40 protein-coding genes (2 of these 40 running past the window's edge) are annotated in these 57,671 nt (G+C 53.7%); 25 read left to right on the top strand and 15 right to left on the bottom strand.

The window, feature by feature from the left end; all coding sequences use genetic code 11:
- The 3 genes in view from ACN0YD_RS08610 to ACN0YD_RS08600 are tightly spaced (at most 57 nt apart) and all read left to right on the top strand, a layout consistent with a single transcriptional unit that may run on beyond the window.
- Nucleotides 1–743: the 3' portion of a sodium/sugar symporter gene (locus tag ACN0YD_RS08610; protein ID WP_417318767.1), read on the top strand. The gene continues 820 nt to the left of window position 1, outside the view; the window shows 743 of its 1,563 coding nt (coding positions 821–1,563); its start codon lies off the left edge, out of view; the stop codon is at nt 741–743.
- A gap of 10 nt (nt 744–753) precedes the next feature.
- The gene (locus tag ACN0YD_RS08605; protein ID WP_417318765.1) at nt 754–1,647 is read left to right on the top strand and encodes an SMP-30/gluconolactonase/LRE family protein; all 894 of its coding nucleotides are present in this window, start codon (nt 754–756) and stop codon (nt 1,645–1,647) included.
- Between the two features lie 57 nt (nt 1,648–1,704).
- The gene (locus ACN0YD_RS08600) at nt 1,705–4,551 is read left to right on the top strand and encodes a phosphoenolpyruvate carboxylase (protein WP_417318763.1); all 2,847 of its coding nucleotides are present in this window, start codon (nt 1,705–1,707) and stop codon (nt 4,549–4,551) included.
- 132 nt (nt 4,552–4,683) lie between these two features.
- Here the strand turns inward: ACN0YD_RS08600 and ACN0YD_RS08595 are convergent, their stop codons facing one another.
- The 5 genes from ACN0YD_RS08595 to ACN0YD_RS08575 all read right to left on the bottom strand — a co-directional run bounded on the left by ACN0YD_RS08595 (nt 4,684) and on the right by ACN0YD_RS08575 (nt 11,940).
- Nucleotides 4,684–5,472: a DUF4886 domain-containing protein gene (locus tag ACN0YD_RS08595; RefSeq protein WP_417318761.1), complete on the bottom strand. Its 789-nt coding sequence runs from the start codon at nt 5,470–5,472 to the stop codon at nt 4,684–4,686.
- 9 nt (nt 5,473–5,481) lie between these two features.
- Nucleotides 5,482–6,969: an SLC13 family permease gene (locus tag ACN0YD_RS08590; protein ID WP_417318759.1), complete on the bottom strand. Its 1,488-nt coding sequence runs from the start codon at nt 6,967–6,969 to the stop codon at nt 5,482–5,484.
- Nucleotides 6,970–7,108: 139 nt separating this feature from the next.
- Nucleotides 7,109–10,249 carry a TonB-dependent receptor domain-containing protein gene (locus ACN0YD_RS08585; protein ID WP_417318758.1) on the bottom strand — a complete coding sequence of 1,047 codons (3,141 nt, stop codon included), beginning with the start codon at nt 10,247–10,249 and terminating at the stop codon, nt 7,109–7,111.
- Between the two features lie 96 nt (nt 10,250–10,345).
- The gene (locus tag ACN0YD_RS08580; RefSeq protein ID WP_417318756.1) at nt 10,346–11,389 is read right to left on the bottom strand and encodes a FecR family protein; all 1,044 of its coding nucleotides are present in this window, start codon (nt 11,387–11,389) and stop codon (nt 10,346–10,348) included.
- On the bottom strand, nt 11,386–11,940 hold the full coding sequence (locus ACN0YD_RS08575) for an RNA polymerase sigma factor (RefSeq protein WP_417318754.1): 555 nt from the start codon (nt 11,938–11,940) through the stop codon (nt 11,386–11,388). Before ACN0YD_RS08575 ends, ACN0YD_RS08580 begins: the two co-directional genes overlap by 4 nt.
- A gap of 415 nt (nt 11,941–12,355) precedes the next feature.
- Between ACN0YD_RS08575 and ACN0YD_RS08570 the strand changes: the two genes are divergently transcribed.
- The 11 genes from ACN0YD_RS08570 (at nt 12,356) to ACN0YD_RS08520 (ending at nt 32,259) form a co-directional block, all read left to right on the top strand.
- Nucleotides 12,356–15,112, top strand: a complete 2,757-nt coding sequence (locus tag ACN0YD_RS08570) for a LuxR C-terminal-related transcriptional regulator (protein ID WP_417318752.1) — start codon at nt 12,356–12,358, stop codon at nt 15,110–15,112.
- A gap of 161 nt (nt 15,113–15,273) precedes the next feature.
- Nucleotides 15,274–16,719, top strand: a complete 1,446-nt coding sequence (locus ACN0YD_RS08565) for an amidase (RefSeq protein WP_417318750.1) — start codon at nt 15,274–15,276, stop codon at nt 16,717–16,719.
- Nucleotides 16,720–17,826: a class II histone deacetylase gene (locus tag ACN0YD_RS08560; protein WP_417318748.1), complete on the top strand. Its 1,107-nt coding sequence runs from the start codon at nt 16,720–16,722 to the stop codon at nt 17,824–17,826. It begins immediately after the preceding gene.
- Nucleotides 17,827–17,875: 49 nt separating this feature from the next.
- On the top strand, nt 17,876–20,305 hold the full coding sequence (locus ACN0YD_RS08555) for a TonB-dependent receptor (protein WP_417318746.1): 2,430 nt from the start codon (nt 17,876–17,878) through the stop codon (nt 20,303–20,305).
- A gap of 62 nt (nt 20,306–20,367) precedes the next feature.
- The gene (locus ACN0YD_RS08550; protein WP_417318744.1) at nt 20,368–22,101 is read left to right on the top strand and encodes an amidohydrolase; all 1,734 of its coding nucleotides are present in this window, start codon (nt 20,368–20,370) and stop codon (nt 22,099–22,101) included.
- A gap of 508 nt (nt 22,102–22,609) precedes the next feature.
- Nucleotides 22,610–23,701, top strand: a complete 1,092-nt coding sequence (locus ACN0YD_RS08545) for an AraC family transcriptional regulator ligand-binding domain-containing protein (RefSeq protein WP_417318741.1) — start codon at nt 22,610–22,612, stop codon at nt 23,699–23,701.
- Between the two features lie 153 nt (nt 23,702–23,854).
- Entirely contained in the window at nt 23,855–26,104 is a 2,250-nt protein-coding gene (locus tag ACN0YD_RS08540; RefSeq protein ID WP_417318739.1) for a TonB-dependent receptor, read from the top strand.
- Between the two features lie 217 nt (nt 26,105–26,321).
- Complete coding sequence (locus ACN0YD_RS08535) at nt 26,322–28,391, top strand: acetoacetate--CoA ligase (protein ID WP_417318737.1); 2,070 nt, start codon at nt 26,322–26,324, stop codon at nt 28,389–28,391.
- Nucleotides 28,388–29,236 carry a 3-hydroxyacyl-CoA dehydrogenase family protein gene (locus ACN0YD_RS08530; protein WP_417318735.1) on the top strand — a complete coding sequence of 283 codons (849 nt, stop codon included), beginning with the start codon at nt 28,388–28,390 and terminating at the stop codon, nt 29,234–29,236. Before ACN0YD_RS08535 ends, ACN0YD_RS08530 begins: the two co-directional genes overlap by 4 nt.
- A 33-nt stretch (nt 29,237–29,269) precedes the next feature.
- The gene (locus tag ACN0YD_RS08525; protein ID WP_417318733.1) at nt 29,270–30,592 is read left to right on the top strand and encodes a spinster family MFS transporter; all 1,323 of its coding nucleotides are present in this window, start codon (nt 29,270–29,272) and stop codon (nt 30,590–30,592) included.
- Entirely contained in the window at nt 30,589–32,259 is a 1,671-nt protein-coding gene (locus ACN0YD_RS08520; protein ID WP_417318731.1) for a carboxylesterase/lipase family protein, read from the top strand. Before ACN0YD_RS08525 ends, ACN0YD_RS08520 begins: the two co-directional genes overlap by 4 nt.
- 353 nt (nt 32,260–32,612) lie before the next feature.
- Here the strand turns inward: ACN0YD_RS08520 and ACN0YD_RS08515 are convergent, their stop codons facing one another.
- From ACN0YD_RS08515 to ACN0YD_RS08480, 8 genes are all read right to left on the bottom strand, one after another.
- The gene (locus tag ACN0YD_RS08515) at nt 32,613–33,584 is read right to left on the bottom strand and encodes a fumarylacetoacetate hydrolase family protein (protein WP_417318729.1); all 972 of its coding nucleotides are present in this window, start codon (nt 33,582–33,584) and stop codon (nt 32,613–32,615) included.
- Nucleotides 33,581–34,150: a cupin domain-containing protein gene (locus ACN0YD_RS08510; protein WP_417318727.1), complete on the bottom strand. Its 570-nt coding sequence runs from the start codon at nt 34,148–34,150 to the stop codon at nt 33,581–33,583. Before ACN0YD_RS08510 ends, ACN0YD_RS08515 begins: the two co-directional genes overlap by 4 nt.
- A 44-nt stretch (nt 34,151–34,194) precedes the next feature.
- A complete protein-coding gene (locus ACN0YD_RS08505; protein WP_417318726.1) occupies nt 34,195–34,884 on the bottom strand; it encodes a glutathione S-transferase family protein in 690 nt (229 codons plus the stop codon).
- A 28-nt stretch (nt 34,885–34,912) separates the two neighbouring features.
- Nucleotides 34,913–36,070 (bottom strand): alpha/beta hydrolase family protein, encoded by a 1,158-nt coding sequence (locus ACN0YD_RS08500; RefSeq protein ID WP_417318724.1) that lies wholly within the window; start codon nt 36,068–36,070, stop codon nt 34,913–34,915.
- Nucleotide 36,071: 1 nt separating this feature from the next.
- Nucleotides 36,072–36,974 (bottom strand): VOC family protein, encoded by a 903-nt coding sequence (locus tag ACN0YD_RS08495; RefSeq protein WP_417318723.1) that lies wholly within the window; start codon nt 36,972–36,974, stop codon nt 36,072–36,074.
- 62 nt (nt 36,975–37,036) lie between these two features.
- The gene (locus tag ACN0YD_RS08490) at nt 37,037–38,152 is read right to left on the bottom strand and encodes an FAD-dependent oxidoreductase (RefSeq protein WP_417318721.1); all 1,116 of its coding nucleotides are present in this window, start codon (nt 38,150–38,152) and stop codon (nt 37,037–37,039) included.
- Nucleotides 38,153–38,155: 3 nt separating this feature from the next.
- Nucleotides 38,156–39,148: an MBL fold metallo-hydrolase gene (locus ACN0YD_RS08485; protein WP_417318719.1), complete on the bottom strand. Its 993-nt coding sequence runs from the start codon at nt 39,146–39,148 to the stop codon at nt 38,156–38,158.
- A gap of 11 nt (nt 39,149–39,159) precedes the next feature.
- A complete protein-coding gene (locus tag ACN0YD_RS08480) occupies nt 39,160–41,664 on the bottom strand; it encodes a TonB-dependent receptor (RefSeq protein WP_417318717.1) in 2,505 nt (834 codons plus the stop codon).
- Nucleotides 41,665–41,808: 144 nt separating this feature from the next.
- On the opposite strand from ACN0YD_RS08480, the gene ACN0YD_RS08475 reads away from it, so the two are divergent.
- On the top strand, nt 41,809–42,708 hold the full coding sequence (locus ACN0YD_RS08475) for a LysR family transcriptional regulator (protein ID WP_417318715.1): 900 nt from the start codon (nt 41,809–41,811) through the stop codon (nt 42,706–42,708).
- A 228-nt stretch (nt 42,709–42,936) separates the two neighbouring features.
- On the opposite strand, the gene ACN0YD_RS08470 is transcribed toward ACN0YD_RS08475, so the two are convergent.
- Nucleotides 42,937–43,905 (bottom strand): hypothetical protein, encoded by a 969-nt coding sequence (locus ACN0YD_RS08470; protein WP_417318713.1) that lies wholly within the window; start codon nt 43,903–43,905, stop codon nt 42,937–42,939.
- Nucleotides 43,906–44,113: 208 nt separating this feature from the next.
- Between ACN0YD_RS08470 and ACN0YD_RS08465 the strand changes: the two genes are divergently transcribed.
- Nucleotides 44,114–46,807 (top strand): TonB-dependent receptor plug domain-containing protein, encoded by a 2,694-nt coding sequence (locus ACN0YD_RS08465; RefSeq protein ID WP_417318711.1) that lies wholly within the window; start codon nt 44,114–44,116, stop codon nt 46,805–46,807.
- A 47-nt stretch (nt 46,808–46,854) separates the two neighbouring features.
- On the opposite strand, the gene ACN0YD_RS08460 is transcribed toward ACN0YD_RS08465, so the two are convergent.
- Nucleotides 46,855–47,544, bottom strand: coding sequence for a GntR family transcriptional regulator (locus ACN0YD_RS08460; RefSeq protein ID WP_417318709.1), 690 nt, complete (start codon nt 47,542–47,544; stop codon nt 46,855–46,857).
- A gap of 52 nt (nt 47,545–47,596) precedes the next feature.
- Here ACN0YD_RS08460 and ACN0YD_RS08455 point away from each other — a divergent pair, with 52 nt between their 5' ends.
- The 9 genes from ACN0YD_RS08455 to ACN0YD_RS08415 form a co-directional block, all read left to right on the top strand.
- Nucleotides 47,597–48,736 carry a CapA family protein gene (locus tag ACN0YD_RS08455; protein ID WP_417318707.1) on the top strand — a complete coding sequence of 380 codons (1,140 nt, stop codon included), beginning with the start codon at nt 47,597–47,599 and terminating at the stop codon, nt 48,734–48,736.
- Nucleotides 48,733–49,215, top strand: coding sequence for a TRAP transporter small permease (locus ACN0YD_RS08450; RefSeq protein ID WP_417318705.1), 483 nt, complete (start codon nt 48,733–48,735; stop codon nt 49,213–49,215). Before ACN0YD_RS08455 ends, ACN0YD_RS08450 begins: the two co-directional genes overlap by 4 nt.
- Nucleotides 49,194–50,522: a TRAP transporter large permease gene (locus tag ACN0YD_RS08445; RefSeq protein ID WP_417318703.1), complete on the top strand. Its 1,329-nt coding sequence runs from the start codon at nt 49,194–49,196 to the stop codon at nt 50,520–50,522. The genes ACN0YD_RS08450 and ACN0YD_RS08445 overlap by 22 nt, the downstream gene beginning before the upstream one ends.
- A gap of 3 nt (nt 50,523–50,525) precedes the next feature.
- Complete coding sequence (locus tag ACN0YD_RS08440; RefSeq protein WP_417318700.1) at nt 50,526–51,575, top strand: 2-hydroxyacyl-CoA dehydratase; 1,050 nt, start codon at nt 50,526–50,528, stop codon at nt 51,573–51,575.
- The gene (locus ACN0YD_RS08435) at nt 51,572–53,701 is read left to right on the top strand and encodes a CoA transferase (RefSeq protein ID WP_417318698.1); all 2,130 of its coding nucleotides are present in this window, start codon (nt 51,572–51,574) and stop codon (nt 53,699–53,701) included. The genes ACN0YD_RS08440 and ACN0YD_RS08435 overlap by 4 nt, the downstream gene beginning before the upstream one ends.
- Complete coding sequence (locus ACN0YD_RS08430; protein ID WP_417318696.1) at nt 53,698–54,984, top strand: 2-hydroxyacyl-CoA dehydratase subunit D; 1,287 nt, start codon at nt 53,698–53,700, stop codon at nt 54,982–54,984. Before ACN0YD_RS08435 ends, ACN0YD_RS08430 begins: the two co-directional genes overlap by 4 nt.
- Nucleotides 54,981–56,015 carry a TRAP transporter substrate-binding protein DctP gene (gene dctP / locus ACN0YD_RS08425; RefSeq protein WP_417318694.1) on the top strand — a complete coding sequence of 345 codons (1,035 nt, stop codon included), beginning with the start codon at nt 54,981–54,983 and terminating at the stop codon, nt 56,013–56,015. The genes ACN0YD_RS08430 and dctP overlap by 4 nt, the downstream gene beginning before the upstream one ends.
- Nucleotides 56,012–57,208 carry a CaiB/BaiF CoA transferase family protein gene (locus tag ACN0YD_RS08420; RefSeq protein ID WP_417318692.1) on the top strand — a complete coding sequence of 399 codons (1,197 nt, stop codon included), beginning with the start codon at nt 56,012–56,014 and terminating at the stop codon, nt 57,206–57,208. The genes dctP and ACN0YD_RS08420 overlap by 4 nt, the downstream gene beginning before the upstream one ends.
- 69 nt (nt 57,209–57,277) lie before the next feature.
- Nucleotides 57,278–57,671, top strand: the 5' portion of a protein-coding gene (locus ACN0YD_RS08415; RefSeq protein WP_417318690.1) for a CocE/NonD family hydrolase. It continues 1,307 nt past the right edge of the window; 394 of the gene's 1,701 nt are visible here — the first part of the coding sequence; it begins with the start codon at nt 57,278–57,280; the stop codon falls past the right edge of the window.

The following is a 57,671-nucleotide window of genomic DNA, read 5'->3' as shown; positions in this document are numbered from 1 at the left end:
GCTTGGAAGAGGCCCAGAAAGGGATTAACTTCGCCGCCTTTCTGAAATTGCTGATGCCGATCATTGTCGTGCTGCCCGGTATTGCGGCAGTGATGCTGGCGCCGGACCTTGAGCGGCCGGACCAGGCTTATCCGACCATGATGGGTCTGATGCCAGTTGGGTTCAAAGGGTTGATTTTTGCAGCCCTTGTGGCGGCTATCGTGTCCTCGCTGGCCTCCATGATCAATAGTATTTCGACAATATTCACCATGGATCTGTATAGTTATTATCGTCCGGGGAAAAGCCAGACCCATTATGTGACAGTTGGTCGCCTGGTTAGTGTCAGCGCCCTCATTACGGCCATGATTGTGGCTCAGCCCCTGTTGTCCAGTTTTGACCAGGGTTTTAAATTCATTCAGGACTTTACCGGCTTTTTCACGCCGGGGATCGTCGTGATCTTTCTCCTCGGTCTTTTCTGGAAGCGCGCAACAGCCAACGGTGCGGTGGTCGCGGCTGTGGGGTCCTTCATCGTGTCCTGCCTGTTTTACTATTTCCTGCCTGACTTTCCGTTTATGGACCGGGTCGGGGTAGTCTTCCTGATTTGCCTGGCGCTGGCCATAATTGTTTCGCTTGCCGGGAAAAAGGAATTCCATGAACAGGCTGTGGATATCAGGGATATGGACTTTTCAACCAGCCGGACATTTAACCTCCAGGCTCTGGTAATCATCCTGATTCTGATCGCCCTTTATGCGACCTGGTGGTAGGGGGGGGGAAATGACGCGTCCCGAACTGATTGAGACCATTCCTGTCGGTAATATTTTGGGGGAGGGCGTTCTCTGGGACAGCCAGAGTGGAACTGTCTGGTGGACGGATATCGAAGCCTCCAGGCTCTATCACTATAATCCGGAAAATCGCGAAATCGGGCATTTTGAGACTCCTGAGAGGCTAGGGTCTTTTGCCCTGACCGACAAAAAAGATTGGTTTCTGGCCGCCTTTGAAAGCGGGTTTGCCCGATATAACCCTGTACAGGGGCAGGTAGACTGGATAGCAAGACCTGAAGAGGACTTATCACATACGCGCTTTAATGATGGTCGTGTTGATCGACAAGGACGCTTCTGGGCCGGCACCATGGTGGAAGACGATCGTTCAGGCATAACAGAAAGAGGCGGGCTTTATCGCCTGGACCCGGACGGTGTGGCACGGCCGCAACTGGGGGATATTTCGATCTCCAATTCGCTATGTTGGAGCCCGGATGGCAGCAGGATGTATTTTGCCGATAGCCCTTCCCATCTGATAGAGGTTTTTGATTTTGATCCTGTACAAGGCCGCCCCTTTAATCGAAAGGCCTTTGCGGAAACACCTGAAGGCATCCATCCGGACGGATCCACAGTGGATCGGGAAGGGTTTCTTTGGAATGCCCAATGGGGCGGGGGCAAGGTTGTGCGCTATTCTTCCGGCGGGGACATCCATCTGGTTCTGGACCTGCCTGTCAGTCAGCCGACTTGTGTTGCATTTGGAGGTAGGGACTTGTCTTTACTGTTTGTCACTACAGCACGGGCAGACCTGACGGAAGAGCAACTGAAAACCGAACCTGACGCAGGCCATCTGTTGATCTATCAAACCAATGTTGTTGGCCTTGAGGAAGTTCGGGTAAAACTCCTGCCTTGACAAAACACCTGGTAGTGACACTAGAGTCTAGTTCGAGATTGCAATCATGGAAAAGAAATGATGAGTCCTTCTGATGACATTCTTTCATCACCGTTGATCAGCGAGTTACAGACGGAGTTGGCGGAGTGTAACCGACTGTCCCGGGAAACCCCTCTGGTTAACCCCTATCAGCAACTGTCTTACCGCCTGCTAAACAGAATCAAGTCAGGAACTTTGTCCGTTGACGAGATAGATGACGCTGTGGGTGTCTTGGGAGCCCGGGGATTTCTGTGCCGGGGGCGACGGGCCCGACTCTACCTGCAAGAAACCGATCCGGTAAAAAACCGCGAGGCTTTAGCAGATTGCTTCAAAAGGGTTGGAGAGGACAAAAGCTTTGCCGAATTCCAGAACCTTGTCAGGAGGGAAGTTGCCGGGATTGTCGTTACCGGCCACCCCACTTTCGGCTTTAGTCATGAGCAATATGATCTTCTTTCCGGCCTGATTGACGGATCCCTTCCGGAAGAGGAACTCGTCAGGCAAATCCGGTCGTGTAAGGCACGTCCTGATGACGGCCTGTCGCTGCAGTATGAATTTGAGCAGGCTGAACGGGCGCTGATCAATCTTCAGCATGCCATCAGTTGTCTGTATGAGGCGGTGCTGGACGCAGCCCGGGTACTTTTTCCGAATGAGTGGCGGAACCTGGACCTGAAACTAGTGACAGCGGCCAGCTGGGTTGGTTTTGACGTTGATGGCCGGGACGATATTACCTGGATGACAAGTGTGGAGTTTCGTTTCCGAATGGCGCTCCGGCAATGTCAACACTATCTGGAGCGATGGCAGGCCCTGGAGATTGAGGACGGTGCTGTTGTTGCCAATTTGCTGGGTAGCCTGAAAGATAAATTTGCAGAGGATATTGCGTGTCTGCCTGAGGCTTTGGGGGAAATTCAGCCGGTTCGCACTTTTGGTCGCCAGATGGTCGAGAGCGGTGACGTCCATGGGGATATTATGCCCCAAATCCTTGAGGAACTGGATCGGCTGATCCGGGGCGCAGAGAATGAAAACCTGGTTGTCCGCCTGCTCGTCTTTCGTGGACTTTTTACCAACTTCAGGACCGGCCTTTCCCACATCCATTTTCGTCTGAATGCAGTTCAGCTGCACAATGCCATCCGTCCCGTAGTGGCCTTGGAGAAGGATCCGGATGATGCAACCAGCCGCCGTCGTTATATGATCGCGGCCAGCAAATTTCTGGATCGCATAACGACACAGACCATTGGGTTTGAAACTATCCAGCATGAACAGACGACGGCACGGCGGCTGTTCATGATCATCGCTCAGTTCCTGAAATATATTGATCCCGAGACACCGATCCGTTTCCTGATCGCGGAATGTGATACGCCGTTTACGGTTCTATCGGCCCTCTGTTACGCTCGCTTGTTCGGGGTTGATGACAAGGTTGATATTTCCCCTCTGTTCGAGACGGACCAGGCCCTGGCGCGCGGGGCCGAAGTGATTGAGGAATTGTTGGAGAACCCGCATTATTATGCCTATGTCAAAAAACGCGGGCGTCTTTGTGTTCAGGCTGGCTATTCGGATGCCGGCAGATATCTGGGGCAGGTCGCGGCAGGTCTTGCCATTGAACGTCTGCGTATCAAGCTGATCAAGCTCTGGACTAAATTCGATCTGAAAGATGTTGAGCTCATAATTTTTGATACCGGCGGAGAGAGCATTGGACGGGGAGCTCACCCTGACGGTTTTGGCGGGCGCCTCAGCTATTTCCATTCTCCGGAAGCCCGCCGTCTGGTGGAAAAACATCATGTCGCCTACAAGCAGGAATTCAGTCTGCAGGGTGGGGATGGTTATCTCTGGCTTCACACACCGGAACTGGCGCTGGCGACCCTGTCACGGGTTATGGAAAACCTGTTGTCTCCGGTCGCTCATACTCCGGACCCTTTTTACGAAAATACAGACTGGTCGCTGGACTTTTTCCTGACGGTAAAGGGCTATAATAACAAGATTTCCGCGGACCCGGATTTCATGCGGCTGATTTCCATTCTAGGTGCAGATATTTCCTATCCGTCCGGTTCCCGGATGACGGTCCGCCAGGATGAAGGGGTTATCAGCCGACCGCTGGAGAAACTATCCCAGATCAGAGCCATACCCAACAATATGTTGCTGCACCAGCTAGGGTATCTGGCGAATAGTCTGGGCGGTGTGGGAACAGCCTTGTCCCAGGATGATTACGGGTTCTGGAAGATGTACGGTAATTCTCCGCGTTTGCGCCACATCATGACGCTTGCGACTGCCGCACTGGATGTGACGGATGAAGATTTTCTCGGCGCTTATACCTCCCTGTTCCGGCCGCGCTACTGGATGCATTCTGCCCGCTACGAGGAAGAAAGCCACGATCATGATCGTATGCTCAGGCTAGCCAAAATGCTGGAAAAGCATGGAGTTTACGAGGGGCTTAACCGGATCGAGCTGACCTTGCGTGAAGACCTGATGTATTTGCGGGACGGTCTGAAGGGGCAAAGAGCTCCCTCGGTTCCCTACAGCCTGAATGATGAAGAGCGCGAGTGCTGTACTTTATTGCATGTGGTGCGGATGGCGTTGATCCAGAAAATATTTTTGCTGATTACACGAATTCCCCGGTTCCGGGATCATAAAGGATTAAGCGTTGATGATCTGGTCCTGCGTATCCTGCGGTTCCAGGTGCTGCCGACTCTTGACCTGCTCAGGGAAATTTTTCCTCTTGAGGGCGCCTACGAAATTGACCCGGAGAACCCGGAAAAGATTACCTTTGCCGGGGATGACGCCCATGGCTACGAGTATGAGAACCGGGAAATATTTGACGAAATTGAACAGGCTTACGACCAGATCAGGCTTATCTCGCAAGCCCTGTCGGCTTACATTGGCGCGTTTGGATAGAAAAATATTTCCGGGGGAAATTCTATTTACCGTTTCTCCAGGTCTATTGCCAAATATTTTAGGCCGGGATGTGAACGCAGCCCATAATATTGAGTATCAATGAAGTTGTTGTCCCCAAACACAGTCAAGTTTCTAGGGGCTGAGGTGGTTAGTGATTTGCCATGCCACATTCTGGAGTTTTTCTGCTGTGACTGCAGAAAGACCCGCATGATAGGGATTGCCCACAGGCGACTGGTTCATGAAGATGCTGTAAAAAACACAGGCGGCGAGATAGGTACCGGCAGGTGAGGGATGCTTTAAAGTTTTTTTGAAGGTCACATTGCCCTTGTCCTGACCCAGAATATCAGGGGTAAAAAGATCGATCTCGGGATAGGTTTTTTCAACCAGTTGAAAAGCCATCCCGACAGGAACTACCGGTATGTCGAATTCCTTGCCCGCTTCCAGATATCCCCGGGCTAGTTCGGTTGTCATTTCCGGTTTGTTTTCATAAGCCCAGGTCATGAACAGCACTGGTTGGGCGCCTGTCTTTCGGACTATTTTTGCCATTTCCCCTACAGCGTTCCGAAAACCGGAACCATCCTTGATCGGGTCCAGACTGTGCCCCTGCAATACAACAACATTCCATTTATCATCAGTATTCTTCAGATAAGTCTGCAGAAGTGGTTTCTGTTCACTCATCCAGCCGCCGGACAGGGTAAGCAGTCGAAATCTGTTTTTACCTTTTTTCCATTGTCCGGCCGCGCGGATCAGATTGGCGGTCTGGTTATGGATGCCGTTGTTATAGAAGCTGAAGCTGTTGCCAACGAAAAGCACTCTCCTGGCAGGTTCAGCGGCGCCCGCCCCGTTAGCGTGAGATAAATACAGGCAGATAACGACAGAGATAAAACCGAGCGTATTGAGGACTGTTTTAGTGAAGCGCATGGTCTATTCCTATTCTCCCAGCACCAGTGGGACCAGAAAGAGTGAAACAATAACCAGCACCACTGTGCCGATCAGGTTGATCCAGGAGCCGGCCCGTGCCATCTGCGAAATCTTCAGGAAACCGGAGGCAAAAACAATGGCGTTTGGCGGCGTGGCGACCGGCAGCATGAAGGCACAGCTAGCGGCCAGCGTGATAGGGACGCAAAGGATCAGCGGATCGATGCCGGCTTCCACAGCAATAGCCCCCATGACCGGTAGCAGGGTGGCGGTTGTTGCCAGGTTGCTGGTCAATTCGGTGAGAAAGATCACCAGGGCGCAGGAGGCAAGAACAAGAACGGGTGTTCCGAATGTTCCGAGCGGGGCAAGGCTCTGGCCAAGCCACTGCGCGAGCCCGCTGCCTGCAACAGCTGCCGCAAGGCTTAACCCGCCGCCAAACAGCAGTAATACGCTCCACGGCAGGCGGTTGGCTTCATGCCAGGTCATGAGCTGTGGTTGGCGTTTGTCTCCGCTGGGTAGCAGGAAAAGCACCATGGCGGCGGTCATGACAATGCCAGGATCAGAAAGACTGTCCAATCCCCAGAAGCTGACAAGAGGTCGTCTCAACAGCCAGGCAAGTATGACCAGAGCGAACAGCAGCGCAACACGCTTTTCCGCTACGGACATCGGTCCCATATCTTTGCGAAGTTTCTTAAGGTGTTCCCGCGTATTCTCGCTTGCAGGTATATTCACCGGGAAGAGGAAATTTGTAAGCAAAAACCAGGTCACAGGCAACATGAGTATGGAAACCGGGACACCAACGACCATCCAGCGGGCAAAGCTGATTTCATAGCCATAGTTTTCACTCAGGAAGGCGGCCAGCAAAGCGTTGGGCGGGGTGCCGACCAGGGTCGCCAGACCACCGATGGTTGCCGAATAGGCTAGTCCCAGCAACATGGCCGCCTGAAAATTCTTTCTGTCTCTGGCGGATAGGTCCGGCAGGTTGTCGGCAATGACGGTAACCACGGATAGGGCGATGGGCAACAGCATCATAGTGGTGCTGGTATTTGTCATCCACATGGACAACAGGGCACAGGACAACATGAAACCGCCAATCAACCGTTTCCCGTCTGTGCCGGTAAAAGATAGGATCGTCAGGGCGATGCGCCGGTGCAGGTTCCATCTTTCGACCGCAAGGGCCATAAGAAAACCGCCAAGATAGAGGTAGATTATCGGATTGGCATAGTGCGAAGCAGCCTCCTTCAGCGGGGCAATGCCGAGCGGCGCAAAAATGACGAGCGGCAAGAAGGCCGTCACAGCCACCGGGAGGGCCTCCGTCGCCCACCAGGCCGCCATCCACATGCCGACAGCAGCAGTTTTCCAGGCAATTGGCTCCATGACCTCTTGTTCATTGGCAAACAGCATCATTGTAGCAAAAAGCGCAGGGCCGAGGACCAAACCGATATCTTGGTATCGGGAGCGAGTTTCGGTCGTGACAGACGGTTGTTGGGATTGTGACATTAAACATCCTGAAAATTCTAGGGTCAGATTAACCCGGAAATATCTATTTAATCAATTGAGCGGCGCGTTAGGAAAGCCTTGTTTCTTACCCAGCCCGGTGCTTGTCGGGGTGAGGGGAATCCCTCACCCCGGGATTTGGTTAGAATTTGGCGGTCAGGTCCACATAAAACGTCCTGCCTCTGTTGCTGTGATAGCTGGAGAAATATCCCCGACTTTCGTCGGCAAGAGGTGGCGCTTGGTTCGTAAGGTTGTTGACACCAAGCCTGAGGCGAAGGGAGTCAGCGACAATATCCTTGAAGCGATAATCAATATAGGCGTTATAAACCGTATAATCTTCTACCGTCCAATAGGTGATATCGCCTTCATCGTCAGTGATATCGGCACTGAGGTCCTGGAAGGATCCGATGTGACGGAAGGATAATCCAACACCAAGCCGTTTCAGACGCCAGTTCAGGGACCCTGAGGCCCGCCATTCCGGTTTGCCGTCTTTTTTGAGGCGATCCGGATCGATATCGGCACATACATCGGCATTATCTTCAAAAGTGCCGCCCGGATCACACAGGCCGGCAAGGGCGTCGCGCTCCTGGTTCCATTTGATCAGATGTGTCAGTTCCAGGTTAAGCTTGAATTTACCGGCCTCGCCCGCATCCCAGCCCATACTGAAAAAGGCGTCCCAGCCTTTCACATCGCGGTCATCAAGGTTCACATAAGGATCAATAACGTAACGCACCTTGCCGACAGCGGCGCGCTGATCGTCCGGGTTGGCGGCATTCCAGGCAGCGAAATCAGCCAGGTCTTCTGCCGTGACGTCTTCACGGATCACATTGGGGTTGAAGCTGCCTTCTTTCAACAGCAGATAGTCAAGCGCCAGCGCCGCTTCCACACCATAGTTATCAATGACGTTTTTCTGTTTGAAATGCCAGAAATCAATACCTGTCTGGATGTCGACCGGGCCGGCCGGGATGTTAAATTCAACTCCCCAGACAACAGTCTCTGTATGTTCCGGTTTAAGGTCAGGATTCGCCTCGCGCACGCTACGGCGATAGGTTTCGCCTGTATCGTCCGGATCGCCGGTCACATCTTCCCTGTAAAAGTCATTCTGTCCCTGTGTCATGCGGGAAATATCCCCGCGATTCAGCTGCTGAAGGTTGGGGGCACGGAAGCCTTTGGACCAGGCCCCGCGCAGCGTCACATATTCGACAGGCCGCCAGGATGCAGCCACTTTCGGTTTGAAAACCTCTTCATTGATGTCAGAAAAGGCTTCCGCCCGCCCGGCAAACTGAATATCAAAACTGTTGACCAGCGGGATATCCATTTCCGGGCTGACAATAGGGACCAGAAGTTCCCCATAAGCGGACCAGACATTGCGGCTGCCGTCGCTGTCGTCCGTGGGCGAGACGCCCACCACGTCAGACCTTGCGCTGCCTTCGCCATCCCCGAACTGGATGGTGCCGTCAAGCCTGTCGTCGCGGTCTTCAAGATAACTTTCTCGTCGCCATTCAACACCAACGGCGGCACCGACCGGACCGGCCGGTAATTCAAACAGGTCATTGCGTGATGCCCTCAGATCCCAGGTGGTTAGTTTGGTCACCGTCTCGTTGGAAACGCTGATGCGCACGCGATCAAGTTGTTCATCGGTATTTCCGTAAGGTCCGGCAAAGGGGTTGATCGCATCAGGGGTGTCTTTGGCGAGTTCAGCGGCAAGGGCCGTTTTGGAAATCCTGTTGTAGGAGGTATCGACGGCTTCCGCGCGACTATGGCTGAAGGCGCTTTCCCAGTCCCAACTGCCGAGGGTGCCACGCAACCCGGCGAGGGCGCGATAGGTCTGCATATCGGTTTCAAAAATACGCGGGCCCATCTCTATCGGCCGCCAGCGGCGGATGAGAACGTCAAGACCCTCTGAATAGTCGCCGTCATCCAGGATACGGTTGGGGCTGCCTTCCGGGCCGAAGGGGTTCCAGTAGTTGGAGGCCGGCACGATAATAAATGCCAGACCGTTATCCAGCGGTTGTGCAGCCCGCTGGGAACGTGAACTTGAATCGTAAAACAAGGCGTCGCCGAAAAATTCCAGATTGTCATTAATCTCGTGGGAAATGGTGGCATAGGCATTAAAGCGCTTCACATCGGGGGTAAGCTGACGGCCTTTGACACTTTCTCCGTAAAGCGGGATGGTAATGCCTTCATCCAGATAATTATTAGGTTGGTAATTGTTGAAATCATAACGTAGCGTGCTGTTCAGGCTGCCGTCATCAAGGCCGACGCAACCGATTTCGGTGGTGCCGAGTTCTGCCCGGGTGCCGGCAAAGTCGCAGGGCTGGATATGGAAGCGGCCTGATGATGATGTCTCCGATCCCACATCAATGCCGTCCCAGACACCAGTGTTGAGCAGTTCCCCGGTTTCAAATTCACCGTATGGCGAACGGGTGGACTGGTTACGCCAGTCGTTGGATACCCATTCTTCCGGTAGTTGCGCCCGGTTATCGACGGTCTGGGTTATCGGATATCCTTTTGAGGAATAAACCCCGTTGCGGTCATAATAATTCAGGTAATAATTGATATGGGTTTTTCCGTCGTTGAAGTCGTGCCCGCCGTTCAGGCGAAGCCGTAGGGCATTGTAATCTGTAACTTCGCTGTCGCTGTAACGGGCGGAAAGGCTCACCCCTTCATAACTGTCGTCCATGACGGTGTTGACCACGCCGGCGGTGGCGTCGGCGCCATAAAGCGCAGAGGCGCCGTCGCGCAGCACTTCTACCCTGCGGGCTCCGCCAATAGGCAACATATTGGCGTTGACAATTGATGTCGGAGTGGAAGAAATATCCATCGCCGTCGGGTGTTGCACCAGACGGCGTCCGTTCAGCATCAGCAACGTGTTCCCACCCCCCAGTTCCCGCAGGTTGACGCTGGCCACATCGCCACGCGCATCATTGGGGCCGTCGTTGCTGTCATTAAAGGTGATTGAACCGGCCTGGGCCAGATTGGAAAACAGGTCACCCGCGCCGGAAGCGCCAAAAGCGTCCATGGCTTCCTTGTCCAGGATGGAGACGGCGATGGCGCCGGAATCGGCCGCCCCCTTGATCCGAGACCCGGTAACGACAATTTCCTGAAGTTCTTCAACTTCCCCATCATCATCAACTGCTTCAGTTTTTTGAGGTTCCGGCGCCTGCGCCGTTGCCTGGGCATATGTAAAATCAGGCTGCAAGGCGAAAATTGAAACGCTGGCGATACAGGCCAGCTTGAAAGCGTCCATTTTGTCAAAAGACAGATTTGTAGCAAAGATCATTTAGTCCTCCCATTTGTTTTTTCCCTATGCGGTTTTGGCCGCGCTACCTACTAGGAAAACACCTGAGAAGAAAAAAACCCTACCTCTGGGCGTGAATTATTTTTTGGAAGAGAGCAGATACCAGTTCTCGCGGCGGGAGGTGGCTGCGATGTTATAACTGGATAGAAAATTGAGAAAAGACTTTGAATCATAGGTGTTTACGTCACCGCTGACAAGCAAGTCGGGTGAGAGATCAGGGGCCAACTGGTATCGTATTGTTGTATAACGGGCAAATTCCGACAGGGCTTCGGACAGGGGGACATCCTTCCAGGACAAAACGCCGTCCAGCCAGTCTGGTTCAACGGCTGCTTCCAGACTGTCTGTTGTCCCGGGGCTGAGAATTCTGATGGATTCCCCTTTTTCCAGGGTGCGGCGTCTGGGTTGGCCGGCGTAGATATTATGATGTTCAAATTCCGTAAGGGCCGGGTCCGGACGCGCATCTATAAGCTGAACGGTGCCTTTGAGTACGGAAACCTGTTTGTGTCCGGTAAGATCGCTGACCAGAAACTCCGTGCCCAGGGCGCGGACTTCGCCGAAACTTGTTTCGACCTCGAAGGGGCGCTCTTTGTCTTCGGCGACAACAAATACTGCTTCGCCTTTTTCCAGCGTGACATGTCGCCCGTTTTCAGAATAGCGGACATGAATGCGGCTGTCCGTATCCAGATATACGGTGGATCCATCCTCCAAGGCGATTTGTTGTTGTTGGCCGACGGCTGTCTCAAAGGTTGTAACTTCAGTTTTGCCAAGGGTGCCGGCAAGAAAGCCGACAAAGATCAGCACTATAGCGGTCACGATACCCCATTGCGGGATCGGACTTGCATTTTCGTCGTCTGCAAGGGTTTTTCTTGCGGCAGGCAGGATAGAGACCACATTGCCGGTGCCTATTGCATCTTTCAATTCGCCCAGGGTGTTCATCCTCGCCCAAACCGGCGTCAGTTCGCCATAAGCCTGGCCATGGAGGGGATCCTGTTCCAGCCAGAGGGCAAATTCCTTCCTGTCGTAGCGGTCGGCTTCTTCCGAATCCAGGCGCGCAATCCACATGGCAGCCTCGTCGAGGATGTCATCCGGGATTTTTTCACCAATCCATTCATCCATACTCATGAACCGGTCTCCTTGATTGCTTTAACCGGATATTCGCCTTTCCGGACCTTTGAAAAATAGATATGGGTCAACCGGATACCGGTTGCAATATGTTTTTCCACGGTTTTTGTAGATATTCCAACTTTTTCCGCAATCTCCTTGTGACTTAACTGTTCAACACGGCGAAGATAAAAAACCTCCCGGCATTTGGGCGGCAGGCTGTTGACTGCATCCAGAACAAGTTTTAGGTCCTGTTTCGCTTCAAGCGCCTGATCCGCCGGCACGGGGTGAAGCTGGGGAATCTGGTGCTCAAGGGTAGGTTGCGCCGCAATATGAATTTTTTTGTGCCTCAGTTCATTCAGCGCGACATTGCGGGCGATGCGATAGACAAATGCCTCGTTATAAATGACATCGCGGGTTCGGCTGGCTTTCATCAGCCGTTCATAGGTTTCCTGCAGCGCGTCTTCCGCTTCGTCTTCGGACAAGGTCATTCGGCGAAGATAATTGTGAAGTTTTTTGTAGGTGCCGGTGAACAATGTCTCCAATCGCGTGCTATTTTGCAGCTTTTTCATTTTTGCCTCCCTGCTGTAATGGTAAGGCCAATTTGACATAAAGACAAGTTTGGAGCTTTGACGGGATATCGAGCGACGATTCAGAGGAGATACTGATAGTGGCGTTTTTATAATTGCAGGCACTGCACGTGGTTATATGCAGTAATGGAAGTTTTGCAAAAGTGTGCAAAAATCTCGCACTTACCTATTTTTACATATTAGGAAGTATATGTTGTTGATACCGTTGGGCCGCTCACTAGCCTTTCCCCAAATTGCTCCTTAGTTTTCTCAATTCAAGAAAATAAGTGTTGCGTGGATAAAAGGCCCAATAGGCTACTAAAGAACAAGTTTACAACCAAGGGGCTTTGCAATTACCTTAGAAAGGGACATAAAGCAGGAAAACAACTGAAACGGATTAAATAGGTTGGACAAGTAAATGACTACCGACCTGATCATTACCAAACTCCACCCTCCAGGAGGCAGGGCAGCGCGGGTGAGCCGGCCCCAGCTTGAGTTATTGCTGGATCAGGACAGTTTTCGCCGGGTAACGGTGCTTTCCGCTGGGGCCGGTTTCGGGAAAACCACCTTGATGTCAGAGTGGTTTCGTCGGCTTCGCGCACGAGACATGGCGACAGCCTGGATCAGCCTGGATACACGTGACAGGGATCAGGGCCAGTTTCTCAACTATCTGATTGAAGCCTTGCGACATGCCGCTGCCGTGGAGGGAAAAACTGCGGAAAGCATTCTCCAGAATAAATTCGAAAACCGTTATTTTTCCGCCCTTGGCGCCCTGATCAACGAACTGGCGAGGGCCCATAAAGACGTGGCGCTGTTCCTGGATGACTATCATCTGGTCGATGACAGGGAGGTCGGTCAGTTGATGGAAAATTTCATCAACCTGGCACCTGAGGGTTTTCATTTTATCATTGCCAGCCGGAGCAAGCCGCATCTGCCGCTGGCCAGCCTCAAGGTGCAGGACCAGATTGCCATGCTGACTGAGCAGGATCTCCGTTTCTCCGACGGTGAGACGGCTGAGTTCCTGAAAGAGGCGCGGGGCCTGAATATATCTGGCGAAAACCTGCAGCACCTCGTGCGCTCGACCGAGGGCTGGGTCGCCGGGTTGCAGTTGATCTCGCTGGCCCTCCGAGACAGGAACCTGGAGCAAAGCCTGCTTCGGGATTTCTCCGGTTCCAGTAGGGATGTAGTGGAGTTTCTGACCACTAATGTCTTTGCCAACCAGCTGGAACAGGTACAGAATTTCATGATGTCCACGGCCGTTCTGGAGCGTTTCAATGCCGAAGTGGCCGAAGTCCTGACCGGTGAGGAAAATGCCCAGACCACACTGGAATATCTGGAAGACAACAACCTGTTTATCGTACCACTGGATCAGAACCGGGGCTGGTACCGCTATCATCAACTGTTCAGGGAGTTTCTGCTCAACCAGATGAAGCGATCTCATCGGGATCATATTGCAGGTCTCAAACGCAAGGCTGCGCAGTGGTTTGCCGGGGCCGGGCTGATAGTCGAGGCAGTCTCACTGGCCTATGATAGCGGAGATTCAGATTATCTGGCCGAATTGGTGGAAAAACATGCGGCCACCATCATGCGTCGTGGCCACATGCCTCTGCTTCTGGACTGGAGTAAGAAAATTCCGGAAAAGATTGCCCGCACCCGTCCGCGGATCCCGGTTTATGAGGGATATGCCCTGTTTCATATGCGCCGCCCGGTCGAGGCGGCCAGTGCAGCATACCGGGCGGAGAAGGCCATCGGGGAAGCGGAACGGCTGGGCAGTATTTCCGGTGACGAGCTTAACCGCTGGAAACAAGAACTGAAGGTCATCAAGGCTGGTGTTGCCATAGCCTCCGATGACGTGGTTCTGGCGGAAGAATATGCTTCGGTGCCGCTTGATGTGAAGTCGGAAAAAGCCGGCTTTATGCTGGGGGCCATGAAAAACATGCTCGGGTATGCCTGTACCTCGCTCAATAAGTTTGACAAGGCGCGGGAAGCGCTGGACCAGGCCCGGGAAGCTCATACCAGGGCCGGTTCCGTCTATGGTATTGTCTATGCGGACTGTTTCACCGGTATTCTGGAAACGGCCCAGGGGCGTTTGCAGCGGGCTTATGACTATTTTGTTCATGCCGAACAGACGGCCGCCGGAGATAATCTGCCCAATTCTCCGGCCATTGCGGTCAGCCGTCTTTACCAGGGACTGGTTTTTTACGAATGGGGCAAACTCGAGGACGCCTGCCGGCTGATCACAGACAATATCGAGCTGGTGGAGGAATGCGGCCAGGCGGAGGCGCCGATTATGGGATATGCTGCGCTGGCTCGCCTATATCGGGCTCAGGGCCGTTTTGAGGAGATTTACGAGCCATTGGAAGCAGCTTGTCGGATATGTCAGCAGGATAAACTGTACCGGCTTCATGTACTCACTGATTATGAATATATCCAGCAGTTGTTGAGGGATGACAGGATTCCGGAGGCGAGGGAAAGATCCCGCCGGGTCGGTATTGATGTCAACACGATCGATGACGATCTCAAGACGGAAAGCTGGGACAGGATCAAATGCGTGAGTTCCCTGGGTAAGGCGCGGCTGTTGCTGGCGGAGAGAGAAGCGGAAAAGGCTGTGTCTCTGTTGCGTCATCTGGAAAGGTTGGCGGAGGCTGTTGGACGCCGCCGTCGCCAGCTTGAAATCAGGCTGCTTCTGGCCCGGGCTTCTGATCTCGCCGGAGACAGGGGCGGGGCGCTCGATCATCTTCAGGAAGCCCTTTTGCTGGGGCAGCCGGAAAAATATATCCGGGCGTTTGTCGATGAAGGACCGGAAATCGCCCGGCTTCTTGGCGCGCTGCCTGCCAGCGATATGTCCCTGCAAAACTATATTTCCCGGCTGCGGGAGGCCTTCGAACCTGTTGGCCAGCCCAGAGTTGCCGAACGGACCAACGGTCATGCGGCTAAACAATCAACGGCACGTCGCCCGGCCCCCTCAGGCCATCTGATCCTTGAACCCTTAAGCGAGCGTGAGCTGGATGTGCTTCGCCTCTTGTCCATGGGGTATTCCAACCAGAAGATCGGCCTGGAACTGTCCATTGCTGAAAATACGGTGAAATGGCATATCAAGAATCTTTTTGAGAAGCTTGGTGTTAAAAACCGCACCTCCGCCGTACTTGCCGGACAGGATCTGGAACTGATCTGAGTACCCCTTCATTGCTGTTTTCTGGCCGCCCCTACTTTCGGGTGGGTGAAGAAAATTTTTGTCTCCCCTGCTTTCGTGTCGGGCACGTTTCGCTGTCCCGCGCTAGATTACCCTGAACAGGTTGTCCGGCATCATGCCGGAGAGGATACAGGAATAGCCGGATGAAACTTTCCGAATATGCAGAATATGACGGTCTCGGGCTGGCGGAACTGGTGAGAAAAGGGCAGGTGTCGCCCGGGGAACTTGCCCAGACGGCGAAGCAGGCCATTGATCTTGTCAACCCGCATCTAAATGCGGTGGTTGAAGTTTTCGATGATGTCTTGAACGACATAGGTGATTTACCCGGCGGCGCTTTCCGGGGAGTGCCCTTCCTGATCAAGGATGCCGTGCTTCACGCCGAAGGGCGTAAATGCGAGATGGGGTCCAGGCTGGGCAAGGGGCTGGTGTTGCCCCATGATAGCGACCTGATGGCGCGTTTCCGGGCGGCGGGTCTGAACACCATTGGCAGGACATCCGTGCCGGAAATGGCCTTCAATGTGGCTACGGAATCCCTCCTGCACGGACCTTGTCGCAATCCCTGGAATAGCGGAATGATCACCGGTGGCTCCAGCGGTGGCGCAGCCTCGGCGGTTGCGGCCGGAATTGTGCCCATTGCCCATGCCAATGATGGCGGCGGCTCAACCCGGATACCGGCGTCTTGTTGCGGTCTGGTCGGTCTTAAGCCTTCCCGGGGCCGGGTGCCTATCGGGCCCGATGCAGGGGATGGTCTGAACGGCTTGGGAATTGAACTCGCCGTAACCAGGACTGTGCGCGATACCGCAGCGATCCTTGATGCGGTAGAAGGGCCGGCCAGCGGAGATCCCTATGTCATTCCACGCCCGGACAAGCCCTATCTCGATCTGACCGGACGGGCGCCGCAAAAACTGCGGATCGCCTTTTCGACAGTTGCAGATTCAGGTGCCGATGTGGATCCCGAGGTCTCGGCGAGCGTCAAAAAGACGGCAGTGACCCTGGCGTCACTGGGGCATGACGTAGAGGAAGCCAAGCCCAAGATTGACCATGACAGTTTCCTGGACGCCACCATGAAAATCTGGTGCGCCAATATCGCCAACTGGATTGACCAACTGGCGATGGTGACAGGGCGGCCAGTCTCGCTGGAGACGCTGGAGACTGCCACCCTGGCTTGCTATGAAAAAGGCAAAAGCCTGTCAGCGACGGATCTTCTGGGCGCATTCGATGTGATGAATGTTGTTACCCGGTCTGTCGCCCCCTTTTACGAGACTTATGACATCCTGCTGACCCCGGTTGTGGCGTTGGTGCCGCCACCGGTTGGTACCTATGACGCCAACAAACCCGGCTGGACGGCAGAAGGCTGGGTCGACAATATTTTTAACTTTGCCGCCTTTACCAGTCTCTACAATATGACTGGCCAGCCCGCCATTTCACTGCCGCTGCACTGGAGCAGCAGCGGGCTTCCTATCGGTCATCAGTTTGTTGCGCAGTACGGGCGTGAGGATTTGTTGTTGCAGCTCGCACGGCAGCTTGAGGGAGAAGTGCCGTGGGCGGCACGCTATCCGTCCTGCAGTGTTTGGAAAATGGAGAAATAAATGACACGCAAAACCGGCTTCGTCTGGCACGAAATATATATGTGGCATGATACGGGTACCCATGCGGGTGTCCTTCCGGCTGGGAACCCGATCCAGCCAGGCACCCATGCGGAAAACCCGGAAACCAAACGGCGGTTTAAAAATCTGCTGGAAGTGTCCGGCTTGTATGAACAACTGACGCAAATCGCACCGCGTCCGGCCACGGATGAAGAAATCCTCAGGGTGCATACGCCGGAGTATATCGAACGCCTGAAAGCGGAAAGCGCTTTTCCGCGTGGTGGGGACGGTGGCATGCTTACTCCTTTCGGTCCGGGTAGCTACGAGATTGCGGTCTTGTCCGCCGGTGGTGTGATAGCTGCTGTTGATGCGGTGCTGGACGGCAAGGTGGACAATGCCTATGCCCTGGTGCGTCCGCCGGGACATCATGCGGAGCCGGATATGGGGATGGGGTTCTGTCTGCTGGCCAATGCCTCCATTGCCGGACGGCATGCCCTTGATGTGCGCGGCCTGGACCGCATTGCCTATGTGGACTGGGACGTTCATCACGGCAACGGCACCCAGAAAATTTTCTGGGAAGACCCGCAGGCCCTGACTATTTCAATTCATCAGGACCGGAATTTTCCGCCGGATAGCGGTTATGTGACCGATATCGGCGGCGGTGCCGGGGAAGGCTACAATATCAACGTGCCGCTCCCGGCAGGTAGCGGCGTCGGCAGCTATGAAGCCACTTTTGACCGGGTAGTGCTGCCCGCGCTTCGGGCTTTCAAACCGGATTTGATTTTTGTTCCCAGCGGTTTTGATGCCGGCGGGCATGATCCGCTCGGCCGCATGATGATGCACGGGGAGGGCTATCGCTCCCTGACTAACAAGCTGCTCGGTGTGGCCGAGGAATTGTGCGATGGCCGGATCGTGATGAGCCATGAAGGCGGCTACAACGCGCCAACCGTTCCGTTTTTCGGGCTGGCTGTTATGGAAGCCCTTAGCGGGATCAAGACAGAAGTGGAAGATCCGTTTATGCCGCTGTTCAGCGGTATGGGCGGACAGGAGCTGCAACCTCACCAGGATCAGTTGATCAATGAAGCTGAAAAGCTGCTGGCGCGACTGTAGCCGACATTTACTGTTACTGTAAAATATAAATAGAGAAGGGAAGGAACCAATGAGTATGCAACATAAAAAAACAACCGCCGTTCACAGGGCTTTGCTGCTGTCTACGGCAGTGACTGCGGCGGCGATAATACCAGCACCGTCATATGCGGCGGAAATGATGCTGGAGGAAGTTGTCGTCACCGCGCAGAAGCGCGAGCAGGGTATCAATGACGTCGGTATTACCGTAAACGCCTTTACCGGAGAGATGCTTCAGGAACGCGGCATCAAGACATCCGAGGATATTGCCGTGATTACACCTGGCCTGACCGTCAATGAATCGGCTGCCACCGGTGTGCCGCTTTATACCATTCGCGGTATCGGCTTTCAGGACTATTCCACCGCTGCCTCGTCCACGGTCGGCCTTTATTTCGATGAAGTGGCCATGCCCTACGCGGTCATGACCCGCGGGCTGGTATTTGATATGGAACGGGTAGAGGTTTTGAAAGGTCCCCAGGGCGATCTTTACGGACGAAACACCACAGCCGGGCAAATCAATTTTATCAGCAGGAAGCCGACTGATGAATTCGGCGCCGGCATGACCCTCGGCTACAGCAGTTTCGAGACCGTGGATGTGGAAGGTCATGTTAATGTGCCCGTGGCGGACAGGGTTAACGCCCGTCTGGCGTTCAAAACCACCCAGTCCGGCGAAGGCTGGCAGGAAAGCCTGACCCGTGAAGGGGATAAGCTTGGCAAGAAAAATGTTTATGCCATCCGCGGCACCGTGGATTTTGAACTGAGTGATAGCGCCAACCTGCTAATCAATGTCCATTACACCGACGACCAGTCTGACAATAAGGCCAATACTACCTATGACGGCCGCATTGTCGGCCTCAGCGAATTTGCGGCACCCTATCTTCAGCTGTTCCCCTATGTTGTCAGTGGCGACACACCACCCTGGTATTCCACCGGGGACAACCGGGCGGCGGACTGGACCAACAGTTATACCGATCCCGACGGTAACACCTATGATATCCGTCCCAAGCGGGACAACCAACTGAAGGGCACATCTGCCAAATTGAACTGGGATATTTCCGATGAAATCACCCTGACTTCGGTAGTGGGCTATGACAAGTTCGACCGGGTGGAGTCAAATGACTGGGACGGTTCGGCGGTCAATGACTCCAGCAATATCAACACCACGGATCTGGAGGTTTTCTCGGCGGAGGTTCGCCTGACTGGTCAGACCGATAAGTTACTCTGGATTGCCGGCGCCTATTATTCAGAAGACGAGATGGATGAACTTTATAATTATTTCATGTCCGATTCCGTTTACGGTAACGGGTCCGTCCCGTTTGGCGTGGCCCCGTTCATGTTTGCGCCGATCCTGCAATTAAATACCCGTTACAATCAGGAAACAGATTCCCAGGCCCTGTTCGGTCATGTGGAATATAATATCACCGATAAACTTCGAGTGACTGCCGGAGCACGGTATACTGAAGAAGACCGCACATGGTCCGGTTGTACCTTTGATGCCGGGGATGGTTCTCTTGCCGGCTTCCTGAATTTCGCCTTTGGGGCAAGCCTGAGCCCGGGCGCTTGCGGTACCATCGATGACGACCCGAACTCCCCCAACTATATCTTCGCCGCGGCGAACCCAAATGACGCCTTCCATCTTTATGAAGAGACTATTGAGACCAATAAATGGATGTGGAAATTTGGCCTTGATTACGCTGTTGATGACGATATCCTGCTTTATGCCACCATTTCCCGGGGTTTCAAATCCGGTGGTTTCAACGGAGCGAACTCCAATACGACACAGCAGCTCAAAGCTTACGAAGCCGAGGTCGTTACGTCCTATGAGGCCGGTGTGAAGTCAACTCTCCTTGACGGCGCCATGCAGTTGAACCTGTCCGGGTTTTATTATGATTATGAAAACAAGCAGGAACAGGATATTGCCGTCACCTTTGTTGGCAACATCAGCGGCCTGACAAATATTCCGGAATCCCGTATTTACGGTGCCGAGTTGGATGTGCAATGGATGCCGGCCGATGGCTTGTTTGTGGCTTTGGGGGCGTCTTATCTGAATACTGAGGTTCTGGAATGGCAGGCGACTTCTTCTGACAGTGTCTGGCCAACTACCGAGTATTATGATGCCTCAGGTTTGGAACTGGCCATGGCGCCCACCTGGCAGTTGAATGCCCTTGTTGAATATGAATGGGCGATCAATAGCGACCTGATGATGAAAATCGGTGCAGATGTGGCTTATACGGATGGTGCTGCTGGCGGTGCCCAGCCGGAGAATGCGATTGAATCCTATACCTTGGTCAATCTTCGGGCGACCGTGTCCAACCTGAAAGACAACTGGAGTATTATGGTCTGGAGCAAAAACCTGTTTGACGAATATTATTATCCGGCCGCTTATCAGGGCGGGAACGGCCCATACGTCCGTAGTGTGGGGATGCCGCGTACCGTCGGTGTTTCACTATCTTATGACTTCTGATTTCTCCCTTGCCTATCGGGCTGCAGCGCAGGCTGCAGCCCCTTTTTTTACAGGAGAGGCGCATGAAAATATCAAAGCAGAATAAAATCGGCCTGATCGGCGGGCTGATATTGTCTCTGGTGACGGGAACCTTCGGGTTTGCGGGCGAAGTGGCCGACAAGATTTTCTTTAACGGCCATATCTATACCATGGAAGCGGATAACCCGCAGGTTGAGGCTGTGGCAATCAGAGACGGTAAATTCATTGCCATGGGTTCCTCTTCAGAGGTCAAAAAACTGGCTGGCAAAGATACCGAACTGGTTGATCTGAGTGGGAAAATGGCCATGCCGGGCCTGAATGACGGCCACAGCCATCCGACCGACGGCGCCATCGCCAACCTGTTCAGCTGCAAGTTTGAATTTACCGCCACGCCTGACGATATCGCCAAAACCCTGAAGGACTGCGTCAAGCGTAACCCGGAGACAGAGTGGATCGTTGGCGGCCGCTGGGACAGCAATTTTTTCGAAAATTACGATATTCCATCTCCCCGGGAGTGGCTAGACCAATTTGCAGGCGGGAAGGCGGTCTATTTCAGCGATGATTCCGGCCATAATGGATGGGCCAATACCAAGGCGCTGAAACTGGCCGGCATGGACCGAGATACGCCGGATCCGGAAGGCGGCACGATCGTCCGGGACCCGCAAACCGGGGAGCCGAACGGCATCCTGCTGGAGGAAGCCCAGATCCTGATGGAAAAACAGCTTCCCGACTGGACTGACAAACAGTATCGTGCGGCGGTCAAAGAGATGGCCCGGATTGCCAACGGCTATGGTATCACCGGGATCAAGGACGCCAACGCCCGCGAGCCAATTCTGAAAGCTTACAAAACAATAGATCAGGCCGGTGAGCTGACGATCCGGGTGGCGGCCTGCATTTCCACACCTTATGGTTATCGGGAAGAGCCGCTGGATTATGAGAGGGTTTCCCGGCTGCAGAAAGAATATGCCTCATCGCGGGTGAATACCTGGTTCGTGAAGCTGTTTGATGACGGTGTGCCGACTGTGTCCCGCACCGCCGCCATGTTGGAGCCGTATCTCCATGACGATCATTTCCCGGAAAATTACCGCGGCAAGCTTCATCTCAGTGAAGATGTGATGACCGCCGATGTGGCAGAACTGGAAAAGAGGGGCTTCACCGTCAAGATCCATACAGCCGGGGATCGTTCCGTACAGATCGCGCTCAATGCCATCGACCGGGCGCACAAGATCAGCGGCCGTTCCGATTTACGCCACGAGTTAGCTCACTCGGAGTTTATCGCGGCAGAAGATCTTTCTCGCTACAAGGCGCTGAATGTGGTGGCCGACCTGTCGCCCTATCTCTGGCATCCGTCGCCGATTGTGCAGTCGATCTTCGATGCTGTGGGTGAAGAAAAATCCCGCAGGAACCTTTGGCATATCCGCAGCTTGCTTGAGGCCGGTGCGCCGGTTCTGGCCGGGTCTGACTGGCCGGCGGCTGTGCCGTCTTTGAATCCCTGGATCGGGATTGAGGCTATGGTGACCCGACGGGATCCTTATAATAAAACGCAGGGCGCTCTGGGATCGGATCAGGCCATCACGCTCGAGCAGGCGTTGCATATATTTACCGTAGACGGCGCCAAAGCCCTCAAGCTTGAGCAGGTGAGTGGCTCGATTACACCCGGTAAATCAGCAGATATGATTGTCTTGAACCACAATTTGTTTGAGATTCCGGCGGAGGATATTGCTGAAACCAAAGTGGAGATGGTGGTACTTGCTGGAAATACGGTATTGAAGAAATAAATCTATTTTAAGTGTCTAACCAGATTTTCAATTGAAGTGGAAGGAAGTGCGCAAAAGGTGCGCAATTTTTCCTCTAACTAACTGTAATCAAGTTGTGCTCCGGTGCCTCCCGGCCGCATCGATATTTCCAAGTCTTTATTAAAGTCTCATGATTACTCCTTATCTCAAAAGTTTGCTTCAACCGGTGCCGAAACAAAACTGAGTATTTCCACGGGTTTTACTAATTGCGTTTCAATGTGGCCAAGTTTTATCGGTTCATCGAACCTCTGGCCAAGCTGCCATATTGCACGCACCAGCTATGTTAGGCCTGTTCGGTGACGTTGGGCTGTCCCGTTTCTTTTCCATTTTCGATTTCCCGCAAAACTGTCCTGGCATTCCAGATTGACCAATTCGGCCGGGACAGATTAAAAGACGTCTTCATTCGGTTGGTTCACCACCGGATTGGCTTTGATGATATTTTGCGATATCTTTTGTAAAAAAATAATTGTGATTAGGGAACGGTGTATTCATGAGTGAGGCGGACAAAGCTGCAGAAGGCTTGGACGGTTTAGTGGTTCAGGGGTTGCTCGAGGGGGCAGTACTCAGGGGGTGCGACCCGCTTGCGATTCTCGCTGATGCCGGCATTGATTCGGCCGTTTATGCCAATCCTCACGCTGCGATAAACGGCCCGGCATTGGTCCGGCTGGTCCGGCAGATCCAATTCGCCCTGGACGACGTATATCTTGGTTTCTTCGCGCAAGGTTGCAGATTGGCGCTTGAATCTGAACGGCTGCTCTCCTTTTTGAGTTGCAGCAGTTTTGGCGAGGCGTTGCGCGTCAGCATTCGTTTTACCGACGCCATGTCAACCGATGTCGGACCGTGGATTTCAGAGGAGCATGGTCCCGGACTTCAACATATCTGCAAGTATATGACCATCCCCGGCGTGGATCGGGATATTCTGGTCTGGATCAGGTTCGTCTGGATCTATCAGTTTTTCAGTTGGTTGATCGGCCGCCCGCTGGCGTTGCGCGAGATTTCCGTGCGCGGTCCGCGTCCCGAGCAGTTGAATGGATTTGATCGTTTTGCCCTGTTCGGCTGTCCGGTGAAATATAACGCCCCGGTTGATGCCCTCAGTTATGATCGAAGTGATCTGACCGTGCGTCTGGTCCATAGCTCACTCAAGGAATATGAGGACTATTATTCAAGCGAACCCGACTGGTTCGCATCGCACGAGCAACGTTTGAGCTGGCGGGAGCGAACCCAGCAAGTGCTGATTGAGCTCCAAAGCGCAGGCTTGTGGTCCGCCCCCATTGAAGTGGTTGCCGCTCGCCTGCGAACCCGTCCGAGGCGGCTCCGTCAGGACCTGGCGCTCGAGGGAGAGAGTTTTCAGGATATCAGGACGCGTCTGCGCGGCGAACTGGCAAGTGCCTATCTCCTGGCCAGCGATCTGCCGGTCACTGCGATCGGTCTGGAATTGGGATTCAGCGAACCTGGCAGCTTTTCCCGTCAATTCTTCTCCTGGGCGGGTATGTCTCCCTCTGCATACAGATCGAGCCATATTACTGATGCGGCAAAAGTCGCTGCCGCAACGGCCATCCTCAACGAGAGGCGTACATTGTAAAGCGCCGGCCCTCGAGGCATCTGGTCACTTTAGCTAAATCTTTTTTGTCAATCCTGTCATGGCGTCTCTCTGGGCGCTTGGTAATTTGTCTCTGTACTCGTGACTTGGGAAAAATGCACGAGTGTGACTTCAATGAAATGAAAAGGGTAGGATATGAGACAAAACCGCAACGCAAGATTTTTCAAATCACGTATGCTGCTTCTGAGCGCAACGGCACTGTTTTCCTGGGGGATGATCGGGGCTGAAGCACATGCTCAGGCCCAGCCGCAGGACGGAGCCGACAAAGAGGCGATAAATAATCAAGAGAATGAGGTCTTTGAAATTGAAGACATCATTGTTACCGCCCAGAAACGCCGTGAAGGCCTGCAGAACGTGCCGATTGCCATTACCGCACTTTCCGGATCAACGCTGGAAAAGGCAGGCCTCGACAGCGTAGGTGACCTTGTTCAGGTTACCCCGAGCCTGCAGTTCGGAGAACGCTTCGGTAACGTGTTTATCGCTCTGCGTGGTATCGGCCAGGCAGGCCAGGATATTGGATCACAGTCCGGCATTACCGTATCACAGGACGGTGTGCCTTTCCTGAACCACTATATGATGGACGGCACCTTCCTGGATGTATCGCGTGTTGAAGTTCTTCGCGGTCCCCAGGGTACGATCGAGGGACGAAACGCGACGGGCGGCGCCATCAATGTGCACAGCAATCAGCCCACCAGTGAGACCGAGGGCTCTGTCGCTCTTACGGCAGGCAATTACGCACGCCTCGGGGTAAGGGGTTTTGTAAACGGTCCGATCAGTTCTGACCGCCTGATGGGTCGAGTGGCCTTTCAGTTCGACCGTGCTGACGGCTGGATGAAGAATGAATTCCTCGACTTAGACAAGAATGATGCCGATCTGGCCCAGATCAGGGCCTCGCTGCTTGGTGAAGTCACCGAAGACATCACTGTCCGCACTGTATTTGAATATATGCGTAATCGTGCGGATCCAGCTTTCGCCACTATTCTCGGGCGCGCGCGTCCTGACAAGCCAACTGCGGTTGAGGCGCTGGGGCTTCCGGAAAATGATATTGAGAACCTGAAGGTTCACATGAACCATACCGATCAGCGGGACACCAAAAACCTCAAGGCAATTATGGTTGCAAACTGGGACATCAGCCCGGAAATGACGCTGACGTCCACGACCGGTTATATCAAGCACGACCTGGTGCTTGAGGATACGGATAACGACGGTACGAGCGGAGATTTCTCTGACTTCCCGCTGGTAGGCATTCACGTAAAGCAATTTACCCAGGAACTTACGCTGGCGGCTGATCTTGGCAGTCGGGCTGACATCATCCTTGGGGCCTTTTATATGAATGGGGAGTCCACTCAGCCGCTTATTCTCAGCGTGCCGCCGACACTTATCGACGCCTTCAACTATGATCCCTATGAAGGACTGAATTCATATGCAGTATATGGCCAGCTCCGTTATCTGATAACGGAAAAGTTGCGTGCGACTGTTGGCGGTCGTTATACCCATGACGACAAAGACTTCACGATGGATTCCATGGTTCTTGGCACGTCTTATAACAGTGAAGCGAAGGGTTCATGGGGCGCCTTCACACCCCGTTTTGTGATTGACTATATTCCTAACGATCAGATGCTGCTTTATGCCAGTGCATCCCGGGGCTTCAAGTCAGGTGGGTTCAACACCTTTGGCGATGTGAGTCAGCCGGTGAATCTGTTTGATCCGGAATTTGTCTGGAACTATGAACTTGGTTTGAAAGGTATGTTCTATGAGAAGAAACTGCGCCTGGGCGTGACGGGTTTCTATTCGGATTACTCAAACTTGCAGCAGACTTTGTTCCGTATCAACCCGCAGACGAACGTGCGTTATCCCCGAGTGGAAAATGCCGCGACCGGAAAGATCAAGGGAATTGAGCTTGAAGTCGAGGCGCTTCCTGTCAGCGGGCTCAGGCTGGTTGCGTCAGCCACACGGCTGTTTGCGGAGTTTGGGAATTTGACCAGTATTGATCCAATCTACCCGGAACTGGGCGTGAAAGATCTGACGGGTAACCGTTTACCCCAGGCACCGGATTGGCAGTTTAGCCTGTCTGCCGAATATAGTTTCGCAGTCTCCAACGACCTTGAGATCACCACACGTGCTGACTATAAATGGCAGGACGATGTCTATTTCGATCTCTTCAACAATGAGCTCAATACCCAGGACTCCTATGGCCTGCTGAATGCCTCGGTCTCGCTTTCCACAGTTGATGGAAGCTGGTCGCTGACGGCCTATGCCGTTAATGCCCTTGATGAGCGTTATGTGGGGCAGTCATTGACCGCAGCAAGTGATACGACACCGGGGCGTGTTGGTCAGATTGGTGCGCCGCGCATGTACGGCATGACTCTCTATCATCGCTTCTAAGGTGCTGAAACACCAGGCGTAATTCTCAAAAATAATGTGGGAGAAGCTTGAGTTTAACCGCTCAGGCTTCTCTTGCGAGCCGGGTTTGGACGGCTTGAGCCAAGCATGAAGAGCAAGGAATTTAAATTGACAAATGGCAGTCGAAAAGAGGCAGGTCGGCACATCTATTACCCGGTCATAAATCTGTATAGAAATGTTTCGACCTGGAAATCGTCTCATGCTGACAGGTGACGAAATTCGGGATTTTATGGAGCCTGTTCCGCAAATATGGCTCTATCGGGAATGGCTGGAGCGGGAATATAATCTCGGGTTTGAAGACTATGACTCGCTGTGGCAGTGGTCAACGACCGATCCGGAAGCTTTCTGGCGCAGCATCTGGGACTATAACCAGATAGAGTCTCCCACTACCTTTACCTCGGTGGTTGGCAAAGAGGAAATGCCCGGCACTTCCTGGTTTGAAGGGGCGCAGGTTAATTATGCCCGTCAGGTATTCCGTCATGTGGAACCTGCCGAGGCGGTAAACCAGCCAGCGATCATTGCAGAAAATGAAAAAGGCGATATCAGGGAGCTGGGCTGGAAAGAGCTCCGGCAGCAAACTGCTTCCCTGGCCCTGGAGCTGCGCCGCCTTAGTGTCGGCCGGGGCGACAGAGTGGCGGCGTATCTGCCCAACACACCCGAGGCGGTAATTTCATTCCTTGCCTGCGCCAGCCTGGGCGCTATCTGGACCCTCTGTTCACCAGACATGGGAACACCTGCCGTTCTTGATCGGTTCCGGCAGGTCTCGCCAAAGGTATTGATTACGGTTGACGGCGTCTATTACGGTGGCAAGGCGATGGATCGCAGTCTGGTGGTCAGCGAAATGCGTGCCGCCCTGCCAACTGTTGTCGCCCATCTGGTTATCGGGACAGGATATGGCGGGGCAGCCGTTCCAGAGGCGATTGACTTTGCGGCCATTGTGTCACGTCAGGATAATGAAGTGGATCTGTTCGAGCCGGAATGGGTCCCGTTTGATCATCCGCTCTGGATCCTCTATTCAAGCGGTACTACTGGCCTCCCCAAAGCGATCGTTCATGGGCATGGCGGCATCCTGACTTCGGCAGGTGCAGGCCGATTGCATTTTGATCTTGGTGCCAGCTATTCCCCCAACAGCTTCGGAGAGCGGTTCCACTGGTACAGCGCCACCGGTTGGGTGATGTGGAACCAGCAGGTATGTGGATTGCTTTCCGGCACAACCATATGCCTGTTTGACGGCTCCCCGAGCGGGACAAAAACAAATCCGGACTGGGGTGTGTTGTGGGAATTTGCCGCCCGGCATCGGGTCACCTGGTTTGGCGGGGGTGCGGCATATTTTATCAGCTGTTGCAAGGCAGGGATTTCTCTCGGGGATTATGGTGACCTGAGCCGGATCCGGGCCCTTGGCAGCACTGGCTCACCCCTGCCACCAGCTGTTCAATTGTGGGGTAATCAGCAATTTTCTGCTATTCATCAGCCGGATATCTGGTGGTGTAATATTAGCGGGGGAACCGACCTTTTTGCCGCATTCCTGACCGGGAACCGGGAACTGCCTGCCACGCCGGGAAGGCTTCAATGCCGCCACCTTGGCGCCGCCGTAGAGGCCTGGAACGAGGACGGAAAGCCGGTGCTTGGCGAGGTTGGCGAACTTGTCTGTACCCGCCCCATCCCGAGCATGCCGCTCTATTTCTGGGGTGATGAGGACGGCAGCCGCTACCGAGAGTCCTATTTCAGCGAATGGCCGGGTATCTGGCGGCACGGGGACTGGTTGCGTATCGACGAGGACGGCAGTTGTACAATTAGCGGGCGGAGTGACGCGACTATCAATCGCCACGGACTTCGGATGGGGACCGCCGAAATCTATGCCGCGGTGGAACGTCTCACTGAAGTCGCGGACAGTCTTGTTATTGATCTTGAAGACGGTGAGGGGGGCAGCAAGCTGTTGATGTTTGTTGTCCCTGCCAGGGATTGCAAGCTGGATCAGGCGCTGGAATCCGCCATGTCTTCGGCTATTCGCAGCAGCCTTTCCCCGCGCTTTATCCCGGATCATTTCATTTCCGCCCCCGGAATTCCACGAACCCTGTCAGGCAAAAAACAGGAACTCCCGGTCAAGCGCCTGTTCCAGGGGCGGCCTGTTGCCAAAGTCATAAATCCTGACATGATCGCCAATCCGGAAGTTATTGACTGGTATCTTGCCCAGTCGAAGGCGTGGCTGAGACATGGTGCTTTCGAGGTGCCGGAAGATATGCAGTCCATGAAAGGAGTGAGGTTGTGAAAATCGGAGTAGTGGGTGCCGGATTGATGGGCGCCGAGATTGCGCTGGTGTTCGCCTTGGGCGGGATGCCGGTTGTTCTGAATGACCTGGACGAGGCGGCGCTGGAACGTGCCATGCTTCGGTTGGCCAAATTGCTGGATAAAGGTGTTGACCGGGGATTTTACACACCCGAGGATCGTAATCAGGCGTTGGCGCATATTACGCCTGCGACCGATCTTGAAAGCCTGGCCGATTGCGACCTGGTCACCGAAGCCGTGTTCGAGGCGCTGGAAGCCAAGAAGGCTGTATTGCAGTCACTCGACGCCCTGTGCCGCCCGGACTGTATTATTGCCTCCAATACCTCGACACTGCCCATATCGACACTTGCCGCGACGTTGAGCCCGGCCCGCCGTCCATTATTCCTGGGCACTCATTATTTTTCACCGGTTTCACGTATGAAACTGGTGGAGGTCGTGCCGGGCTTTGACTCAGACCCTGCGGTTACCGGGAAACTCATTGATATCCTGCGGAACATTGGCAAATCACCAGTGGAAATCAAGGATGTCGCGGGTTTTGCCGTGAACCGTATGTTGCATGCCATGCTGATCGAAGCCATCAAGCTGGTCGAGGAGGGGGTCGCCACACCGGAAGATCTTGATATCGCTTGCCAGCTTGGGCTTGGTCATCCGATCGGGCCGTTCGCCCTGATGGATGCCGTCTCGTCCGGGCTTTGTCTTCAGGTTCAGGAAATTCTCCAGGAGGCCTATGGGGAGCGTTTCCGGCCGCCGGCACTGCTGAAACAACGTGTTGCTGCCGGTCTCGTGGGAGGACGCGGCCAGCCGGGCTGGATCAGAAAAGACAGTTAAACAATGTATATAACAAAAGGAGGTAAGTGACTTATGGGTATTGATGAATCACCGGGGCAGGTGGCAGGAAATCCTGCCCAGGCTCGGACGGGAACGGGTATTGTTCTCGGAATGTTGTGTTTTGTATATGTCCTCAATTTTCTGGATCGGCAGCTTCTTTCCATTCTTGCAAAGCCGATACAGGATGAATTGAATATCACAGACAGCCAGTTGGGTATGATCACCGGCTTTTATTTTGCGCTGTTTTATTGTTTCATTGCCATTCCCATCGGCTGGCTTGCCGACAGGACGAACCGGGTGAAGGTATTGTCTGCGGCCTGCGCCATATGGAGCGCCGCGACCGCCGCTTGCGGCATGGCTGGTAACTACACTCAGCTCGTAGTCGCCCGCATGGCGGTTGGTGTTGGTGAAGCCGGTGGGGTGCCGCCGTCATATGCGATTATTTCTGATTATTTTCCGCGTGAGCGCCGGGGCACCGCCATGGCGATTTTTAACCTGGGGCCGCCGCTTGGTGCCGCTCTGGGGGTCGCCTTCGGCGCGTCAATCGCAGCGTCCTTTCATTGGCGAATGCCGTTCTATATCATTGGGGCTATTGGTGTGATTGCTGCCGTGGCGGTCTATTTTGTCATCGCCGAGCCGCAGCGCGGGGGACATGATGCCGTTTCCGAAGCTTCGTCTCCGGACATTACGGCCCCCGGGTTCCTCGAGACGATAAAAAGGTTTTTTACCAATCCGATCCTGCTTGTCGCTTCTCTGGCAAGTGGTGGAGCGAACTTTATCTCCTATGGTATGCTGAACTTCGCCACACTCTTCCTTATGCGCGAGAAAGGCATGGAACTGGGCGAGGTCGCCGTCTGGTATGCTCTGGTTGTTGGTGTGGGGATGAGTGCGGGCATTTTTGTCTCCGGGCGGCTGATCGACAAATTCGGCGCCCGCACACGGGCGGCCTACGCCATAATTCCGGCAATTTCGCTTCTGCTGGCGTTGCCGTTTTTCCTCGGTTTCGTTTGGGCCGCCCAGTGGGAAGTTGCTCTTCTCTTCCTCGCAGGTCCGATGTTCCTGAATTCGTTTTTCCTGTCGGCCACGGTCACCTTTGTGCAAGGTGAGGTGCGTCCGGATCAACGTGTTATCTCAGGCGCCCTTCTTTTGCTGGTCATGAACTTCATCGGCCTTGGCCTGGGGCCGACTTATGTGGGTATGGCCAGTGATTTCTTCCGGTCCAGCTATGGCGATCATTCCCTGCAGGCAGCGTTTTACGCACTTGCGCCCATGTATGTGATCGCGGCGCTGCTTTATTTCGGCCTTGCCCGGCTTATCAAACGATCGCACACTCAAGCAGGAGGAACTGCAGAATGACAAAAATTTCATCCCGTTTTTTTGCCGCTTTCATTGGTGTATCCGCACTCATGTGCGGCATTGCCTTCACTTCCGGAGGTCTCGCAAGTGAAAAAGCGCCTGTTGTAAACCCGCCGGCCGGGCAGTTGCAGGGTGTCCGGGAAGACGATGCTGTCGTTTTCCGCGCTATTCCCTATGCCGCACCACCCGTTGGTGACCGCCGCTGGCGTCCCCCAGCACCGATGCCCCGCTGGGACGGAATACGTGCGGCAGAGCAAAAAGGTGTAGCCTGCATGCAGCCGCTAATGGCAGAGGGAACTTACGACCGTGGCCGGATCAAGATGAGTGAGGACTGTCTTACCCTTGATGTGACAGCGTCGGCCAATGCCAGGAAAGCGCCCGTCATGGTCTGGATTCATGGTGGAACACTGATCTGGGGAACCGCACACTCCAAGATGTATGACAGTCGGGAATTCGCCAAACGCGGGATTGTCCTGGTGTCGATCAATTACCGGCTTGGCGTTCTCGGTTATCTTGCCCATCCGGAGCTGAGCAGGGAGTCCGAGGAGAATATATCAGGTAACTACGGCCTGATGGATCAGATGGCAGCCCTTCGGTGGGTGAGGGAAAACATCGAAGCCTTCGGCGGTGACGCAAGCAACGTCACGATCTTCGGTGAATCCGCCGGGGCGTTGAGCGTCGAATATCTTCTCGCGTCCCCCAGGGCCCGGGGCCTTTTTGACAAGGCCATTGTCCAGAGCGGTTATCTCTTCACCATGCCGGAGTTGCGAGAAGCCCGTTACGAGGAAAAGTCCGCAGAGGCGATCGGGGTGGAGTTGGCTGAAAAGCTTGGTGTATCGGGAATTTCAGAGTTGCGAGCCATGGAGGCGCTGAGCCTGGTGGATCGTACGGCCAAGGCGGGTTATGCGCCTTACGGGACCATTGACGGCAAAATTCTGAAGCGCCAGCTTGTGGATACCTTTGATCGGGGTGAGCAGGCCCCGGTACCATTGATGGCAGGTTTCACCAGCGGTGAAGTGCGCAGCCTGCGCTTCCTGTTACCGCCGCTGCCCGAGACGACAGAAGCCTATGCAAGTGATATCAGTGCGCGCTACGGCGATCTGGCCGAAACTTACCTCGGGCTCTATCCGCCGCAGGATCTTGAAGAGATACAGCTGGATGCCGCGCGTGATGTGGTCTTCGGCTGGGCTTCCGAACGTCTGGTCCGCAAGCAGGCAGCCCTTGGCCAGCCTTCCTATCTCTATCTGTTCAGTCACAGTTATCCTGCTGCAAATGAAGCCAATCTCGAGGCGTTTCATGCCAGCGAAGTACCCTTCGTATTTGGAAGTCTGAAGGGCACTCCGGAGGGATGGCCCGCAATACCGGATACGGAGGCAGAGCGGAATATCTCCGGTGCGATGCTTGATTATTGGACAAGCTTTGCGCGTGACGGTCAGCCAACCTCCGGGAGGGGGCCTGACTGGACAAAGTTTGCTTCAGGTCGTGCCTATATGGAGTTCGGCGAGGTCCCGACATTGTCCCGTGATCTCTTTCCGGGCATGTATGAGCTGCATGAACAGGTCATGTGCCGTCGTCGTCTGAGCGGAAAGCAATCCTGGAACTGGCGTACGGGGTCAATCGCCCCCGTATTACCCAAGCCCGCGCAGCAGTGTTCTGTCCGGCCATGAGGACCACTTCATCCTGGTTGTGCCATTTTGAAGACAATTGGGGCTTATCGGCGGTTGGTGCGTTACCCAGGTGATACTGGAGTTTTTTTTAGGAGAAGTGCGCAAAATCTGCGCACTTCTCTTATTAAGTTATTATATATATTGGACGTTCCGGTGCCTCCTGGCCGCACCAAATATTTCATACTCTCCCGAGGTTCCTTACAAATCCTCTCCCCACTTTGATTCTGTCAATCTCCATCAGTCTTCTTGTACAACCTTTTGGGGGTTGAACCACTTTGTCTAGCAAAGTCTTTTTTAAAGAAATGGTTCAAAACTGTGTGTCGAGAGTGGTGTGTGGCGGGCCGGGTTATAGATCATACCCGCGCAGAAACTATCCTCTGATCTATTCTGCCGAACGGGGTTACACCCCCAGGCGTCCGGGCCTCCATGCGGATAGTATCACCGAAGCTCATAAAGGGTGTGGAGGGATTGCCGTCACGGATCATTTCGATGGCGCGTTGTTCGGATATGCAGCTTGAACCGACATCCTTGTAATTTTTGTTGGAGACGGTGCCGGACCCGATGACGGTGCCGGCTGCAAGATCCCGGCTCAGGGCCGCATGGGCCACCAGGTCGTGAAACCCGAAATCCATGGCTCCGCCATTGGCCCTGCCGAAACTCTGACCGTTCCAGTCGATATGAAGGTCGAGAACAACCCTTCCGTCTTTCCAGGCGTCTCCCAGAACATCCGGGGTGACGGCGAAGGGCGCCATGGAACAGGCGGGTTTGGCCTGCACCCAGCCAAAACCGGTTTTCATCTCGATCGGCGCCAGAGCCCGCAGGGACCAGTCATTGATCTGGACAATCAGCCTGATGTGTTCAAGGGCCTGTTCGGCGCTGGTGCCCATGGGAACGAAATCGACAATCACGCCGAATTCACCTTCGAAGTCGATGCCGTGTTCCTCATCCGGAAAAGGAATATCCGTGCGTGGGCCGTAAAAGCGGTCGGACAAACCCTGATACATCAGCGGCCTATCGCTTTCAATCGGATCATGATTAAAGGCAATCTGCATCAATTCACCATGGGTGGAAAATGCCGAACCGTCCAGCCACTGCCAGCTTCTGGGAAGTGGCGCCAGCAACTGTGCTTTGTCCAGGGCATGCCCCTTTCCGGCTTCCAGGTCCGCCGCCAGGCCGCGCAGAGAGTTTTCCAGGCCGGACCAGTTTTCCATTGCAGTCAAAAGATTGGGGGTAAAGTCCCTTGTAGAAAGATACCGCGCGCCGTCCCCGGAAATGACAACAAGTTCTCCATCCCTGGACCCATTTGCAATGCTTGCCAGTCTCATGATTTCAACTCGTCACTATATTCACCGTCAATCAGGATAAAGACAATCCGGCAATTGCGGTCCGAGCGGTTGGCCCAGCCATGATTGGTACCCCGCTGGATGACAATATCCCCCGCCCGTACCGTGGTTTCTCCTTCATCCATGATCAGGACCAGTTCGCCTTCAAGGACGATTCCGTAATCGATGGTTTCTGTCCGGTGCATGAACGCATGGCGGTCACTGGCCCCACCGTCTGCCACAGCCCCGGCAGCGCCGATTTCTGCAAAATGCGCCATGCGCTCCTCGGGGCTCAGGCTATTCAGTTTTTTATCGTCCGGCGGAATGTCAAGGACACGAATTCGGGTACCGTTTCGGGGAGGGGAGAGGATAATGCCGTCTTCTGCCGGTTCACCGGAAGCAGGGTCAATTGGGGCCGGCGTGGCCCGCGTATTCCAGATTTCGTAAAATACCGGCCCGAGCTCACCACCAATGCGCTGGATGCGTGGCGGTGCCCCGTCTTCCTGGATAATCGCTTTACCCGCACTGTCATGTCCGGTGACGATGCGGCGCACTGTCTTGTTTTCCATTAGGCTTTCCTTTCAAGGGCGATGATTGTCTCTACCGCCTGTGTTTATTGTTTATAGGGCAGGGGCACCGTTAGGCCGCGTGATTCCAGATCCAAATAGGCAGCGGCTTCCCGTTCCGCGGCGCGCCGGGCGGAAGGGCGTGCCATGGTTTTCTCATAGTGCCGTGAGAGTGCGGGGAAGTCGTCTCCCGGAAAACCGGCGCCTGTGATCCGAAACCAGACCCATGCCAGGTAACTGTCCATGATCGACCACTCCTCTGCGATAAGCCAGTCCTGTTGTGCGAGTTTTTCTTCTGTCGGGGCAAGCAATGCCGACAGACTCTGTTGCGCACGCTGGCGGATATCGGCCAGACTATTGTCTACCCCGCACATGAAATGAGGCATCACAAACCGGGTGACCAGAGGATGAAGGTCGCTGGACAGATGGAATAGATGACCGGACAATATCGCGTCTTCATAGGGGGTATTTGCGACAGGCAGCAGTCCGGCTTCCGGAAAGCTGGCTGAAAGATACTGCAGGATTGCGCCGTTTTGCGTGATCACCCCGTCTCTGGTGACCAGAGCGGGGACCTTTCCGGCCGGATTGATCTTCAGGAATTCCGGCGATCGATGGTCTCCCGCCCCAAAGGCGATCAGGCGGGTTTCAAAAGCAACTCCTGTTTCCTCCAGGGCCGTCAGGCACACCCGGGCGCAGGTGCCGGGTGCAAAATACAGGGCTAGCAGTTGTTCAGTCATTGTTGGACCTTTTAAAATTTCCCCCAAATTACGACGTATGGCCACCCAGGGTTTCAGCAAACCAGTCCGCGATATAGTGACGACCGAACGACATATTGTCGGCACCCACATGTTCAACCCCGCCCTCCCGTGCCGTGAAGATTTTGAGTTCACGCCGGGGGGAATTGGTTAGTTGATCGAAACTCTGGTAGGCATAGTCAAGGGAGATTTGCCGGTCTTTTTCGCCATGGGTCACGAGAAAGGGAACCTTGATGCGGTCCATGACGCCATTTAAATGCATGTCGGCGCTTTTCCGGTGAAATTCCTCCATATCCTTTGCCCCGAAGGCCCACATGACATGTGCCCAATAGTGGGGGACAGGATTTTCGCCTTCGCTTTTAAGTCGCTTTTGCTGAACCTCGGCCCAGTTGTGATTGGCGCCCCAGACGGCGCCGGACGCAAAGCGGGGTTCATAGGCCACGGCGCGTGGGGCAAAATGGCCGCCAAGGCTGATACCGGTCATGCCGAGCCGCTTTTGGTCCACATCCGGCTGTGTTTCCAGCCAGTCAACGGCCTTTGAGGCCCAGTTTTCGCTGTGAGGGTCGACCGGAAGATTCTGCAGGCGCAAAGCCTCGCCGCTTCCAGGCTGGTCAACACTGAGAGTGGAGATACCGCGACGGGCAAGGGCTTCGGGCAGGCGGGACCAGTAGAGCAATTCCTTGCAGCTGTCCAATCCATTGCAATAGATGACAACCGGCTTTGGACCGCCACCCGGTGCCCGTGTAAAGAGGGCTGGCATATGACCCGTAGCCAGGGGAATTTCGATCCGCTCCCGGTTGAGATGCCCCAGCCGGGTGGAGGTGTCGAAGGCCTCTCTGGCCCGGGCATAGGTTTCCCTGCGTCCCGGGTGACTGTGTCCCTGCATGCGTTCGGCCACAAACATATAAAGGGAGGCGCGCTCCAGCTTCGCCGAAGCGGAAATATTGCGGCCGGCGGCTTCATCCTCTGCCGCAAGCTCCAGCAGGTTTTCGGCGGTTGAAACCCATTGTTTCATAAACTCGGGTGTGCCGGCGTCAGCACCGCTGTCTGCGGCATCCTTGATCGGCTGGCACATATCGATGATTTCGCCAATCTGGGCACCGCTCTCCATGGCGATGGAAACGGACAGGTTCCAGATATAGTTGGGGAAGAATTCGAAAAGCGCCATCTTATTTCTCCGCGGTTTTAAACAGACATGGGTCTGCCTTGGGTTTTGGCATGGTTTGCGGGCCGCCGGTGCCGATCCCCCACTGATCCATAATCGTGCGGGACGGCTCATGCACTATGGCTTCATGAGTATCAAAATCGACTTCCTCCAGCTCCGCCGTATATTCGACGGCAAAACCGTTGGGCGTTGTGAAATAACTGAAGGTGTTGTTGCCTGCAGTATGACGTCCCGGGCCCCATTTCACGTCGTTGCCGTGCTCTTTCTGACGGCTTATCCCGCGCATCATGTCATCGACACTAAGCATGTCATAGGCAACATGATTCAGGCAGGCAGGTCCGGGCAGCAGGGCGATGCGGTGATGAGCGGAATTGCAGCGCAGAAAACACATGAAATCGCCGAGCCAGTCGGAAACACGGAAACCCAAAACGTCGGTAAAAAATTTGACGAGCCCCTGGTGATCCGGCGAATGAAGCACGATATGGCTGATTTTCACCGGCAGACCTTCCCAGCGTTCCAGCGGGCGGCTGTCGAGTTTTTCCACGTCGCTTGAAATTTCGAAGGGCAGGCCGTCGCTGGAAAAGAAACGAAATCCATATCCGCCGCCGGGTGTTTCCAGGTTACGGGGGGCATGTATGATTTTGCATCCCGCGTTGCTCACCTTGTCGTACAGGGCGTCCACATCGGCGCTGCTGTCTGTGGCCAGGGCGATGACTTCAATGTGATTGACTTCTGCCTTGCGCAGTTGCACAACATGATGTTCGTGATGGCCGTGGGTTTTGAAGCAGGCGATATTCTTTTCCGCGTAGACTTCCTTAAGACCCCATTGATCTGTGTAGAATTTTCTCTCTGTTTCGAAGTCTTCCACGCCATATCCTACATAACGAATTTCTGTAACTCTGTTCATAAAATAGTCTCTCTCATAAATAAGGCCCGATCTTCCTGACGGGATTATATTTTTCCGGATCGTCAGATTGGTTGTGCGGTTACTTCAAACATTTCTCGGGTGGCCTTGTAATTATCCATCAGGGGCCCCTTGCCCAACTGGCCGTAGCAGATGGCCAGGCTCGCGCGGACGATATAGGCGCACCGTTCGAAACGGCGTGCCCTGTAGGCGCTCAAGGCATTCTCAATCGAGTCATGTTTGTCAAGTTCATCAGCCAGGACAATGGAGTCTTCAATGGCCATGCCGGCACCCTGTCCCAGATGCGGGGTCGTGGCATGGACGGCGTCGCCAAGCAGCACGACCCGGCCGCTGTGCCAGGGCCCCTCCACCAACATGCCCTCCAGCGGCCGATATACGACGCTGTCATCATCGGTAATCTGTTCGGCAAGTTCTTTGATTGCCGGGGCACAGCTGGATAATTTGCCGCGCATGGCGGATGCCAGTCCTTCCCGGGGGTAGCGGGGATTTCCCGGTTCCGGTGTGGTGATAAACATATACATCAGATCACGGCTGATCGGGACCAGCCCGGCCCCGGTCGGACCATTGTAGACCTGCAATGCATCAAGCCCGTCAGGACGTGGAAAATTATAACGCCAGACCGACTGTCCGGTGAACTGCGGTGTTTCCGCCCGGGGCAGCACCATGGTGCGGGTTTGGGAATAAACGCCATCCGCCCCGATCACCAGATCGAATTTTTCCTCATCTCCGCTTGAGAAATGTACCCTGCAGCCGTCTGAACCGTTTTCAATGGCGTCTGCCGTTACACCAAGGCGCACCTGGGCCCCCGAGGCGATGGCCCGGTCACCCAGAAGTTTATGCAGGGCCGGCCGGCCGATGCCAAGATTGGCCGGACAGCCTTCGACCAGGGAAGGGGCGGGAACCCGGGCCACCTGTGTCCCGTCCGGGGCGAATATTTCGACAAAGTCAAATCCTACGCCGGCCTCCACATAATCCCGTAGCAGGCCAAGCTGTTCCATGGCCCTGATAGCGTTGGATTGTTGGATGATGCCGACACCGTAGACAGACCAGTTCGGGTCTTTCTCGATAACGGTGATGTCGAAGCCTTTGTTCCGAAGGGCAATCGCCGAAGTAAGGCCGCCAATTCCGCCGCCAATTACGAGTATTTTAAGAGACTGCATATCTTAGAATTCCTCCAGATCGTCAGCGATGATTGCGGGGCCGCGATAGTGACGGGCAATTTCGCCAAGATAGCGGAGCAGGTCAGCACCGGTTGCTCCCGCGGCTCCTAAATGTGTGATGACGACAGACTTAACACCCGAGCGGGCAGCCAATTCTCCGACATCTTCAGGGGTCAGGTGATGAGCTTTCAGGTGCTGCATGACGCTTTTGATGATAGCGGGGTCGGGATTGCGACTGTTTTTTCGGATGATATCCACGGTGCGCTGAATATCCATCATCTCCGACACCAGCATATCAGCCCCCTTTGCAAGCTCTTCGACAGACTTGCTGGGGCCGGTATCGCCGGTATAGACGATGGACCGGTCCGGCATGTCGAAGCGGTAGGAGAGGGATTTATAGCGACGGTCCATTTCGCTACCTGCCGGAAAACTGTAATGACTGTTTTGACGAGCTGTCACCGTCATCCCATCAATCTGGATGGACCCATGATCAGTGAATTCATGGACCACAATCAACTCTGCAGGATTCGTAAAGGACCTTCCGGGAATGCCATATCCCGCCGAGATGGCGGGCGCCATGGACGCAATGAGGCCGTTCACCAGTTCCCTGGTTCCCGGTGGCCCATAAATTACAATTTTTGCGGACACGTCTGTCTGAAAGCGCAGTCCCAATACCGCCGCCAGGCCGCTGGTATGGTCGAAATGCAGATGGCTCAGAAAGACCGCCTTGACCTGTGCCAGGCGAACACCGCTTTTTGCCAGTTGTTCAACCGTGCCGTCTCCTGTGTCAATTAGATAGGCGTTCTGTCCATATACCAGCAGGTTGGAAGGCTGGGAACGATGCGGGTCGGGCACAGGCCCTGCCATGGTCCCCAGTGTAATAAACCTGGATTCCAGTGGTTTGTCTTCCTGCGGACCTGTAGCGGCATTGGCGCTACAGGTGATCACAAGGGGCAGGAAAGCCGTAAGAATTTTTGACGAAATTCGAAAAGTCATTTTCTCTATACTCAGAAGTTCAGTTTGCCACGCAGGCCGTAAGTGCGGGGAGGTTGATAGGCAGAAGATACGATGTTGCCTGCGCCAACCTGATGAGTTGTCGGGATGTCTTCATCTGTCAGGTTTTGAACGAAGGCTGTCACCGACCAGGCGCCTTCTTCCGGCATAAAGGTCAGTGAGGCATCCATTGTAATATCGCTTCCACTATTGCCGTTTGGCAGGTAGTTGAAGCCGACGACCCGATCACCGCGGTAACGACCGTCAAAGGTTCCGATCAGTTCGTATCCGCCAAGGTGCACCGTTTGCTGAATACCAAGGTTGATCGTCCAGTCTGGGGAATTCAGGGCTTCCTTGCCGGAACAATCAATAATGAAACTCCGGGTCGGCGCCATGACCTGGGTGGCGTCACATCCGGTAACAGGTGTCAGGAAGTTTGGCGGATCCGTTTCATCTGACAGGTCGACCTGATCATAGACAAAGGAGTCATATTTGGCGTCCAGATACTGTACGGCACCTTTCAACAGGGTATTTTCCGCGATCAGGAACTGGAAATCGATGTCAACGCCCTTGATGGTCGATTTGCCCACATTACGGGTATAGAAGTTGTTATTTCCTTCCGTATCGACGCCCAGAGCTGCAAGCTGCTGCCCATCGTATTTCCAATAGAAAAGTTCGAGGTTCAATTCCAGGCGATCGTCAAAGAACCGGTTTTTGGACCCGATTGTGTAGGCGTCAATGAATTCCGGTTCGTAGTTTTCGCGTCCGATGGTGACGTTAAAACCTCCGGCTCGAAAACCCGTTTCAAAGCTGGCATAAAGCAGGCTGTCCGGCGTTATGTCATACTCAATCGCCGCACGATAGGTGAAGTGATCGTCACTAGCTGATTGCTGGATGGTATAGGGGGTAACGATCAGCAACGCACCCGGGGCGCCGTCAATAAAGGGACCATAAGGGTAGACGCCAGCAATGGGATTACCGTCAAATGGTGTGGCGAAGGGCAGGAACAGGGAAGGGTCCAGTCCGTTGATCGTATCCTCCAGGGTCAGGCCGACAGGAAGTGTCGGGACCTGTGGGCAGGCCGGCGGACGGCCGACCGGGTCTTCCAGACAGACCGCAGCTGTCGCAGATGCTGTCGCATCAATGGAACGGCTTTCGTCAGTATAACGAATTCCCCCAACCAGTCTCAACTCATCCGTCATATTATATGTTGCCCTGGCGAAGACAGCGAAGGACTCCGTATTGGACTTGAACGTGTTGTGTGTAATGGTCGAGAACTGGTTGTAGGAATTCACGCCTTCAACGCTTTCATCGAAATAATAGGCGCCGAGAATCCATTCAATAGGCCCAATGTCGCCGGAAAGGCGTGTTTCCAGGCTGTACTGTTTGGCGCTATCTTCATTGATAGCCCCTTTGAATGGTGCACCGTTGAACTGGTTATCCAGATCCGATTTCCTGAAGGCGGGAATGATGACCAGATCAGCCCACTCCATATGGAAATTCATTTCTGCATTGATCCCAAAATAGGAATCATCACGGTAAGGATAGGCGAAATCATTCAATGGTGAGAAAAGGGGGGCCGCGACGGCATTTTCTTCGATGAAGGCCAGGGTCTCCGGCGTGTGCAGACCTGTGAAGGCTCCTGAGACGCTATCGGGGGCTGGGATAAAGGGATGGTTCGGGACCGGCAGGTCGGGGGAGAAAGGCGCAAAGCCGTAGACGCCATGGATATTCATGCCGGGCCCGGTGCCTTTCTGTGTCGAATAATCGGCGGACAGCCGGACATCCACACTGTCACTCAGCTCTGCAAGGATTTGGCCCCGCAATGCCAGGTCATCCGCTGAACTTGTACCGTCGTCGAAGTAACCATCATGTTCGTTCTTGGCCGCGGAAACGCGGACAGCCATCCGATCGGATACAGAAAGGTTGGCGATACCTGAAATTTCATAGGCGTTATAATTACCGTAACTGGCGCTCACCTGGCCGCTGTTTTCGCCAAGCCGTGGTTTTACCGGAATCACGTTAATGGCGCCACCGGTGGCGTTTCGACCGTAAAGGGTACCCTGAGGACCTTTAAGGACCTCGACACGTTCAATGTCAAGGAAGGACGCGACAGTCGAGGAAGGACGCCCGATATAGACACCATCAATGTTGAAGGCGACGGCTGGGTTGGTATAACCGTTGTTGGTGAAGTTGCCGACGCCGCGTACAAAATAACCAGCCGTAGCACCGCCGCTGGCCGAGACATAAAGTGACGGGGCGATTTTGTTCAGTGTGGTCGCGTTGGTGACTCCGACCCGTTCCAGGGCTTCGCCTGTCGCGGCATTGATCGGTATGGCAGCATCCTGTAGACTTTCCGAGGTGCGCTGAGCCGTGACAACGATCTCTTCCAGGCTGAAGACTGAAGAAGTTTCCTGTCCGGTTTTATCGGCGGAATTGTCTAGCGTATCCTGTGCCCAGGCGGCATGACTTGTGAGAGCAAGCACCATTGCACTGCTCAATATTGATGATTGTTGCATTATTTACTCCCTGATTTTGATTGGCCTGTCCCTTTATGATCGGTTTTTTAGTCCGTCATCATTTTGTTGTTTTGACATTGGCACAACTTGATAAATTATGATAATTAATTAATATTGTGATTATTCATAAATGAAATTAATGATATGCGCCTCGACAATTTTGACCTGAACCTGCTGGTTGCCTTTAATGTGCTGCTTGAAGAACGCAATGTGACAAGGGCGGCAGAGCGCCTTAACGTGACACAATCTGCCATGAGCGCGGCCCTTCGGCGATTGCGCGAGGCCCTTCAGGATGAAATTCTGGTTCAGCACGGGAAAAAGATGATCCCGACATCTCATGCACTTGAACTGGCGCCTGAAATCTCGGCAACCATCGTTCAACTCCGCAATGTAATTTCCGCAGGTACCGGGTTTGACCCTAAAGCGTCACAAAGGCTTTTCAGAATAGCGGCCTCGGATTACATAACGACGGTGTTAATCGTACCCTTGTTAAAGATTCTTAGGGAAGAAGCTCCGGGTATCAAGGTCGACCTTTCCCTGCCTCGACCGGAAGCTACAGAAATGTTCATTGATGGTGAGCTGGATCTGTTCTTAACTCCAGAGGAGTTCCTTACCGATGAACATCCGCGTGAACTCGTCTTTGAGGAACGTCATGTGGTTGTTGGCTGGTCGGAAAATCCTGTAATGAAACATCCAATGACCCAGGAGGCCTTTTTTTCCAGCGGACATGTGGCGGTGTTAATTTCCGGCGGAGAGACCTATGTGGAGCGTGCTCTCAGGGACCGGGGACTTCGCCGTTCGGTGGAGGTGACTGCCCCTTCTTTCATTCAGGTGCCATGGCTATTGACCGGGACCATGCGGCTTGCACTGATGCATGAAAGACTTGCCCGACTTATGGCGCCGGCTCTGTCTCTCACAATCGCGGAAACGCCTTTCGAATTGCCTGTCATGCGGGAGATGATGCAGTTCCATACCGCGCGAAAAAAAGATGCCGGATTGCAGTGGTTGTGCCATAAACTGAAGACCCTCGCCCAGAGCAATTAATTTTTCATGGAACATCACGCACCGAGGCTGAAATATTCAGAGTATAAGTTGGAGCTACATTCTGCGCCCAGCAACCAACTTAAAACGCCACATCCGTCACAGGGTCGTCCTGTTTTAGAATTTTAAGGGTTAGATCCCCTATAAAAGTCTGTAATATGCTTTGAATGAAGTTTTTGCCGTTTCGGGAGTAATTTCAGGCGACCAAAAGTTACCTGAATAGCATTTATCTCACTCTCGATTTTGTTGGCCGTTTACCTGCTCCATATTATTAATGTTAAATTCCCATGGGACAGCGATACAGATCTGACAGCCTTTTTTCAGGAATTTTTTACTGGTCCATTCGGGATACTGGAATTTCCAGTCCATCCATTCGACAACCAACTTGGCGGCGGCGCCGCCGTTTTCCTGCCAGAAGGTGCCTAGGTGCCCCACATTCAGATTGGCGACAATAGCCGGGATATGCTGCAGTCGTCTAAAATCATCCATGCCGTTAGGGTAGGCGATATCGGTTGGACCTCCCAGAATATACAGGACGGGTGCATGGAGATCGGCAAGCTTGTCTTTGCTGACCCTGAAGCTTCTAATATTGCCGGTTTCGTCGTTGTAGATACCGCTGTTCATAATAACGGTTGCTGTGACGCGTGGGTCAGAAGAGGCGAGGATGGCCTGCAGTCCACCACAGCTCCAGCCTGAAACAGTAACTCTCCTTGTGTCGAGTTTATGGTAGAGATCACTATCCGGAGTATTATTGGACGTAAACAGCAAATCCATCGCGTTTGATAGATCCTGCCATTTGGTTTCGGGAGGCGGATATTGCTGGTTTTCATCCTTTTCCGGCGCGACTGGCCGGGAACGTGCGGATGCTCCGGGGCCACTGTGAATCCCGCCGGGTGCTATGGCGACATAACCGTGGGACGCGATTTCCAGAAGATGGAGACGCGCCATGGCGCCGTCCGCAATGCAGGCGCCATTTCCAAATATGTAAATCCCCAGGGAACGATCAGGGAGTGATTTATATTTTTCAGGTAGATAAAGGGTAAAGCCTGGAAAGGACGGCAAGGTTGTTTTAAATGCCGGGAAGGGGCCGGTTCCCAGCGTGTCCGGCAGGCTCTCATAGATTTTTTTTAACTCCTCCCGGCTTGGCGAGTCCTGGCCGGATGCATATTGATGCGGGACGAAAAACAAACTGATCAACAACAGTATTACCGGGCTGACCGGGTGATGATCCTGCATGATGTGCCTCCTTCTGTATTTTTTTATACAGCAACTGTGCGTTTACATTCATGCCTCTATTATATCGTCAAATAAATTGTTGACAATATGATTATCAATATGGTTTATAAGGTTTTACGAGGCCTATTTTGGGAGAGTTAGGCGAACAGTATAAAATAATGGGAGGTCAACAGTGAAACTCATATCAGGAATAGGGACTTTTAAACTTGTTTGCATGGTGGGCACCAGTCTGACTGCGCTTGCAGTGCCATCCTACGGTCAGGAACAGAATCAGGAAGAGGCTGCAGAAATAGTGCAGTTTGAAGAGATTGTGGTTACCGGCACCAGGGTTCGTGGCGTGGCGCCGGTGGGGTCGCAGGTGACAACTCTTGGCCGGGAGGAAATGGAGCTTTCCGGTGCCGTAACCGTGGATAAGATGCTCAAGGAGTTGCCACAGGTTTACAATCTGGGCGTTAGCGAATCTTCTCGCGGCCAGTCGGGGGGTAACGGGAACATTGTCTTTGGCAACAGTGTGAACCTGCGCGGTATCGGGCCTTATGCGACGCTGGTTTTGATTGACGGCCATCGTGTCGTCAACAACAGTCGTTCCATTGACCCCTCTGTATTGCCGACGCTTGGTATTGAGCGGATCGAAGTGGTGGCGGACGGTGCATCGGCTATTTATGGCTCTGATGCGGTTGCGGGCGTCGTCAATATTATCCCACGTCGTCAGCTTGACGGCTTCGAAGTGCTTGGCCGCTACGGCATGTCCGATGATGGAGATTTCGACGAATATCAGCTGGGCGCTGCCTTCGGAAAGGTATGGGACGGCGGTCAGTTCATGATTGCCTACGAACATGTTTATCGTTCCAACCTGAGTGGCGACGACCGGGATTTCTTCACTTCCGATCAGACGGCTTCCGGCGGTAACGACTATCGCGTCAATCGTTGCAGCCCGGGCAACATCATAGCTGATGGGGTTTCCTATGCGATCCCTGGAAGCGGGGTCACGCAAGCAACGGCTGGCGAACTTGTTGCCGGCACGAGCAATCTTTGTGACAGCAACATCGGACAGGACCTGATCCCTGAACAGGAATACGATTCTTTCAATGCAACATTCACCCATGAGATCAATGATACAATCGCTATTTTTGCCGATGGCTTTTTCAGTAAACGTGATTTTGTCCGCAAATCTCCCTATGGCACTGCAACGCTGACTATTCCCGAAACCAATGCTTTCTTTGTGCGTCCGGTCGGCTTTGCCGGGGACAGTTATACAGTCGCCTATAGCTTCAAGGATGATCTGCCGAGCGATGATGCGTCCGGTTATGCCAAAAACTGGCAGATTACACCGGGTTTGCGCATCAGCTTGCCCCATGACTGGCGATTTGAAGGGGCTGTATCATACGGCGAGAACAGGGATTTATCTTCCCAAGTTAACGGTCTTCAGAGAAATCTCACGAGCTATCTGGCGAGCAGTGATCCGAATGTGGCATTCGATCCCTATGGTCTGGGACGAACTTCTGCGGCGACCTTGGCGGAGATGGCGAACCAGATATTTATCGCGCCGACGACCATGGATTTTATTGGATATGAGGCCAATCTGGATGGTGTCTTGTTCAGCCTGCCCGGGGGGGATGTAAATCTCGCACTTGGATATGAAGGCCAGGAAATGGATGTGGGGCTGGGGCTTGCCCGGGGTAATCCGGATACAGAGGTTAGCTTCCGTGATTTTACGCGACGGGTTGATTCACTCTACGCGGAAATGGTTATTCCTCTGTTTGGGGAGGGGAATGCCCGGGACGGTCTGAAAGAACTGACAGTTAATATGGCTGTACGCCACGACAGTTATGACGATGTGGGCAAGACGACCAATCCCAAATTTGGCATCAACTGGATGCCTGTGGACGGTCTGAAAGTCAGGGCAAGCTATGGCACATCTTTCCGTGCGCCGCTTATTTCCCAGGTTTACGGGAACAGCAATGCGTTGTTCGGCCAGAATTACCAGAACCCGGACGGCGGTACGCCGATTCTTGGTTTTGCCCAATCCGGTCCAAATCTGGATCTTGGTCCTGAAACCGCCACCACTTGGTCAGTTGGTGCTGATTGGGATGTAAATGACAATTTCAATATCAGTCTGACCTATTTTGATGTGGAATATGAAAACCAGGTGGAAACCTACCTGGCCGACCTGGCGATTTTGACCCGTGAAGACCAGTTTGCCGGTTCGGGAATTATCCTGCGCGGTGATGAAGCTGCCGCTCGGGTGATCGACTTGCTTAATCAGGGCGTTCCGCTGGCGCGCGGGGCCTTCCCGGGAGGGGATCCCGCAAATGTCGAGCTTTATGTTGACGGCCGGAACAATAATCTGGGCCGGTCAATCACCAGAGGGATTGATTTTAATGCCTCTTATGCGTTGCCTACGGAAAATTCGGGAACGTTTCTGTTCAATCTGAGCGGTACATACCTGACCACCTACAAGGTGGCGATCAATTCAACAGCTGATCTTGTAGATTTCCGCAACACCATTTTTCAACCCCTGACCTTCAAGGCTCGGGCAAGCATTCTGTGGGAGATGGAAGATTACAGTGCGCGAATTCTTGCCAACTATGTCGGCGGTTATGACAATACGGCCGTCACACCGACGGAAGATGTTGACGCTTATACGCCAATTGACCTGACCTTTGTCTGGCATCCACAGGATGGAGGTTTTCTGGGTAAAGCGGGTGAGGGGCTATCTGTCACCTTCGAGGTACAGAACGTCTTCGACGAAGACCCACCCTATGTGAATCTGGCGCCTAGCGTTAATGGTAGCGGTGGCTATGATGCCACGACAACAAACCCGGTCGGGCGGCTGTTTGCCATATCGGCGCGTAAAAAATTCTAAGTTTGGTCGATAGGCTATTCTGGTCGGGCGCAGGTTTATGCGCCCGATCAGCTTCTGTAGAATCTGGCATCAATCTCTGAAATTGACTCGAGACCTTGACTGATATGATCACGCATCGCTTTTTCCGCATCATCTGCACGACCTTCGGTGATCGCCGCTGTGATGACCTGATGGTCGTTGTTGGCGTCGATGATGCGCTTGGAACTGTAAAATGTGGAAAACAGCAGGCGATAAATCGGAATCGCCAAACGATCCAGGAACTGGCGGATGTAATCGTTTCCGGCACCTTCGATGATCAGGTTGTGCCACGCGTTATTGAGGCGGGCAAAATGGTCGTGGTCTCCACTATCCACCCATTTGTTCAGTTCGGCTTGAAGTTCGGAAAGGTCTTTTTTCTGATCCGGTGTTCCCTTTGTGGCGAACTCCGCAGCGGCCAGTCCTTCCAGCGCCATACGCGTGCGATAAATCTGCCTGATTTCATCGATGCTCAATTGCTTTACAGAGGCGCCGCGGAATTCTTCAATAATAATAAGGCCTTCTGCCTCCAGGCGTTGAAAAGCCTCACGCACCTTGCTTCGTGGTATGTTAAGCGTTTTGATAATATCGGCTTCTACCAGCCTTTGGCCAGGCACAAACTGGCCAATCTTGATACGGTCGCGAATCCAGTCTGTAACTTCCTTGGCACTGGTTGGTGCGGAAGATTCCGTCTTATTCTTTGCGGTTTGTTTTTGTGTCATACACAGAACAGCCTTTATTGTAAAATCAGTAGGTTATAAGGAATTTTCTCGCATGATTGACTATTTTGTCAACCATTCAAAGAAAGATAAAGCAACTTCGCTGGTTTTTACAGGCGATATGGTTCTGGATGTGGAAGATTCAGCCCATTGGCTGTCTGGAATTGCGGATGCTTTGGCGGTTTCCGATCTTAACATCGTCCATATCGAGGTTCCTCATACCGCATGCAGCGAGGAAATGGAAGGTGATATTCCCGCGCCTGGGGCCGATCCCGAAAATCTCAATCCCTTGTCTGCTTTGGGAAAGACCGTTGCTACCCTTGCCGGAAACCATATAGCAGATTGCGGGATGCAGGGGATAATGGATACCCGCAGCAAGCTTGCGGATCTGGGAATATTGTCTACAGGTGCAGGTCGGGATATCGGGCAGGCCCGCGAACCCGTAACAATTGAGGTCGATGGACGCCGGATTGCTGTCATTGCCTACAATTGTGTGGGGCCGGAATTGAGCTGGGCCGGAAAGAACAAGGCCGGGTGTGCCTACCTGCCGATGAGCACTCTCAGCGGAGAACCTGTTTCACCCACTGTTGAGCTTTCAGCTGTATCAGAGGAAGCGCTTTCCATATTGCGGGAAGATATCGGGCAGGTACGCAGAAAAGCTGACCTGGTGATCGTCGCTCTGCACAAGGGGATCGTTCATACACCGGCTGTGCTTGCGGCCTACGAACGTCCGGTAGCTCATGCTGCGGTAGAGGCCGGCGCCGATATTGTGATTGGTCACCATGCCCATATCGTCAGGGGCATCGAATTCCATAACGGAAAGCCTGTTTTTCACGGCCTCGGAAACGGTTGTGTCGTGACCCGGGCTTTAAGCCCCAATGCCACCCATCCGAAACGGGCTGAATGGGCGCGGCGCCGGAAGGAATTGTTCGGTTTTGAACCCGATCCCCGATATGAACTGGCCCCTTTTCATCCCGAAGCTGTGAATGCTTTTCTGGGATGTGTGGTCTGGCATCGGGACGGACGTCTAGAGACAGGGATCATACCACTGTATGTGGAGCCGCCGGGGCGCCCGGTTATTGCCAATCGGGAAATGTCCGAAAGGATCTGCGCTTATCTGAAGGATATTACGGTAAGGGCCGGTTTGCCAATGATCAATCTGGAGTATCGGGAAGGAGTGGTGTTTATATCATGACCGGGAAAACGGAAAACACCGGACACAGAATTCTGGACTTCATACTCTTGTATTTCGGGGGAAGTGCCTTGCTTGGCGCAGCGTTTGTGGAAGCAATTTCAGTGGTGTGCCGGCACCTTGGTCTCGGCTTTCACGGGGCCATTGAAATTGTACAGGTTCTTGTGCTTATTTCCGGAGCATCGGCTTTGGTGATCGCAACACGGGCCGGAAAGCATGCGGTGGTCAAGCTGATCCTGCAACATCTTGACGCAGATAGAAGAGCCTTTTTGGTAGCGATCTGGATGGTCATTTCAGCTTTGCTTTTTATCATTCTGGCTGTCGGCAATGTGTGGCTCATCATGGATATGTGGAATGCCTATGAGGAGAGCGAGGTATTGAATATTCCCTATCTCCCGTTCCGCATATTCTCCGTTATCTGTCTATTATTGGTTACTGGTTCATTTTTGGAAGAGGCGATATGCTGTGGGAGGAAGTCATGATCGGCGTGTCACCTGAAATCGGACTTGCAGGAATTCTCTTTCTCTTTGGTTTGTTGGTTGCGGGGATGCCCATTGGCATAGCCCTTGCGGTTGTCGGCTTTGGTGGATCAGTCCTTGTTCTCGGCCTTGAGCCTGCCGTAATCAAATCGGCGATCATCCTGTTTGAGACATTGTCCAGATATGAACTCGGCACACTGCCTTTGTTTTTGCTGGTGGCTCATTTGGTATTTTCCTCCAATGCAAGTAAAGATATCTTTGATGCGGCGGCGGCATTTATGGGCCATCGTCGTGGCGGTCTGGCGGCGGCTTCGGTCGGCGGTTGCGCTGGTTTTAGTGCCATTAACGGGTCCAGCCTGGCGACCGTCGCGACGATTGGGCTGGTCGCCCTGCCGGAAATGCGCAAACGCGGCTATTCGGACCAACTGGCAACGGGAGCCATTGCCGCAGGTGGTACGCTTGGCCCCATGATTCCTCCATCAGGTGCGTTGATTGTATTCGGTATTGTTGCAGAACAGTCCATTGGCACTCTGTTTACGGCAGCTATTATCCCGGGCCTGACCCAGATGTTATTCTATTTCCTTGTGATATGGCTAATTGCCATTTTCCGGCCGGAGATGGCGCCGGCCAGCGAACGTATTAGCTGGCCGGATCGATGGGTTGCCCTTAGAAAGGTTATCGATATTCTGCTTCTGGTAGTCGTGATGATCAGTGGAATTGTCGTGGGCTGGTTTACCCCCACCGAAGCTGCCTCAGTGGGTGTGATGGGGGCCTTGCTCATCAGCGCAATGCGTCGACGTCTGACATGGCACAATCTTTCTGACGCTCTGTTGCAGACCCTGAGAACCAGCGGCATGATTTACCTGATCGTTATCGGCGCCCTGATCTTCGCCGTATTTATCAGTGTCACAGGATTTGCGGATGCGATTGCACAATTGGTCGGTGAACTGAGCGTCTCGAATTTCATGAAAATGGTGTTGATTGCGGTGATCCTTCTCCTGCTGGGCTCTGTACTGGATGGACTGGCATTGATGCTGCTGACGACGCCTATCCTGCTGCCTGTGGTTCGGGACATGGGATACTCTCCCATCTGGTTTGGAATATTCCTTGTACGGGCGATCGAGATCGGCTTCATCCATCCACCGATCGGCATGAATCTCTACATCATACAAGGGATTGCGAAAAACATAACTCTGGGAAAGGTCTTCAGGGGCGTGTTGCCGTTCCTGGCCTCAGATCTGGTGCACTTGCTGCTGATTATTTCGTTCCCGGCAATTGCCCTCTGGTTACCTCATATTCTGGGAAGTTAGGTTATGACGAGCAAGTTTATAAAAGATATTCTTTCTGATCCTTTGGAGGCGGTGCGAAGAACACGCCACCCCATCGGGTATTTGGGCTTGGATATTCCGCTGGATATTCTTTTGGCCTATCAGGGGGGTGTCGTTCATCTGCCGTGGACACCGGATATGGTGACACCGTTTGCGGACAACTGGCTTGAGAGTGGTTTTGCACCCTGGACAAGATCCATTCTGGAAGCCTGGCACAGAGGTGAATTTGATTTTCTGGAGCGGGTGATTTTCTCCCGCGGGTCCGACAATATACAGCGGTTGTATTATTACATTTGTGAACTTCAGTCCCGTGGTGTGCTGGCCGGGCCGACGGCTGAAATTTTTGATGTGGCAAAGATCCAGCGGCCTACAAGTCTGGCCCGGAATGCTGAAGCTGTTGAAAAACTATGTGCCGTACTGAAAATTGACCGCGAGGCGTTGGCAGGGGGAATTAAAAAGGCAAATGTAATACGCCGAAAACTGGCGGATAAACTGGAGCATCGCAGCGGTGCAGGTGCTTCCTGGGAGCAACTTTCCCGTGCCCTGCTTTTTGCCGATCCTCAAGATGTCCTGGAGCATTTCGAGGTTGACGAGAAAATAGGTGGAAGACGGTTGATTTTGGCGGGGTCCGTTCCCCCAGACGACCGGATTCATCAAATTATTGACCGGTCCGGCTGGACGGTGATTGATGAATTTCATGATGGTTCTCTTCATCATTATGGCCCTGCGGTTACAGTGGCAGAGGAGGGGGAAATTACTGCATTGGCAAAACATATTCACCAGAGTTCCCATGGCCCGCGGTCCTTCAGCAACCTCTCCGACCGGTTGCTGCGGCGCGTTGATGAACAAAAGCCGGAAGCGGTGATCCTCTGGATGATAGAGGAAGATGAAACACTTGTCTGGGAATTGCCCAAGCAGGTTGCAGCACTGGAAAAAGCAGGAATACCCTATCTTGCTCTCACCCGCCGTAATTGGTTGTTCAATGACAGCGCCGGGGATGAAATTCGGCGGTTCCTGGAGGGAGTGAAGAAGTGACATTTCTCAAAGATCAATTAGTTATTGCACTTGGTGATATGGCAGAACGCCCACTCGCGCGGTTCATGGCATCTCTGGGGGCGGCAATTTCAACGGATGTGGAGCAGGTTGGGCAGGCCTCTTTCCTGATAGAGAATCTTGGATTGCCCCGCCTGGAACAACTGGGGCTCAGTCGCGCGACCCTGAAGAAGGAAAACCCCCGACTTATCCACGTATCCGTCACAGCATTTGGAAGCTTTGGTGACCGGGCGCAATGGCAAGGCGGAGAACTGGTCTCATCTGCTATGGGCGGCACATTGATTCTGACGGGCAACCCGGACCGTCGACCAGTGAAGGAAGCATTGAATGCCTGTGAATTTCATGCGGAAATGGTGGCCGCTTCCGGCGCAATGGCCGCTTACTATTCCCGCAAGCTTAATGGCACCGGACAGCATGTGGATGTATCTGTCCAGGAGGTGGCTTTCAATCGCAATGTTAATGGTACGCTCGCCTGGCGGTTTGATAAACGCAAACTGGGACGAGCAGGCGGCGCATTAAATTACGGCAAGGCTACTGTAAAATGTATCTGGAAGCTGTCTGATGGATGGTGCTTCCATTCACTGATGACAGGACGGTTCGGCGCCCCCGCCAACCAGGCGCTATCAGACTGGATGGATGAGACCGGGATGGAAAACCCGATGAAGGGCACCGACTGGCTGGCGTATAATCGCTCTACCCTTGATCCAGATATAAGGGCCAGCTGGGAAGCGGCTATTGCTGATTTTTTTGCCGGACGGACGAAGGAAGACATTCTGACGGAAGGCCGCAGACGGGGGATCAATGCCTGCGTCGTCGCGGAACCCGGTGATGTCCTGGCGGACCCGCATCTGGATGCCCGCGATTTCTGGGCCAGGGATGGGGACGGTGACCGTATGCCTGGCCGGTTTGTCCGCATTGTGGAAGGACAGGAGGCTGCACCTGTCGAACAACGACGAGGCGATCGAAAGGGACCACTGTCCGGTTTGCGGGTGCTCGATTTTTCTTGGGCGCTGGTCGGTTCAATCACGACAAAAACACTTGCTGACCTGGGGGCGGAAGTGATCAAGGTGGAAAGCCGGGGGCGTCCCTGCATGTCGCGGCTTGATGTCCAGGTCTCTGTTTCCGAAGCTGGAAACTTTAATGACAAGCCCTGGTTTGCACATCTGAATACGTCAAAGAAAAGTCTGGCGCTGGATCTCAAGAAGCCGGAATCCCGGGAGGTTCTGACCCCGCTCATCGAATGGGCGGATATGGTTGTGGAGAATTTCTCTCCCGGAACCATGGCCAAACTGGGGCTGTCCTTCGAGGATCTTGAGAAGATACATCCCGGCATTGTAATGGTATCCGGCAGCGTTTACGGCCAGACAGGACCGCTGGCGCAGGAATGGGGGGTGGACGGCACAGGCGGGGCTCTTTCCTCGCGCACTTATTTGACAGGCTGGCCAGACAGGGATCCGGTGATCCCCGGGGCTGTGCCCTACGGCGATGTGATTGTTCCCTTCGTGATGGCGGCAGCGGGGATCGCAGCGATTGATTATCGGCAGAAAACAGGAATATCCGTTCATATCGATGCCTCCATGTATGAAATTTGTGTCCAGCAAATGCGGGACGCGATCAAGCTCTCCCAAAGCAACCTGGCGCCTCATCGGAGGGGGAATTCGGATCCAGGAATGTATTTTCAGGATGTTTTTCCAGCTTCCGGTGCGGATCGCTGGGTTGCACTTTCTTTGAAGAGTGAGGAAGACGAGCGGCGTCTGATAGAGATCACTGGCGGGCAGGATATCGACGATTGGACCCGTAGCCAGGATGCCGTATCGATTATGGAAAAACTTCAGGAAGCGGGAATCAGTTGCGGTGTAGTGCAGGACATCGAAGATATCTGTGAGCATGACCGGTGTCTGATGCAGCGTGGCGCCTTGGTGAACATCGAACACAAGCACCTGGGCCAATTTGGCCACATGCGTACACCGGTGAGCTTTTCCGCAGAAGAAATTCAGCCCTTCCGCGCACCGGACATCGGAGAACACAGTCTGGAGGTTGCCAGTGATCTAGCCGGCCTGAGTGAAGAAAGAATTGAGCAACTTGCAGCTTTGGAGGTTTTTAAATGAGCACCCTGAAATCACAGCGAAGTCGCAAGGATCTGGAGTGTACCTCCCTCGCAACAGCCTATCAGCGTCAATTCGTAGGAGAACTGAAGCAGCGTGTGGTTGAAAATGGGGAACCGTTTGTGGTAGCTCAGGCAGACACGCCCCATGAAATCTTTCACGCCATGGACATTCCGCTGGTCACAAACCAGTGGTGGTCGGCTTATATTTCCGCGAAGCAGCTTTCGGAACGTTATTTTCGGGTAATGGAAGAAAAGGGCTATCCCGGGAACAGCTGTAAATATTGCTCCCTGGGCCTGGCCTGCACGCTGGCGAACGATCCAGAGACGGCTCCTTGGGGAGGATTGCCCGCGCCCACCGTTCTGGTAGCCCGCCTGACATGTGACTGTGTGCAACATGTCTTTTCTCAATGGGCCGAAGCTCTGGGCACCGACTTTTTTCCGCTGGAGGCGCCTGCCTGGGAAAGCAAGGACGGCCAGTGGTTTAAGCGATCCAACACGGATTGGGAAAATGTTTACCAAGAGGACCGTATCAAACTGCTTGTGGACGAAATGCATGATCTGATCGTTCTGCTGGAAAAGAAAACCAACCGCAGGTTCGAGATGGAAAAGCTGAAGACTTTGATGGTGCGGATTAATGAGCAGGAAACTTATATTGCGGACGCAGCAAGGTTGATCGGAGAGGCGCGGCCCTGTCCGGTCTCCATTGCTGACCAGATGCCCAATACCATGATTCCACAGTGGCACCGCGGCTCAGACTGGGCCGTTAGTCATGCAAAACGCTTTCGTGATGAAGTCGCAGAACGAGTGCGGCAGGGCATTGGCGTTTCAAGCAACGAAAAAATACGCCTGATGTGGATCGGCGCAGGGGTATGGCATGATCCGGGTTTCTATCAGGCGCTCGAGGAGAAGCTTGGTGCGGTCTTTGTCTGGTCCATGTATATGCCCTTCGCCGGCCCCCAGTATATTCGTGATCTGAAGGGCCGGCCCATGGAGGCCCTGGCAAGCCGGATTTGTTCCATGAATGAAGTGCTTCACTTGCCGCCCTGGATGAACGGTTGGATGACCGCCGAAGCAGAGCGCTGCGGTATTGATGCGGCTGTTATTCTGCTGCCGCCGGAAAACCGGCTGTCCCAGTCCGGTACTCTGATAACCAAGTTTGCCCTGGAGGAGGCTGGCTTGCCGGTATTGGGCATCAATGGAGACATGGTTGATGCGAAGAGCTGGGACCACGACCGGATGGTCGGTCTGGTTGCGGATTTCCTCGAAAGTGAAGGGGTGAAATGAGATATATTCTGTGTCTGATATTGTTCCTTCTTGCGGGCTGCGATGGCCGGGAAAACGTAGATAGTAGAATTTTGCGCTTTGCCTCGCCCTATAGTCCGTCTCATCCTTTCAGCAAAGCCGACCTTCGGTGGATGAAGTTCATTGAGGAAGAATCCAGCGGGAAAATTCGCATAGACGCTTTCTGGTCCGGATCTCTGCTTTCATCAGATCATTCCATGGAAGAAATCCGTCATGGCGTGGCGGATATCGGACTGATCACGCCGATCTATGCAAAGGGCGGGGCGCATTTGCTGCGCATACAGGCCGGTTTTTACAGCGGCGTGACCAGCATGGACAATCAGACGAAACTCTACAGATGTATGGAGAAAAGCAGCGTTCAGTTTGACCGGGAACTGCAAGGGCTCAAAGTCCTGGCGGTGCAGGGAGGAAACTTGCCAGCCCTGATCACCCGCGATGTTGCAGTGAAGAACCTTGAAGATCTCAAGGGATTGCGCCTTCGGGTTCCGACAGAACTTTTGGAGGTGTTTCTCGAGCTTGGGGCAGATCCGGTCTCTATGCCTATGGGGGAAGTTTATTCTGCGCTTGCAAAGGGCGTGATCGACGGGGTGGCTGCGCCGGGTGATACTTTCAAGTCACTTCATTTTTCCGAGGTCGCGGGACATTTTACACAAGTGGAAATTCCACGGGGGGGGTATCCGTCACGGGCCATGAGCAGGGCCTTGTGGGACAGTCTGCATGAACGGGAGCAGGCTCTGTTCGAGCAGAGCATTTCGGTTTGGGAGCAGGCCCTGCAAGAAGAAATTTCAGCATCTCTGCAAGCCGGTTTGGAAACGGCCCTCGAGAAGGGTGTCGAATTCCACATAATATCGGCGGAGGATCAGAAAACCTTTGACGAGGTCTATCTGAAAATTGCCCGAAAAAATGCCGCGTCCCTGAACAAATATAATATCGATGGATTGCGGGTTTTTAACGTGGCCAGAGAAAGCGTCGTACCGGGTAATAGAATATCATGTAAAGGAACAGGTAAATGACTCAGCCGCTCAAAGGTATAAAAGTAGCCGACTTCAGTCATGTTATGGCGGGGCCCTATGCCTCTCATCTTTTGACCCTTCTTGGCGCGGATGTGATCAAGATCGAAGAGCCGACCAGAGGCGATGCAATGAGATATTATGGCAATGACCGCCGCTATGACGGTTGTGCTCCGGCCTTTATCGGAGTGAATGCCGGGAAAAAGTCGATCGCGCTCAATTTGAAGGATCCGCAGAGCCTGGCCGCGGCAAAGAAGATCATTGAAACGTCTGACGTTGTTTTGGAAAATTTCCGTCCGGGTGTCATGGCGAAACTTGGCCTGGGTTATGAACAGGTCAGGGAGATTAAAGAGGATATTGTATATTGCTCCGTCAGTGGATATGGGCAATCCGGCCCCCGGCGAGACTGGCCTGCCATCGATAATATCGTGCAGGCTACAAGCGGTATGATGACCCTTGGAGGCATGCTGGGCGATCCGCCGGCACGTATCGGTTTTCCGGTTGTGGATACGTTAACCGGCCAGACAGCGGCCTTGGCTATTCTTGCAGCGCTGCTCAGGCGGGAACGCGAAGGTGTCGGTGACTATATAGATGTAGCCATGTTCGATGCTAGCCTGGCCTTTATGACCTCTGCAATAGTCCCGTATCTGGTCACTGACACGCCCTTGGAGCGAACCGGAAACACCGGTTACAGCGGGCAGCCGACTTCGGCATTGTTCAGGGCGAAAGATAATCGGGAAATTTCTCTCGGTGTTGTACAGCAGCATCAGTTCGAGATTTTGTCTAGTCTTCTTGATAGGCCGGACTGGCTCGAAGATGAGCGTTTTGCCGACCCGAATGCCAGATGGGAAAATTCCGATGCGATGCAATCGGAGCTTGGCCGGGAGTTTGTGAAAAAGGACGCCGAGGAATGGGAGCGTCTGATGAGCGAGGCAGGGATCCCGTGCGGAATGGTCAGGACAGTGAGTGAGGCCGTTGATCTGGATTTACCGGAAGAACGAAAAATCAAGCTGGGACTCCATATTGAGGGCCTTGCTGAAAAAGAGAATGTGGAAATTGTCAATGCCGGGTTTTGTATGAAGAATGGCGGCCCGGAAGTAAAAGATGCACCGCCCAGACTGGGAGAAAACGGAGCGGATATACTTCGGGCGCTGGGTTATCCTGAAGAGGAAATCAGTCAAATTCTGAGAAAATAGGGAAAGGCGGGGAGGCCGAAAATGTTAGCTTCTAGGCGGTGGTTCTTTAGCACAATAACAATTTTGTCAATGTGCGTCAGCGTTGCGTTTGCGGGTGGCGCGGGACAGGAAAGGAGTAGAAAACAGTTCAGCGAATATATCCGTGAATCACTGTATGTCCCGGTTCGCGACGGTACCAGGCTGGCGATGAGTATCTATCGGCCGGCCATAGAGGGAAAAGCCGTCGATCAGCAGTTTCCTGTCGTTTTCGCGATGACCCCTTATCGCGCCCGATATTACCACAAGGACGGAAGTATAGCCGAAATCGGTCTGTCGGATTGGCTGGCGCTGAAGGGGCTCACGGACTTTGGATACATTGTTGCCGTAGCGGATATTCGCGGCAAGGGGGCCTCTTTTGGTTATCGCCGTGGCTTTCAGGACCGTACCGAAGCCTATGACGGATTTGACCTTGTGGAATGGCTTG

Origin of the sequence: Emcibacter sp. (assembly GCF_048269205.1) — a bacterium.
In the GTDB taxonomy this organism is placed as follows: domain Bacteria; phylum Pseudomonadota; class Alphaproteobacteria; order Sphingomonadales; family Emcibacteraceae; genus Emcibacter.
The sequence above is the reverse complement of the archived record's forward strand: the minus strand, read 5'-3'. Positions and strand labels throughout refer to the sequence as shown.

Excerpts from the sequence above, each read along its gene's own strand:
- ACN0YD_RS08605 (WP_417318765.1), top strand. The coding sequence starts at position 754 with ATGACGCGTCCCGAACTGATTGAGACCATTCCTGTCGGTAATATTTTG.
- ACN0YD_RS08600 (WP_417318763.1), top strand. The coding sequence starts at position 1,705 with ATGATGAGTCCTTCTGATGACATTCTTTCATCACCGTTGATCAGCGAG.
- ACN0YD_RS08595 (WP_417318761.1), bottom strand. The coding sequence starts at position 5,472 with ATGCGCTTCACTAAAACAGTCCTCAATACGCTCGGTTTTATCTCTGTC.
- ACN0YD_RS08590 (WP_417318759.1), bottom strand. The coding sequence starts at position 6,969 with ATGTCACAATCCCAACAACCGTCTGTCACGACCGAAACTCGCTCCCGA.
- ACN0YD_RS08585 (WP_417318758.1), bottom strand. The coding sequence starts at position 10,249 with ATGATCTTTGCTACAAATCTGTCTTTTGACAAAATGGACGCTTTCAAG.
- ACN0YD_RS08580 (WP_417318756.1), bottom strand. The coding sequence starts at position 11,389 with ATGAGTATGGATGAATGGATTGGTGAAAAAATCCCGGATGACATCCTC.
- ACN0YD_RS08575 (WP_417318754.1), bottom strand. The coding sequence starts at position 11,940 with ATGAAAAAGCTGCAAAATAGCACGCGATTGGAGACATTGTTCACCGGC.
- ACN0YD_RS08570 (WP_417318752.1), top strand. The coding sequence starts at position 12,356 with ATGACTACCGACCTGATCATTACCAAACTCCACCCTCCAGGAGGCAGG.
- ACN0YD_RS08565 (WP_417318750.1), top strand. The coding sequence starts at position 15,274 with ATGAAACTTTCCGAATATGCAGAATATGACGGTCTCGGGCTGGCGGAA.
- ACN0YD_RS08560 (WP_417318748.1), top strand. The coding sequence starts at position 16,720 with ATGACACGCAAAACCGGCTTCGTCTGGCACGAAATATATATGTGGCAT.
- ACN0YD_RS08555 (WP_417318746.1), top strand. The coding sequence starts at position 17,876 with ATGAGTATGCAACATAAAAAAACAACCGCCGTTCACAGGGCTTTGCTG.
- ACN0YD_RS08550 (WP_417318744.1), top strand. The coding sequence starts at position 20,368 with ATGAAAATATCAAAGCAGAATAAAATCGGCCTGATCGGCGGGCTGATA.
- ACN0YD_RS08545 (WP_417318741.1), top strand. The coding sequence starts at position 22,610 with ATGAGTGAGGCGGACAAAGCTGCAGAAGGCTTGGACGGTTTAGTGGTT.
- ACN0YD_RS08540 (WP_417318739.1), top strand. The coding sequence starts at position 23,855 with ATGAGACAAAACCGCAACGCAAGATTTTTCAAATCACGTATGCTGCTT.
- ACN0YD_RS08535 (WP_417318737.1), top strand. The coding sequence starts at position 26,322 with ATGCTGACAGGTGACGAAATTCGGGATTTTATGGAGCCTGTTCCGCAA.
- ACN0YD_RS08525 (WP_417318733.1), top strand. The coding sequence starts at position 29,270 with ATGGGTATTGATGAATCACCGGGGCAGGTGGCAGGAAATCCTGCCCAG.
- ACN0YD_RS08520 (WP_417318731.1), top strand. The coding sequence starts at position 30,589 with ATGACAAAAATTTCATCCCGTTTTTTTGCCGCTTTCATTGGTGTATCC.
- ACN0YD_RS08515 (WP_417318729.1), bottom strand. The coding sequence starts at position 33,584 with ATGAGACTGGCAAGCATTGCAAATGGGTCCAGGGATGGAGAACTTGTT.
- ACN0YD_RS08510 (WP_417318727.1), bottom strand. The coding sequence starts at position 34,150 with ATGGAAAACAAGACAGTGCGCCGCATCGTCACCGGACATGACAGTGCG.
- ACN0YD_RS08505 (WP_417318726.1), bottom strand. The coding sequence starts at position 34,884 with ATGACTGAACAACTGCTAGCCCTGTATTTTGCACCCGGCACCTGCGCC.
- ACN0YD_RS08500 (WP_417318724.1), bottom strand. The coding sequence starts at position 36,070 with ATGGCGCTTTTCGAATTCTTCCCCAACTATATCTGGAACCTGTCCGTT.
- ACN0YD_RS08495 (WP_417318723.1), bottom strand. The coding sequence starts at position 36,974 with ATGAACAGAGTTACAGAAATTCGTTATGTAGGATATGGCGTGGAAGAC.
- ACN0YD_RS08490 (WP_417318721.1), bottom strand. The coding sequence starts at position 38,152 with ATGCAGTCTCTTAAAATACTCGTAATTGGCGGCGGAATTGGCGGCCTT.
- ACN0YD_RS08485 (WP_417318719.1), bottom strand. The coding sequence starts at position 39,148 with ATGACTTTTCGAATTTCGTCAAAAATTCTTACGGCTTTCCTGCCCCTT.
- ACN0YD_RS08480 (WP_417318717.1), bottom strand. The coding sequence starts at position 41,664 with ATGCAACAATCATCAATATTGAGCAGTGCAATGGTGCTTGCTCTCACA.
- ACN0YD_RS08475 (WP_417318715.1), top strand. The coding sequence starts at position 41,809 with ATGCGCCTCGACAATTTTGACCTGAACCTGCTGGTTGCCTTTAATGTG.
- ACN0YD_RS08460 (WP_417318709.1), bottom strand. The coding sequence starts at position 47,544 with ATGACACAAAAACAAACCGCAAAGAATAAGACGGAATCTTCCGCACCA.
- ACN0YD_RS08455 (WP_417318707.1), top strand. The coding sequence starts at position 47,597 with ATGATTGACTATTTTGTCAACCATTCAAAGAAAGATAAAGCAACTTCG.
- ACN0YD_RS08450 (WP_417318705.1), top strand. The coding sequence starts at position 48,733 with ATGACCGGGAAAACGGAAAACACCGGACACAGAATTCTGGACTTCATA.
- ACN0YD_RS08445 (WP_417318703.1), top strand. The coding sequence starts at position 49,194 with ATGCTGTGGGAGGAAGTCATGATCGGCGTGTCACCTGAAATCGGACTT.
- ACN0YD_RS08440 (WP_417318700.1), top strand. The coding sequence starts at position 50,526 with ATGACGAGCAAGTTTATAAAAGATATTCTTTCTGATCCTTTGGAGGCG.
- ACN0YD_RS08430 (WP_417318696.1), top strand. The coding sequence starts at position 53,698 with ATGAGCACCCTGAAATCACAGCGAAGTCGCAAGGATCTGGAGTGTACC.
- dctP (WP_417318694.1), top strand. The coding sequence starts at position 54,981 with ATGAGATATATTCTGTGTCTGATATTGTTCCTTCTTGCGGGCTGCGAT.
- ACN0YD_RS08420 (WP_417318692.1), top strand. The coding sequence starts at position 56,012 with ATGACTCAGCCGCTCAAAGGTATAAAAGTAGCCGACTTCAGTCATGTT.